Origin of the sequence: Sphingomonas sp. ERG5 (assembly GCF_000803065.1) — a bacterium.
Taxonomy (GTDB): domain Bacteria; phylum Pseudomonadota; class Alphaproteobacteria; order Sphingomonadales; family Sphingomonadaceae; genus Sphingomonas.
Genome location: NZ_JSXI01000048.1, coordinates 57,672 through 103,860, shown reverse-complemented (window position 1 = coordinate 103,860; position 46,189 = coordinate 57,672). Strand labels below are relative to the sequence as shown.

Genomic DNA, 46,189 nt, shown 5'->3' with positions numbered 1-46,189 from the left:
TTCAGAAAGGCATATTATGATTTTTACCTAAGATAATGACTTGAAATTGAGTTTTTGCCTAAGAGGTGGTCGATGCTGGACGATGTGGACCGGAAGATCGTGGAACTGCTCGCGGCCAATGCGCGCATCTCGCTCAAGGACCTGGCGCAACGCGTCGATCTGTCCTCACCGAGCGTGTCGGAGCGGCTGCACCGGTTGGAGGACCGCGGCGTGATCAGCGCCTACACGGTCGATATCGACCCTTATGCGCTGGGGTACACGCTCCAGGCGATCGTCAGGATCAAACCGTTCCCGGGCAAGCTCCCCGCGACGCAGCGCCTGATCGAGAAAATTCCGGAATTCATCGAATGCTACAAGGTGACGGGCGACGATTGCTACATCGCCCGCGTCTATCTCCGGTCGATCGAGCAACTTGATGCGATCCTCGATCGCATCGTCGACTTTGCCGAGACCAGGACCTCCATCGTCAAGGCGACCACCGTGAAACGGCGTTTGCCGCCGCTTTGAGCGATGGGTTCTAAAATCGGTCGGCGATGCGACCGCCGGCCGAGCGTGCGGATCATCCTGAACGAACAGAAACGGTCCCGCCCTGGCTGACCGTCTCGCCAACATGCCGCCAAATCAACATGGCCCTGACGGCTCGATCGTCCGGCGCGCGGTCACGATCCAGGCGCGCGAGTCGAAGAGCACACCGTCCGCGGTCAGGTGCGCTTCCAGCAAGGTGCTTACTCTCCGGAGCGCCGCATCAGGTGACGCGCCCATGTCCGCAAGCCTGTCCTTTATAAGGAAAATCTCGATCATGGCTTCCTGCGCCGCGTCGACGTCCGGACCGTAGAAGACCGGCTCACGCACTTCGGCAAAGTCGATCGAAGCAAAACCGGCCGCCGTCAGAATACGCGTCGTGTCCGCGCGATCGCCGAGCGAGAATGCGCTGGTCGCGCCTGTCGGTGGCATGCCTCCCGGATCCAGCGCATCGTGAATGGCGACGGCCCATTCATTGCGATCGCGGCGCTGCCACACCATCAGCACGAGACGCCCTCCAGGGCGCAGCGCCCGGCCGATATTGGTGAAGGCGGCGACCGGGTCGGCAAAGAACATCGTGCCGAAGCGGCTGATGCACAGGTCGAAATGCGCAGGCTCAAACGCGTGGACCTGTGCATCGCCCAGCTCGAACGAGACGTTCCGTAACCCTGCTTCCGCGCTGCGGTCGCGCGCGATGCGGAGCATGTCTTCCGACACGTCCACGCCGAGCACACTCCCCTCAATGGCAGCGCCGGCAGCTTCCCGAGCGGATTGCCCCGCACCGCAGCCGATATCGAGCACGCGGTCCCGCATCCCGATCTCAAGGGCGGCGCGGAAGCGCTCATTATGGCGCCGCAACTCGGCGTCGTAGAAATCGGCCCGATTCATTTCTCGACTCCGTCTTCCAGCCGGGAGCCGGAGAGCGTGGCCTCCCGAGTCAGCGCCGCTTGTACAGCGGGGCGTGCTTCGATTCGTGCCACATAGTCGCGAAGCCGCTCGTCCAGGGGAAATTCCAGATAGAGTGCGCCGCGCGCCATGACGAACAGATAGGCGTCCGCCACGCTGAACGTTTCACCGAAGAGATAGCCGCGCGTGAGACGGGGCGCGACACAGTCGAACCATCGCACGATGTCGCCGGCGATCGGCCCTTGCGTATCTTCGGGAAGCGACAAATAGATCGGGAATCTTTTGTGGATCTCGCTGGCGATGAAGCTCAGCGTCTCCAGCAGCCGATAGCGCCCGAAATCCCCTGGCGGCGCAAGTTGCGGGGCGCGGTCGGCCACCCAAGCGAGGATCGCGACATTTTCGGTCAGCACCCGACCATCGTCGAACATCAGCGCCGGCACGAGTCCATTCGGATTGATGTCGAGATAGGAACTCCCGTCGACCAGCCGCTTGGACTCGGGATCGACTTCCGCAATCTCGAACGGGAGCCCGGCCTCCAGCAGCGCAATATGATCAGCAAGGCTGCTGAACCCGGGTGCAAAGAATAGTTTCATGGCATCAACCTCCATTCTTGAGACGGAATCGAATGAATTTTCGCCCCTCGGTTCCCGACACGGGCCTCCGGCGGCGCTGGATCAGCGCTGTCGCCAGCGCGGGCACGATGCAGCCGGCCGACGCGACCGCGCAGCCGGCGAGGCCGAACCGCTCAAAGAGTGGCCGGTAGAAGAATACGCCGGCAGAGGCGGCCAGATAGGTGACCGTGCTGTAGAGGCCCATGATCGCGCCGGGCTGGGTAGGGTCGAGCGCCGTCAACCGCGCGACAATCAGGTTGAGGCCGATATGATTGGCGGCGCCCCAGGCAAAGCAAAGGGCGATGAGTATCGCCGCATGCGCCGAAGTGGCGGCCAGGGCGACATAGACGAGACCGAGGCCCAGAAACGTGACCGGTGCGGCGGCGGTCGCCCCATGGCGATCGAGCAGGCGGTCGGCGAAGGTGGCGATGCCGAAGCCGAGACCATAGGCCATGGGCGCCAGGCCGGCCGCTGCCGTTGAGAGCTGCAAGGCTCCAGTGAGATGCGAACCGAGATAGGCGTACAGGCCGTAAAAGGCCGCCATATAGGCAGCGACCGTCAGCAGCGCAGGGGCAATGCCGCGGACGCGAAGCGCGGTCAGCGGCGAGCTCGGACGCGTGGCGGGGGTCGGGACCGCCAGTTCCCGGCTGCGGTGGACCGCGACGGCAAGCCAGCCCGCCGCGAGGGCAAGTGCTGCGAACACCAAGCGCCAATGGGCGAAATCGGCGATAAGGGCCGACAGGCTCACGCCCGCGACCAGGCTGACGGTCCATCCCGTGAGGACCAGGCCGAGCGTCTCGCTCTCGCGCCCTTTCTCTGCGACATGGGCGGACAGCACATAGATGGCCGGCAGCGCGCAGCCCGCAGCGAGACCGGCGAGCGCCTGGGCCAGGCAAAGCACCGGTAGGTTGGGCGCGGCGGCGGACAAAGCGAGCGCCGCCATCATGACGAGCAGCGAGCGGCGCAGCGCCGCTCGCTGGCCGATCCTGTCGATGCCGGGGGCCAGCACCAAGGCGCTTATGGCGGTGGCAAGTCCGTAGATCGCGGCTGCCGTCATCACGCCGGCCGCGTCGATGCCGGGAAAGGAGAGGGCGACCGCGCCCGCGATCGGGCTCAGCACCAGCGAGTTGGCGCCGATCACCGCGATCGATCCGGCGAGCGGCAGAATCTTGCGCATCAACATGGGTTTGTCCTAAATCTCATTAGGCGTTATATAGAAAAGCACGAATGAGATTCAGGAAAGGGCTGAATATGTCGAGCGTGGAAAAAACAGATCATGTTCGGCGGCCCCAGCCAGCTGGGCGCTCAATCGATGCATTTGACCGAAAAATATTAGGCGCGCTCGCATCGAATGCGGACATCAGTTACGCGGAGCTTGGCCAGATGGTCGCCCTGTCGGCGCCCGCCGTTCACGACCGGGTCAAGAAGCTGCGTGCGTCAGGCTGTCTGCGTCGCACGGCGGCGTTGCTCGACGGACCGGCCATCGGCAAGCCGCTTCTCGCCTTTGTCCATGTCGACAGCGCGGGTTGGGGCGGGACTCAGGAACTCATGACAGTGGCCGACCTGCCGGAGGTGGAGGAGATACACTCCGTCGCCGGCGACACCTGCATGTTGCTCAAGGTACGCTGCGCCTCAACCCGCGCGCTGGAAGCGCTACTCGCGCAGCTTTACGCAACGCCGGGCGTGAAGAGCACCCGCAGCTATATCGTCCTGTCGACGTATCTCGATCGCACCGCACAAGCCGGCATCACCGAGTTCCCGCCGGTGGGGCAAGTTTACGCCGTCTGACGGTCCGGCCCTGCCGGGCCGCTGTCCGACGCCGATGATCTTGTCGTAAGGGAAGGCGCGCAGGAGAAGCACATGACGCGGGCAGATTTCCGCGCTAGTTCGCGGCGCATGGCGCAGCCGGTCAACATTCTTCACCTTCATTCGACCTTTAATCTGGGCGGCAAGGAGGCGCGTGCGGTCCGGCTGATGAATGTCTGGGGCGACCGCGCGCGGCACACCATCGTATCCGGCATGCCCGATCAGCTTGGTGCGCGCGATGCGATCGCCAGGGGGATCAACTATGAAATCGCGCAGAACCCGCCGCCGCTGACCGGGCGGCCATCGGTCGCGCGGTTCGAGGCGATTGCGCGCTTCATGCGCCGCTTCGACCTGGTGCTGACCTATAATTGGGGCGCGATCGACGGCGTGATGGCGCGCCGGGTCTTCGCCAAGGGCATGCCGCCACTGGTTCATCATGAGGATGGCTTCAATTCGGACGAAGCGACCGGGCTGAAGATCGAACGCAATCTGTACCGGCGCGTCGCGCTGCCCGCCGCTCACGCCATGGTGGTGCCGTCGCAGACGCTGCACCGCATCGCGCTGGATGTGTGGAAACAGCCGGTCGGGCGCGTGCATCGCATCGTCAATGGCATTTCCACCGGTACCTATGCCGGCAAGCCGGTGGCCAATTCGATCCCTGGCCTGAAGCGCAAGCCGGGCGAAATCGTGGTCGGCACGCTCGCGGGCTTGCGTGAGGTCAAGGATCTGCCCGCTCTGGTACGGGCGGTCGGCGGGTGTTCATCGCGCATCCGGCTGGTCATTGTCGGCGAAGGACCGGAGCGCGAGGCTATCGTCGACGCGGCGGAACTGATGGGGATTGCCGACCGGCTGGTGATGCCGGGATTCCTGCCCGAGCCGCATCGCTATATCGGACTGTTCGACATCCTCGCTTTATCGTCGCGCAGCGAGCAATTTCCCATCGCGGTGATCGAAGGGATGGCCGCGGGCCTGCCGATCGCCGCGCCGCATATCGGCGATATTCGTAGCATGGTGTCCACGCCGAACGAGCCTTATATCGTCGATTACACCAGCGAAGTGCGGCTGCGCGATTCGATCGAGGCGCTGGCCCGCGACCCGAAAGCGCGGGCCATGCTGGGCGCGGAGAACCGCAAAAAGGCGGTCGCGGAATATGACGAAGGCATGATGATCGGACGCTATGCCGGCCTTTATGAGGCCGCAATGGGACGTCCCGGGGCCCTGAGTTGAGTCGCAATTTGCTCGCTAACGGGCATCCTTTGGCTATATCGAGCGTATGTTAATCTGGAGGTCGTCTTGTTCAAAGGTCTGAAGCCCATCATCTATAACGGCCAGGAAGTCTGGCCGATCGTGGAGGGTGGCAAGGGCGTGGCCGCGACCAACCATGCCTCGGCCGGTGCCTGGGCCGCGGCCGGCGGTATCGGTACGGTTTCGGCCGTCAATGCCGACAGTTACGACCCCGATGGCAAGATCATCCCGCAAATCTACACGGCGCTGACCCGGCGTGAACGCCATGAAGAATTGATCGAATTCGCGATCGAGGGCGCGGTGCAGCAGGTCAAGCGCGCGTTCGACATTGCCGGCGGCAAAGGCGCGATCAACATCAACGTGCTGTGGGAAATGGGCGGTGCGCAGCGCATCCTGCACGGCGTGCTCGACCGCACGCGCGGCATGGTCGCGGGCGTCACCTGCGGTGCGGGCATGCCGTACAAGCTGAGCGAGATCGCCGCATCGTACGAAGTCAGCTATTTGCCGATCATCAGTTCGGGCCGGGCGTTCCGCGCGTTGTGGAAGCGTGCTTATTCCAAGGCATCGGAATGGCTTGCGGCGGTGGTTTATGAAGATCCCTGGCTGGCCGGCGGCCATAACGGCCTGTCCAACGCCGAGGATCCGCTCAAGCCGCAAGATCCCTATCCACGCGTCAAGGAATTGCGCGAAGTGATGCGCGAAGGCGGCATTTCCGATGATGTGCCGATCGTCATGGCGGGCGGCGTCTGGTTTCTGCGCGACTGGTCGAACTGGATCGACAATCCGGAACTCGGCAGCATCGCCTTTCAGTTCGGCACCCGGCCGCTGCTGACGCGGGAAAGCCCGATCCCCGATGGCTGGAAAGCCAAGCTGATGGATATCGAGGAAGGCGAAGTGCTGCTGCATCGCTTCTCGCCCACCGGCTTTTATTCCAGCGCGGTCAGGAACCCGTTCCTGCGTAGCCTGGAAGCGCGTTCGGAGCGCCAGATCGCCTTTTCGACGCAGGAAGCGGGCGATCACACCTTCCAGCTCGACGTCGGAGTGAAGGGCCGGAATTTCTGGGTCACGCGCAACGACCTGCTGCGCGCGCGGCAATGGTTCGGTGAGGGTTTCACCGATGCCCTGAAAACCCCGGACAATACCCTGGTCTTCGTCTCGCCGGAGGAAAAGGGCGTGATCCGCAAGGACCAGGCTGATTGCATGGGCTGCCTCAGCCAATGCGCTTTCTCGTCCTGGTCGGATACCGAAACCAACTCGACCGGGCGTCTCGCCGATCCGCGCTCCTTCTGCATTCAGAAGACGCTGCAGGACATCGCGCATGGCGGGCCGATCGAACAGAATCTGATGTTCGCCGGGCATGGTGCTTATAACTTCAAGAAGGATCCCTTCTATTCGAACGGCTTCGTGCCGACGGTGAAGCAGCTGGTCGACCGGATTCTGACCGGAGATTGAGTGTGAGGCGGTCGGACTGAGCAGGTCGGCGACGTATGTTTTGGCATTTCGAGTGTCAAAACATACGGTGTTGCCGAACCGGGCCGCACAGCCGCTCATTTCCGACAGCCTTGTCGCTTCGGCTGATGCTTCCGGGCTCAGGTCCTTCGCTGGCTTCACACTCTAATTCGTCCTTAACTCTTGCCGCGTAGATCGTTTGCCGGGCCGCTTGTTGCGAGCCGGCAGGGAGCGCGTTGATGAGGCATGATTCGGTTCGATCGATGGCGGACGCGGCACGGGCCGTGCCATCGATTGCCCGACTCAATCGCCTCTATGATCGCGCGACGTCGTTGGTCACGCTGGGGGCATGGGAATGCGACCTCGATACTTCGGCGTTGATCTGGACCAGCGGTGTCTATCAGCTGTTCGGCCTGTCGCCGCTGATCGCGCCCGACCGCGCAGCCATCGTTGACCTTTACCATGAGGAGTCGCGGCGCGAGATGGAGGCGCTGCGGGCCGAGGCGATCGCGACCGGGCGCGGCTTCGCGCTCGATGCCCGTATCCAGACCGTCTCGGGCGTCGAGCGCTGGATGCGCCTGACCGCCGATGTCGAGTGCGAGAAGGGAAGGGCACGGCGGCTCTACGGCGCCAAGCAGGACATCACCGAAGACCGCGCGCGGACCGAACGCCTGCGCCGTCTGGCCGAGCGCGATCCACTGACTGGGCTTGCCAATCGCGGCATGTTCCAGACCAACTTCTATGATCTGCCCGATGCGCTGTTGCGCGCCCGTGGCGTGTCGGCACTGGTGTTGATCGATCTCGACGACTTCAAGCTGATCAACGACCGGCTGGGGCATTCCGCCGGTGACGATTGCCTGCGCCAGGTCGCGGCGCGGCTGAAGCAGTTGTTTGTCGATGCGGAAATGGTCGCGCGCATCGGGGGCGACGAGTTCGCCGTGCTGCTGCGCGGTATCCATGAGCGCGACGAACTCAATCACCGTCTGGAACAGGTTCTGGCGGCGTTACGCCGGCCGGTGCTTTGCCACGGCGAGCCGGTCGCGGTGAGCGCGTCGGCCGGCGCCACGCTGATCGACGATATGACGGTCCATGACCCGGCGCTGCGTTTTTCCGAAGCGGACTCGGCGCTGTATCTCGCCAAGGCCGATGGCCGTGGTCGCGCACGTATCTTTGCGCTCGATGGTCGATCGGCACGACCACATTTGTCGCAGCACTGGACCGCAATGCACCCGCCCATTCAGCTCCGACAGGTTGGCTGATACGGTCCTGATATGTTTGATCGGCGATCCATCGCATCACCCCATTGCGATCTCGCGGGCGGCATGGGATGGTTTCGGCGAACCGGGGCCGGGGGGTGAAATGAAAATAGTTGCGATGATACTTGCGTTGGCGGCGCCGCTGAGCCCACCGGCTACGGAGGCTGCGCTTGCTCCATCTGGTAAATGGAACATCGAATATGCCAACAACCTCTGCCTGCTCTCGCGGGAGTTCGGCGCCGGTGATGCGAAGATCAGGCTCGGCATACGACCCACGCGCCTGGGCAGTTTCACTCAGCTTGTTCTCATACGACCGGTGAGCGTCGGGAAAACGAGCTATGGCGATGCCCGGGTGACGCTGATGCCATCCGGCGTTCCGGCCAAGGCCAGCTACAATACGTATAAGCCGGTCAAGGATATCGGGCAGATCACAACAGTAGAGGTCAGGAGCCAGGCTCTCGCTGGATTGGAATCCACGAATGAAATCGCGGTTACGCTGGGAAAAGGCGCTGCCATTCGCGTTGCGCCGACGGGTATGGTCAAGGCAATGGCCGCACTTCGCGTCTGCGAAGATGATCTGCTGGCCTCATGGGGTGTCGATCCCAAAAAGCAGGCGAGCCTGGCCAAGAAGGCCGAGGCCATAGGAAGTCGTGCCGATTTCTGGCCGTCAGGCATTTATCCCAGCGGCAACCCCGAGGGCACAGTGCTTGTCGGCTATACCGTGCAGGCCAATGGCCGGGTCGCCAATTGCCGGATTCTTTCAAGCAGCAAGAACGCGGAGCTCGATAAGCTGACGTGCCAGTCGGTTACGTGGCGCGGGCGATATCATCCGGCGATCGGGCAGGATGGAAAACCCTCGGATTCCTTCGAAACCAATCGCGTGATCTGGGTTGTTAACTAGCGATCGCCGGGCCCGGCAGCCGAATGCTGTCGGGATGTGCGGTCAGGCCCAACCTTCCAGCACCTGATCGGGCGGGCGGTGTCCGTCGGCCCACATACGGATATTGGCGATGACCTTCTCGCCCGTCGCAAGGCGCCCCTCATAGGTGGCAGATCCCATGTGGGGCAGCATCACGACATTGGGCAGTGCGAGCAGGCGCGGGTCGATCTCGGGTTCATGCGCCCATACGTCGAGCCCGGCGCCGGCCAGGCGGCCGCTCTCAAGTGCATCGACCAGAGCGGCCTCGTCGACGATCCCGCCGCGCGCCGCGTTGATCAGATAGACGTGCGAGCGCAGCAGGCCGATGCGCCGCGCGTCGAGCAGGTTTTCGCTTGCCGGGTTGCGCGGGGTATGGATCGTCAGGATGTCGATCGCCGACAACATATCATCGAGATTCTCATGCCAGGTCGCGGCAAGCTGCGCCTCGAGCACCGCAGGCAGGCGATGACGGTTGTGATAATGGATCGACAGGCCGAAGGCGCGCGCGCGCGCGGCGACCGCCTGGCCGATGCGGCCCATGCCGATAATACCCAGGGCCTTGCCGCCGATGCGGTGACCAAGCATCCCGCCCGGGCTCCAGCCTTTCCATTGCCCGGAGCGGACAAGTTTCTCACCCTCGGCCAGCCGGCGCGGCACCGACAGGATCAGCGCCATGGTCATGTCGGCGGTATCTTCTGTCAGCACGCCCGGCGTGTTGGTGACGATGATGTCGCGCGCGCGCGCCGCTTTCAGGTCGATATGGTTCACGCCGGCGCCGAAATTGGCGATCAGCTTCAACCGCTCGCCCGCGCCGGCAATCAGCTCGGCATCGATCTCATCGGTTACGGTCGGGACGAGGACGTCGCAATCGGCCATCGCGGCGGCAAGCTGCTCGCGCGTCATCGGCGCGTCGCCGCGATTGTTCACCGTGTCGAACAATTGCTCCATCCGATCCATGATCGTGTCGGACAGTTCACGGGTCACGACCACCCGGGGTTTCGACACTTTGGCGGATGGGCGTCTCATTTCGGGCATGATTCCGGCTTGGCGAAGCCCTTGGCCTACGTCAACGGTGGTTGAACCGCCTCTTGCGAACGGAGTAAATGATTCGTGAAGTGGGGGACAGGGAAGAGTTATGCGTAACAGTGCGAGAATCATGCTCGCCATGGCGGCGATCGGACTGACGGTGTCGGGCCTGGCGCCGGCTTTGGCCGGATTGATCCAGAAGAAGCCGCCTTATTTCGCGTCGATCTCGGCAGGCAAGGCGCGCATGCGTACCGGCCCGGCGCGGACCTATCCCGCGAGCTGGCTGTATCAGCGCGCCGATCTGCCGGTGAAGGTGATCGATGTGTACGAACGCGGCGCCTGGCTCAAGATCGAGGATCCATCGGGCACGCAAGGATGGATGATGGGCACGCTGATCAGCGAGGCGCGCACTGGCCTGATCATGGGCACGATCGCCGAATTGCGCGATTCGCCGCGCTTCGGCGGCAAGATCATGTGGCGCGCGGCGCCGGGCGTAGTCGGGCGACTGAGCAAATGCGCGCGCGGCTGGTGCTATTTCGATGTGCGCGGCCGGGGCGGCTATGTCGAAGCGAACCAGCTCTGGGGCGTCGACCCCGGCGAATCGCTGAACTGACGCCGCGATGCGTATCGTCACGGATGATCTGACTCACCCCGATGTCATCGCGCTGGTCGAATTCCATCTCGGCTCGGCATTCGAGAATTCGCCGCCGGGCAGCGTCTTCGCGCTCGATCTCGCGGGTCTGAAGAATCCGGCGGTGACGCTGTGGACGGCATGGGACGATGACGCCTTGCTCGGTATGGGCGCGCTCAAGCGGCTCGATGCCGACCATGGCGAACTGAAATCGATGCGCACCGCGCCGGCGCATTTGCGGCGCGGCGTGGCGGGCGCAATGCTCGATCATCTGATCGCCGAGGGGCGGGCGCGGGGATATCGGCGGCTGAGCCTCGAAACGGGCAACAACGCCGCATTCGCGCCAGCACGCGCGCTGTATCAACGCGCCGGCTTTGTCGAATGCGGTCCGTTCGCTGATTACAGCGATGCGAGCTTCAGCCAATATTACACGCTGGCATTGGATGCGAACGCAGTGCATCCCTGACCTATGAGCGATGATATCTACGCCCCGGACTATGTGAAGGGCGTATTCGACCGTTGTTCCGATCGCTACATCATGTTCAGCTGGCTGTGTTCGTTCGGCTTTACCGAGCGGTGGCGGCGGCAATGCGTTGCAATGCTGCCCGAACCGGCGGGCCCGGCGGGGTATGACCTGATGGCGGGCACCGGCGAGGTCTGGCCGCATTTGCTCAAGCGCTTTCCGTGGATCGATCAGATCACCGCGGTGGATATATCGTCGGGCATGCATCGGCGGGCGATCGATCGTCTTCACCAGCATCGCGCGCACCGTATCGCGTTCATCGAGGATGATGTCTTCGCGAGCAACTTGCCGGATGCGAGTGCCGATTTCGTCGTCGCGACGTTCGGGTTGAAGACATTCAACGCCGACCAGTTGACCCGGCTTGCGCGCCTCATCGCGCGCGTGCTCAAGCCCGGCGGCAGCTTCTCGTTGATCGAAGCATCCGACCCGAAGGGCTGGTGGCTGCGGCCGCTTTATCGTTTTCACTTGAAGACGGTGCTGCCGCTGATGGAGCGTTTCCTGCTGCGCGGCGCGCAGGATTTCGCGAAGATCGGTACCTACAGCACCAATTTCGGCGACTCCCGCGCCTTTGCCGAGATGCTGCGCGCCGCGCATCTCGAGGTCGGTTTTCATCGCTATTTCTTCGGCTGCGCAACGGGGGTCAGCGGACGGAAGCCGAGCTAGAGGATTGGGACCGGTTCGTCCCGGATCAGCGGCTTGTTCTTCGCGGATGAACGGGCCGGCGAGATATGCTATACCGCGCCGGTAGCAGTCGGTTGAATCCGGTAGGATGGTGCCATGAGTAACAAGGCAAAGGCATTGCTGGCGATCTTGGCCTGGTGCCTGATCGGGTTTGCCGCGATCGTGATCAGCGTGCCCGCAGCTGATCATATCGGTGCGCCGCACTGGCTCGTGTTCGCCGTGGCAGTGGTTCTTCCCGCTCTTCTGGCAAAGACGGTCGAACATATCTGGCGCCGTTCGGCCTGACCGGCCATTCGGCCAGGCCATCGACGCGGCCGGCCGATCCAGCCTAGTTCATCAACTCCACCGCGAGCGCGGTCGCTTCGCCGCCGCCGATGCACAGCGACGCCATGCCGCGCGTCTGGCCTGAGCTCTGCAGTGCCGACAACAAGGTCGCGAGAATGCGCGCGCCGCTCGCACCGATCGGGTGGCCGAGTGCACAGGCGCCGCCGTTGATATTGAGCTTGTCGTGCGGCAGGCCGAGGTCGCGCATCGCGATCATTGCCACCACCGCAAACGCTTCGTTCACTTCGAACAGATCGACCTGATCGGCCGACCAGCCGGCCTTCTCAAGCGCTTTGCGCATCGCGAAGACCGGTGCGGTGGTGAATTGCGACGGGGCATGGGCGTGCGCCGCCTGAGCGACGATCCGGGCGATCGGGTCAAGACCGAGCCGTTCCGCGACGCTGGCGCGGGTCAGCACCAGCGCGGCCGCGCCGTCGGAGATCGACGAGGCATTGGCGGCGGTGATCGTGCCATCCTTCGAGAAAGCGGGACGCAGGGTGGGGATCTTCGACGGATCGCCCTTTTCGGGTTGCTCGTCGAGCGTGACGGTCACGCTGCCCTTGCGGCCCGCGACCTCGACCGGAACGATCTCGCGATCGAAGCCGCCCGAGCGCTGCGCCTTTTGCGCGCGTTCGAGCGAGGCAATCGCAAAGTCATCCTGCTGCGCGCGCGTGAACTGATATTCCGCCGCGGTTTCCTCGGCGAAATTGCCCATCAGCTTGCCGGGCTCATAGGCATCCTCAAGGCCGTCGAGATACATATGGTCCATCAGCCGGTCATGGCCGATGCGCGCGCCGCCACGGTGGCGCAGCGACAGATAGGGGGCGTTGGTCATGCTCTCCATCCCGCCCGCCACGATCAGGTCGGCGGAGCCGGCGGCCAGCGCATCGGCGGCAAGCATCGTCGCCATCATGCCGCTGCCGCACATCTTGTTGACTGTCGTCGCCTCGATATGATTGGGCAGGCCGGCTTTCAGCGCCGCCTGACGCGCCGGCGCCTGGCCGAGCCCCGCCGGCAGCACGCAGCCCATATAGATCCGCTCGATCGCCTCGCCCGACAGGCCGGCGCGCTCGACCGCGCCGCCGACCGCCGCCGCGCCCAGTTCAGTCGCCGTCGCGCCGGAAAGCGCGCCCTGGAAGCTGCCCATCGGGGTGCGCGCATAGGACAGGATGACGATCGGATCGGCGGACATGGATGATGCTCCGGATATTGGCGATGTTGCAGGCGATCTAGGCGTGGGCGGAGCGGTTTACAAATGCGCGGCGGATGTTTGGGTGTGCTGGTCGCGACAAGCCCCGTCATGCTGCACCGGAGGCGCTTCCCCGGCGAAGGCCGGGGTCCAGTTGAGGAACAGGAGAAATGGCCGTTGCCGGTTGTTACATCCGGCACCACGACTGGGGCCCCAGCCTTCGCCGGGGAAGAAGTTGTTCTTTTTTCGGTGTTCCCAAGAAACTACGCCAGGCAAGTTCAGGGTGACGGCGAGAGTAGCAGAGCCTATCGCCACGCCATGGAAGACACGCTCATCACGGCGCTAAAATGGTCGATTTCGGGCAGCGGCATCGTTGCGGCGCTGAGGGTGTCGCTCGATTCCGGGCGCCGCGTGATCGGGTGGACGTTCGTGCTGTTCGTCGCGTCGAGCATCGCCTTGTTCGCGATCAACATTTTCGGCGTCTATCGCTCTCTGATCCGCAAGAAGGCCAATGGCTGAGTCTTGGCTTTGGCCGCTCGCGCTAGGTGTGCTCGGCGCCGTGCTCGGCAGCTTCATCGCAACGCTGGTGATCCGCTGGCCGCAGGGCCGGTCGGTGATGGCGGGGCGATCGCATTGCGATAGTTGCGATGCGGCGCTCGGCCCGCGCGACCTGATTCCGTTGATCAGCGCGGCAATCGCGCGCGGCACGTGCCGGCACTGCGCCGCGCCGATCGATCCGCGCCACTGGCAGATCGAGCTGACCGCGTTCGCTATCGGTGTGATCGCCGGACTGGCGGTGCCGGGGCCTGCCGCCTTGGCCGGCGCGGTGTTCGGCTGGCTGCTGCTGGCGTTGGCGGCGCTCGATGTCACCGAATTCTGGTTACCCGACCGGCTGACGATCACACTGGCGCTCGCTGGTCTGGTCACCGCTTTGCTTGGGGTCGATCCATCGCTGATCGATCGGCTGATCGGCGGAGTAGCCGGCTTCGGATCGCTATGGCTGATCGGCGCATCCTATAAGCGCTTGCGCGGCCGTGAGGGGCTGGGCGGAGGCGATCCGAAGCTGCTTGGTGCGATCGGCCTGTGGCTGGGGTGGCAAATGCTGCCAGCGGTGCTGTTGCTGGCCAGCATGACTGGCCTCGCCATCGCGCTGACCGCCAGGCTTGTCGGGCGGGGCGGAAAGCTCGATGACCGCATGCCGTTCGGTGCACTGCTTGCGATCGCCGCTTACCCGGCCTGGCTGTTCCTGCTAGGCTATCGGCCATGATCGCGATCGCTCTCCTGATGCTGCTCGCCGCCGACAAGGCCAAGCCGGCCGCGCCGCCGCCGCCGCCACCCGCGTCGATCGACGGGCTGCCGATCGGCGGCATTGCGCGGCAGGATCTGCCGGCGAGCGGATGTGCCGCCTATCTGTGGAGCGTCGGTCAGACCCGCACGCTGGTCGCGATGGCCAGCGCCGATCCCGCATCGGTGCGCCTGTCGATCGAGGGCCGACAGATCGATGTGCCGCGCACTGGACAGCAGGGTGGGGGGCAACAAGACGCGGGCGGCTTCGGTTTTTCCGATGTCACCGAATATGAAGGCGATGGCGTGAAGGCGGTGCTCGACATGACCATCACGACGCGCGGCGACCTGAAGGACGGCGCGACAGTGCCCGAAGCGACCTTGCGGATCGAGCGCGCCGGGAAGGACAGCATCATATTACCCGTGATGGGCTTGATCGGTTGCGTTTAAAGACTGATACATAGTCAGCCGCGCCGATGGCGGTGGGTCGAGGGACAGGATCCCCGGGGAGAGAATGATGTCCGATTTGAAGGCGATCCTGGCTGGTCAGCGCGCGGCATTCATGGCGGAACTTCCCGTGTCGATCGCGACACGCAAGGACCGGCTGAAGCGCGCCGCGGCGATGATCGGCGACAATGCCGAGCGCTTCTGCGATGCGCTGAGCGAGGATTTCGGACATCGCAGCCGCGAACAATCGATGCTCACCGACATCGCCTCGTCGATTGCGCCGATCAATCATTCGATCAAGTCGCTCGACAAATGGGCACGGCCCGAACGGCGCCCGGTGCAATTCCCGCTTGGCCTGCTCGGCGCGAAGGCCTGGATCGAATATCAGCCCAAGGGCGTGATCGGCATCATCGCGCCGTGGAATTTTCCCGTGAACCTGATCATGTCGCCGCTTGCGGGGGTGCTCGCCGCGGGCAACCGCGCGATGGTCAAGACGAGCGAATTCACCCCACGCGTCGCCGCCTTGTTCGAAGACGTGGTTGGCCAGTATTTTGCCGCCGAGGAACTGGCCTTCGTGTCGGGCGGGCCGGACGTCGGCAAGGCGTTCGCCGAATTGCCGTTCGACCATCTGATCTTCACTGGTGCGACCGCGATCGGCAAGCATATCCTCCATGCCGCCGCCGACAATCTGGTGCCGGTGACGCTCGAACTTGGCGGCAAGTCGCCGGTGATTGTCGGCAAGTCGGCGGACCTGAAACAGACGACCGAGCGGGTCGCGCTGGGCAAGATGCTCAATGCCGGGCAGATCTGCCTCGCGCCCGATTACATGCTCGTGTCCCCGGATCAGGAAGCCGCCGTGGTCGACGGGCTGAAGGCGGCCGCGACCGCGATGTATCCGACATTGCTCGCCAACCCGGATTATACCGCGATCATCAACGACCGGCATTTTCAGCGGCTCGGCAATCTGCTCGACGATGCGCGTGCGAAGGGCGCGACGGTTGAGGCGGTCAATCCGGCGGGCGAGGATTTCGGCACCTCCAACGCGCGGAAAATGCCGCTGCACATCATCACCGGCGTGACCGACGACATGGCGGTGATGCAGGAGGAGATTTTCGGCCCGGTGTTGCCGATCCGCCGCTATGACGGGATCGACGATGCAATCGACCAGGTGAACCGCCGCGACCGGCCACTCGGACTTTATTATTTCGGCAGCGATGGCGACGAGCGCCGCCGCGTGCTCGACCGGACCATCGCCGGCGGCGTGACGCTCGACGATGTGATCTTCCATATCTCGATGGAGGAATTGCCGTTCGGCGGCATCGGGCCGTCGGGCATGGGCGCCTATCATGGGCGCGACGGCTTCAAGACCTTCAGCCACGCCAAGAGCGTCTACAAACAGGCCAAGCTCGATGTGGCCAAACTCGCCGGACTCAAGCCACCTTATGGCAAGGCGACGATGGCATCGGTCAAGCGGCAGATGAAGGGCTGACCTGCGCCGTCGCGCGCGTCTCTTTCTCACCGCGTCTTGTTCAGCGCATTTGAGGATATCGACTCGAACCGGCGACGGAGCGGCAAGCCGTACCCGCGCTTGGGGTTCGGTCGCCCCTTCTGATCACCGCGCCCCTCGATCAGGGGGATGGCGGCCGCCCTGTTCAACATGGCGGATTTTTCGGCCTGTCTTATGCCTCGGGCGTTTCGGCCACGACGCGTTGTCGCCGTACGTTGGATCGAGTTCGAACATGAAAAAAATTTCATAATTGAAACAGTGACTTGTGACTTTTGAGACACAGGAAACAGAAAGAAATATTTCAGCAACAAATCAGCATTTACAGCATCAGGGGGCAGGCATATCGGCCGCCGCGGGGGAGACGAGTAACGCAAGGATCGTGTCCATGGCTTCCAAAAGCGTCTTCATCCGCAAGGCTCATCTGCTCGCAACAGCGGCGCCCGCTGTGCTCCTCCTTGTGTCGCCGGCGATGGCGCAGGATCAGCCTGCTGCTCCGGCGACGGCGGCTCCCGTCGATCCCCAGATGCAAAGCGCCGACCAGGGCGATCAGAGTCAGGATATCGTCGTCACCGGTTCGCTGTTCCGCCGTCCCGATACCGAAACGCCGTCACCGGTAACCATTTTATCGACGGAGAATTTGCAGCGCGCCGGCATTACCAACATCGCGGATGCGGTGCGGTCCATTTCGGCCGACAATAGCGGATCGATCCCGACCGCGTTTGCCGGCGGGTTCGGAAGCGGCTCGGCGGGGGTGTCGCTGCGTGGCCTGTCGGTCAATTCGACCCTCGTGCTGATCGATGGGATTCGGACGACCAACTACCCTGCTGCCGATGACGGCCAGCGCTCCTTTGTCGATCTGAACTCGATCCCCAGGAGCACGATCGACAGGATCGAAGTGTTGAAGGATGGCGCATCGTCGACTTACGGCGCCGATGCGATCGGCGGCGTGGTCAACATCATCACGCGCAAGGAGATCAAGGGCATCGAGGGCACCGTCGAGGGGGGGATTTCGCAACGCGGCGATGGCGGCGAACAGCGCCTTACGCTGACCGCCGGCTATGGCGATCTTTCGGAGCAGGGCTTCAACGTCTATCTCAATGGCGAGTATGAACATGACGCTCTGATCGGCGTCGCCGACCGGAAATTTCCCTACAACACCACCGACCTGACCTCGATTGGTGGCCTCAACAACAATGTCGGCGCATTTGGCGCATTCGGAGCCCGTGTCGGGACGATCAGCGCGGTGGTGCGGCCGGCGACGCAGTTGATCCCGGGCAATCCCTATTCTGGCGTGGCGCTGCCCAACACGCTCAGCCAGGTGCTCAACCCGGCCGGCTGCGCGGTCGGTACGATCGCGCGCAACGACCCGACGACGCTGGAAAATGGCGGCAATGGCGGCGCCTATTGCGAGCAGAATCAGGCACCCTATGGAACGATCGCACCGGAACAGACTCGCTATGGCTTTACCGGCCATGCGACGATCCAGGTTGGCGCCGATTCACAAGCCTATGTGACTGGATCCTATTACCACAGCACGGTGTTCTCGACCAATTCCGCGCCCACCATGATCCGGCAACGGAACCCGATCAATTCGACCAATATCGTTTTGCCGGCCCTGTTGGCGAACGGATCGATCAATCCGCAGGATCCCTATGCCAACATCATCGACCCGGTGACCGGGCAGCGTGAAGCAGCGCAGATTCAATATGCCTTTGGCGACATTCCGGCGACATTCAAGTCGGACAACAATGTCTACCGCCTGGCCGCCGGCATCTCCGGTAAATTCGGCCAGGGCTGGTCCTATTCGTTCGACGCAACCTATGCGCGCAGCGACCTGACCGGCGTGAACAAAGGCTATCTGAGCATCTCCGGCCTTGCCGATGCAATCAACAACGGGACCTATAACTTCATCGACCCGTCGCAGAATAGCCAGGCGGTACGCAATTCGATTGCGCCTGATGTGATCAGCAAGGCGAAGTCGGAAATGTACATGGCGCAGGCCGTGGTGACCAAGGACCTGTTCAATCTGCCGGGTGGACCACTCCAGATTGGCGTCGGCGGCGCGATCCGCCGGGAGACACTCGACAATCCCAATGCCAATGCGAGCCTGGATTTCCTCGGCCTGAACGCGGTCTCCGCCTCGGGCAAGCGGACGGTCTCGGCGGCATTCTTCGAAATCAACGCACCGTTGCTCGATCAACTCGAGATCAACGCATCGGGCCGGTACGATCATTATTCCGACGGGTTCGGACGCTTCTCGCCCAAGGTCGGCGTGAAGGTGACGCCGTTCAAGTCGCTTGCGTTGCGCGGCACTTTCTCGAAGGGTTTCCGTGCACCGAGCTTCGCGGAATCGCAGAAGGGCGCGGTGATCGGCTACACCACGGCGACGCCGCCCTGTTCGGTCATCATCGCCCATGGCGGTGTCAGCACGGGAACCGATCCCGATGGCAACCCGACCTGCTCAGGCGGCAATGGATATGTGCAGGCCTATTCGATCGGCTACAACAATGCGTCGAACCCCAGTTTGAAGCCGGAAAAATCGCGCAGCTTCACTGGCGGGGCGATCTTTCAGCCGACGCACTGGCTGAGCTTCACAGCGGACTATTACAACATCAAGAAGACCGATGTGATTTCCGGCGGGCCGGAATCGGGTGCGGCGCTCGCCAATTATTATGATGGCCAGCCGCTTCCGGCCGGCTATTCGGTCACACTTGACGACCCGGATCCGCAATTCCCCAATGCGATCCGCAAAGTGCTGATCGTCAATTCGCCCTATGCCAATGCCTCGGCGCTGAAGACATCGGGTATCGACGTGTCGGTCCAGGCCGATTTCAAATTCGGCGAGAATAATCGTTTCACCAGCCGGCTCGAAGGGACCGAGATTCTCACCTTCGACTTCAAGCCCTCGGCGACGGCGGGCTATGATCATTATGTCGGGACGCAGGCGCCCTATGCGATCTCTTCCGGATCGGGCACGCCGCGCTGGCGGGCCAACTGGCAGAACAGCCTGCAATTGGGCGCGTTCACCATCACCGGTACGGGCTATTACACCAGCGGCTACAAGAGCGTCGCCGTCGATCAGAACGGACCGACCGCAATCACCTGCACGGATTCGCTTTATGGAGCCGGTGCGAACTTCTGCCATACCAAGGGCTTTTTCGATCTCGACCTGGTCGGTCAGGTCAAGGTCAATGACAAATTCTCCTTCTACATGAACGCGATCAATGTTCTGGATGCAAAGCCGCCGCTCAATCCGGCAAATTATGCCGCGGTCAATTATAACGCGACCTGGTCGCAGGCCGGCATCATCGGGCGTTATTTCCGCGTCGGCGCGAACTTCAAATTCTAACGCGCTTTCGAGCGACGGGGTGGGGCGGCTTCGCAAGAAGTCGCCCCTTTTCGTCTTTCGGCCCAGCTCCCGTCGGGAGGGCGCCTCAAAGCTCGTCGCGCTGTGCCCCCAGCCAGCGTCGTTCCGCCATGTTGGGGCCGAGGCGCAGCGCGACGTCATAGGCGTCCCGCGCAGCATCGCGCAGCCCCAACCGCGCCAGTAATGCTGCGCGGACGGCGTGATAGGGCAGGAAATCGGCAAGGCCCGGGCAGGCGAGCGCATCGATTTCGTCCAGCGCCACGGCCGGACCGCGTACCTCGGCCAGGGCGACGCTGCGGTTGAGGCGCGTGACCGGATCGTCGCGGACCGCGAGCAGGGCGTCGTAGAGCGTGAGGATTGCGGGCCAGGGTGGCGGATCGCCGAGCGATGGGCGTGCACACCATTCCGCGTGGATCATCGCCGTCAACGCCCGTGGACTGCGCGCGTCGCGCATCAGCGCGGCGGCGAGCAGCGGGCGCGCTTCGGCGATCAGCCGCGCATCCCAGCGTGCCGGATCCTGACGATCGAGCGGCACCATCATGCCGTCCGCATCCACTCGGGCCGGACGGCGGGCCTCAGCGAAGCGGACCGTCGCGGCCAGCGCGAGCAAGTCCGGGTCGTGGGGAAGCAGTGTCACCAGCGTTGCCGTCACCTGCAGCATTTCCGCAGCATAGCCCGCGTGCTGCCCATGGCCGCCGCCATCTTCATGTGCCTTGGCATAGGCAATTTCGATCGTGCTCAGCACCGCGTCGAGGCGCTCGGGCCATGCGTCGGGGCCGGGCACTTCGAAGCTGATTCCGGTGTCCGCGATCTTGCGTTTCGCGCGCACCAGGCGCTGCGCAAGCGTGGTTTCGCTGGTGAGAAAGGCGCGGGCGATTTCCTGCGTCGACAGGCCACATACGAGCTTGAGCGTCAGGGCGGCGCGTGCCTCGGGCTGGATCGCCGGGTGGCAACAGACGAAGATCAGCCTGAGCCGTTCGTCGGGAATCAGGGTGGCATCGGCCATCAGCAGTTCCTCCGCGGTCGGTTCGGGCTCGGGTGGGGGCAGGGCAGCCCCAGCGCGGATCGCACTACGCCGGAGCATATCGAGCGCCACGCGATCGGCGACGCGGTAGAGCCACGCCGCCGGGTCGCGCGGTTGCTGCGCCGCCCATGCCGTTACGGCGCGCGCGCAGGCTTCGGCGAAAGCTTCCTCCGCCATGTCGAGGTCGCGGAACCGGGCCGCGAGCGCGGCGACGATCCGCCCCTTATGCGCGCGCGCGGCCCGGTCCAGCATATCGGTCAATGGACGATCAGCGGCCGGACTTCGATCGCACCGTCGGCACGCAGCGGCACCTTCTTCGCGATCGCCAGGGCGGCATCGAGATCGGGCGCTTCGATCACATAATAGCCGCCCAGCTGTTCCTTGGTTTCGGCAAAGGGGCCGTCATGGACCATTTGCTTGCCGCCGCTTGTACGCACCGTCGTCGCGGTGATCACTGGCTGCAATCCCGCGCCATCGATCTGCCGGTCGCCGAGTTCGCCGACCAGCGCCATATGCTTGTCGATAATCGCCATCATCTCGGGCGTGTCGGCTTGGTCGCCATACCCGCTCTCGTCCTCATAAATCAGCAGCATATATTGCATCGTTCATCTCCCCGATCGCGTGAGTGCGATCGTATAGCGGAGACGGGCGAGGGGGAGTGGATTCGACAGGGCGTGAAAAATTATTTGCCGGGTCGATCAGGTCGGCGTGATTGGACGCTCAGGCGAACCCGGAAAAGTCGGGCGCGCGGCGTTCGGCAAAGGCGGTGAATGCTTCTCGCGCTTCACCAGTCGAGAGGCGTTCGCCGAACAGCTTGCTCTCCGTGTCCATATGCGCGGTAATCGGGCCGGTCGCGCGCATCAGCTTCTTGGTCGCGACCAGCGCGCCAAGCGGTTGCCTGGCCAATCGTTCGGCGAAATTCCGGGCGGTTTCCTGCAACTCTTCGTTCGGCACGACCTTGTTGGCAAGGCCCCAGGCGACCGCGTCATGAGCGCCGACAGCCTCGCCAAGCGCGAACATCGAGAACGCCCGGACATGGCCGATGCGCTGCGGCAGCAACAGGCTCGACGCCGCTTCGGGCACCAGGGCCAGGCTTACGAACGGTGTCGTCAGTTGCGCATCTTCCGCCAGCACGACATGGTCGCAATGCAGGAGCATCGTCGTCCCGATGCCGACGGCGCGCCCTTGCACGGCGGCGATCAGGGGTTTGGCGGCTGTCGCGATCGCCCGGATGAAGCGCGCCACATTGTGCAGGCCCCCGCCGCCGGCGGCAACCGCGGCGAACTCGCCGATATCATTGCCCGATGTAAATAGATCGCCTTCGCTCCGAAGCAGAATCGCCCGAACGTCGCTATCATCATTCGCGTTTTCGATCGCATCGGCGAGCGACTTGTACATCGCGTCGGTCAGCGCATTCTTCTTGTCCGGGCGGTTCATCACCAGTGTCAGCACGCCGTTGGATTTCTCGATCTGGATATGGTCGGTCACTTGCCGTTCTCCTTGGGGAATTTGTCTCGCACGGCTTCCAGCCAGCGAGCGACGATCGCGAGTTCCGCATCGTCAAAGCCATTACAAAGCCGCTCATTCAGCGCATGTGCGCCGCGAATTGCCTCCGCCCGTGCGGCGGCTCCTTCAGCCGTCAGCAGGATGATCCATGCCCGCCCGTCCGCCGGATCGGGACAGCGCTCGATCAGGCCCGCGCGGGAAGTCCGGTCGATCAGGCCCGAAAGTGCCGGCGCTCCAAGGTCGAGGATCGGTCCAAGCTGCGCCATTGGCGTGCCCATGTCGGGCGACAATGCCATCAACAGCCCGGCACGTGCCGCGGTGGCCCCGTCGCCCTCGTCCTGAACCGCAGCCTGAACCCGGCGTTGCGCGACATTGAGGAGGTAGATGAATCTCCCACGCCTGTTGTTTGCGACGTTGCTCATGATGTCCGTGCTCGCGCTCGCCAAATCATTCGTATGCGAAATAGATGTTTCGTGTACGAAGTAAATGGGGAATTTGAAACGCGATATGGAGATGGTGTCGGGGAAGGATATCGGCATTTGCGCCAGGATGACGATGCGCTGACGGAATCACTTCCTTCCGGGCAGGTGGTGAATCAACCCGGCGCGACGCGACTCAAAACGCTTTCATCCAAGCGCATGGAGGGCCGGGTCCTGATCCAGCGTTCCTACCGGGCGGGCAACTGTGCCTTGGGAAAGCCAGTCCACACCTGATCATAATCCTCGTCGAGCGTACTGGTCTTCAGCGCGAAATCGGTTGGGCGGAAGACCCAACGGCTTTCGATCATGAAGGCCATGGTGCCGTCGATCTTGTGCGGCTTGAGTTCGGCTTCGCTTGCCCCCTTCCAGCTTGCGACATCGGGGCCATGGCCACTCATCTGATTGTGCAGCGACAGTGCGCCGGGGACGAAGCCATCGGCTTTCGCGTCATAGGCGCCGTGGATCAGGCCCATCGCTTCGCTCATCACGTTGCGATGGAACCAGGGTGGGCGGAACGTGTTTTCCGCCACCATCCAGCGCGGCGGGAAGATGACGAAATCGGCATTGGCGGTGCCGGCGACATCGCTGGGTGACGTCAGCACGGTGAAGATCGAAGGATCGGGATGGTCGAAACTGACGCTGCCGATCGTATTGAAATGGGCCAGGTCATAGCGGCACGGCGCATAATTGCCGTGCCACGCGACCACGTCGAGCGGCGAGCGGCCAAGCTGGGTCGCCCAGAGCGTACCGAGGAATTTCTGCACCAGTTCGAAATCACCCTCGCGATCCTCGAACCAGGCGACCGGCGTTTCGAAATCGCGCGGATTGGCGAGGCCGTTCGACCCGATCGGGCCGAGATCGGGCAAGCGGAAAGGTTGTCCGTGATTTTCCGCGACATAACCACGTGCCGTGCCGTCGGGCAGCGTCACGCGGAAGCGAACGCCGCGTGGGATCAACGCGACCTGGCCGGGCTTCACATCAATGCGGCCCATTTCGGTCAACAGCGTCAGCGCGCCCTGTTCGGGCAGGATAAGCAATTCGCCGTCGCCCGAGACAAAGGCGCGGTCGACCATATCCCGCGACGCGCCATAGAGATGCATCGCGACACCGGCCTGGGCCGCCGGACCTTCGCCCGCGACGATCATCGTTGTCAGGCTGTCGAGCCAGTCCGCATCGGCGACCTCGCTCGGTCCCCAGCGCAGCCGGTTGGGCGCGAGCGGGTCCTTGCTCACGCCGGGCGCGAAGCGTTTGGCGCCCGTGTAGCGCGTAAAGGCAGGATGCGCGGCGGACGGGCGCAGGCGATAAAGCCAGGAGCGGCGATTCTCGTGGCGCGGTGCGGTAAAGGCCGTGCCGCTGAGCTGCTCGGCGTACAGGCCGAAAGCAGGTTTTTGCGGTGAGTTGCGGCCAATGGGGAGGGCGCCGGGCAAGGCTTCGGTGGCGAAGTGGTTGCCGAAGCCGGTTTGATAGTCAGTCATCGCCGTTCCTTCTTACCCTCTCCCCCTGTGGGAGAGGGAGGGTGAGGGGGATTGCCGCTGATGCTCCGCACATCGCTCCCCCTCATCCGGCCCTTCGGGCCATCATCTCCCACAGGGGGAGATGGGTTTTAAGCGTCTACTTTGCCGGGCACCACGCCGCGACGAATTTGATCGAGCTCGATCGACTCGAACAATGCCTTGAAATTGCCCTCGCCAAAGCCGTCATTGCCCTTGCGCTGGATGATTTCGAAGAAGATCGGACCGACCATATTTTCGGTGAAGATCTGCAGCAGCAATCCACCGCCGGTTTCCGGCGCACCATCGATCAATATGTCGCGCTTGCGCATTTCCTCGACGTCATGGTTATGGCCGGGCAAGCGCTTGTCGATCAGGTCGAAATAGGTCTGCGGCGTGGTCTGGAACTTGATGCCGTTGGCGCGCAGCTTGTCGACCGTGCCGAAGATATCATCGGTCGCCAGCGCGAGATGCTGAATGCCTTCGCCCTTATAGTCCTTGATGAATTCCTCGATCTGCGAATGCTCGTCCTGGCTTTCGTTGAGCGGGATACGGATCTTGTCGTCGGGCGCAGTCATCGCTTTGGAGAACAGGCCGGTCGCCTGGCCTTCGATGTCGAAATAGCGGATCTGGCGGAAATTGAAGATCGTCTCGTAATAATTGGCCCAATAATCCATCCGGCCACGCTGCAGATTGTGCGTCAGATGGTCGAGCGTGTGCAGGCCGACCGCATGGTCATCGACGCCCGCGCCGGGGACAGGCGTGAAATCGGTGTCGTAGATCGTCTCGCCGCCGTGCCGGTCGACCAGATACAGGTTCGCGCCGCCAATGCCTTCGATCGCCGGAATGTCGAGTTCGCCCGGGCCGTGCTCACCCTTGACCGGGCTCGCGCCGCGCTCGATCGCCAGCTTCAGCGCCTGGTCGCTGTCGGCGACGCGGAACGCCATCGCATTGGCCGAGGGGCCGTGCGCATTGCGGAAACCGGCGACCTGGCCGGCCTCGTCCATGTTGAGCAGGAAGTTGACGTCGCCTTGCGCGTAGCGGCGGACATTCTTCGATTTGTGCGTGCCGACATGAGTGAAGCCCATCTTCACGAACAGGTCGGCCAGCGCTTCCGGATTCGGGCTGGTGAATTCGACGAACTCGAAGCCGTTCAGGCCCATTGGGTTCTCGGTCGCAGTCATGACGGTATCTCCGTGAGGGGAAATGTGGTTACAGATGATACTATATCGGGGTTTGATCGGGCCGTCCATATCAATGGTGACGCCCTGGACTTGTTCCGGGGTCCACCGTGCCCCGCGCGCGTCAAAACGAGGGCTTTGCGGATACCGGGACGGCCCGGCATGACGAACGGGACAGCTTGGGTTAGGAAGCGCGGATGCCGACGCTCAATCTGGACGATTTCCTCCCGTATCGCCTGTCGATCGCCTCGAACCGCGTGTCGTCGGCGATCGCCACCGCCTATCAGTCGCTTTTCGGGCTCAAGATCCCGGAATGGCGGTTGATCGCCGTCATCGCGGAAGGCGAGGGGATGACGCAGCAGGCGCTCGGCTCCGCCACGCGGATGGACAAGGTGACGGTGAGCCGCGCCGCGATCGCCTTGTACGATCGCGGCCTGGTGCAGCGGCGGCCCAATCCCGACGATCAGCGATCGCATCTCTTATCGCTGACGATCGCGGGCAAGGCCTTGTACGACAGTGTCACGCCCAAGGCATTGGCGCTGGAGAAGCAGGTCTTTGCCGGCTTCTCCGCGGCGGAGATCAAGACGTTCCGCACGCTGCTCGATCGGGTCGAGGCCTCGGCCGAAAAGATCGATCCGGCATAATCCGTCCCGAACGGGGTTGATGCCCGGCCCTTGGCTGGCCTAAGCGGCAGTGGTCGTGCCCTCCCCAGGCAGTTGCAATCTCCAAGGAGGCCTCATGCCCAAGATGCTCGATCGTGCCGGTCTGTCGGTTGCCGAACCACTGGTGCGGTTCGTTGAGGGGAGGCTGTTGCTCGGGTTGCAGATCCACGCCAGCGACTGGTGGCGCGGCGTGGCGGATATCTTCGCGCGCTTCACGCCCGAGAATATTGCGCTGCTGGCCAAACGCGTGTCGCTCCAGGCGCTGATCGATGCCCGCTATGTCGCCGGAGAACCGGTCGACGAGGCCTATCTGCGTGAAATCGGCTATCTCGTGCCCGAACCCGCGCCATTCACCATCGGCACGACTCATGTCGATGCCGAAGTCGCGACCATGGCCGGGCCGCAATTGGTGGTGCCGATTCTCAATGCCCGCTTCGTCCTGAATGCCGCCAATGCGCGCTGGGGCAGCCTGTACGACGCTTTCTACGGTACCGACGCATTGCCTGGAAGCGCGCGCGCCGGCGGCTATGACTCGGATCGCGGTGCCCAGGTGATCGAGCGCGCGAAGGCCTTTCTCGATGAAGCGGTGCCGCTGGCGAGCGGCAAATGGGATGAGGTCGCCTCGCTCAGCGTCGCGAATGGTGTGTTGATGGCGCGGGGCCTGTTGACGGGGCAGGCGCCTGCGCTGCGCGACCCATCGGCCTTTGCCGGTTATCGCGGCGATCCCGGCAGCCCGACGGCGCTGCTGCTGCGTCATAACGGCCTGCACATCGAAATCGTCATCGATCGCAGCCATTCGATCGGCAGCGAAGATCCGGCGGGCATCGCCGATGTGATCCTCGAATCCGCGCTGACCTCGATCGTCGATCTTGAGGATTCGGTCGCGGCGGTCGATGCCGATGACAAGGTGCTGGCCTATAGCAACTGGCTCGGCCTGATGCGTGGCGACCTGGAGGAAAGCTTCACCAAGGGCGACCGCACCATCACGCGCAAGCTGGAGGACGACCGCAGCTATACCGCGCCCGATGGCGGCACGCTGACATTGCCCGGCCGCAGCCTGTTGTTCGTGCGCAATGTCGGTCATCTGATGACCACGCCCGCGATCCGGCTCGCCAATGGCAGCGAAGCGCCCGAGGGCATTCTGGATGCGATCATGACCAGCACGATCGCGCTGTACGACCTGCGCGGGCTGGGCAAATATCGCAACAGCCGCGCGGGCTCGGTCTATATCGTCAAGCCGAAGATGCACGGCCCCGAAGAAGCGGCACTGACCAATGCGCTGTTCGACGCGGTCGAGGATCTGCTGGCGATCGAACGCCACACGTTGAAGGTCGGCGTGATGGATGAGGAGCGCCGCACCTCGGCCAATCTTGCCGCGTGCATCGAAGCGGTGAAAAACCGCATCGTGTTCATCAACACCGGCTTTCTCGACCGCACCGGCGACGAGATGCATACCGCGATGCGCGCCGGGCCGATGATCCCCAAGGCCGAAATGAAGGCGAGCGACTGGATCAAGGCCTATGAGGACCGCAATGTCCGCATCGGCCTGGCGCATGGCCTGTCGGGCAAGGCACAGATCGGCAAGGGCATGTGGGCGGCGCCCGACCGCATGGCCGACATGATGGCGCAGAAGATCGGCCATCCACTTTCAGGCGCGAACACCGCCTGGGTGCCGAGCCCGACCGCCGCCACGCTGCATGCGATGCACTATCATCAGGTCGATGTCTTCGCGCGGCAGAAGGAAATTGCCGGTGAGGCGATTCCTGGCCTTGCGCCGCTGCTGACCGTGCCGGTCGCGGGCGGGCGCAACTGGACGCCTGAGGAAATCCGCGCCGAACTCGACAATAATGCGCAAGGCATTCTCGGTTATGTCGTGCGCTGGATCGACCAGGGCGTGGGCTGTTCGAAAGTGCCCGACATCCATGATATCGGCTTGATGGAAGACCGGGCGACGCTGCGGATCAGTTCGCAGCATATGGCCAATTGGCTGCTCCACGGCGTCGCGACCGAAGCGGATGTGGACGCCGCGTTCGCGCGCATGGCGGCAAAGGTCGATGCGCAGAATGCGGACGACCGGCTCTATCGGCCGATGTCGGGTAATGAAGCGACCAGCCTGGCCTATCAGGCGGCGCGCGCGCTGGTTTTCGACGGTGTGAGTCAGCCCAGCGGCTATACCGAGCCATTGCTCCATGCGTATCGCGCCCGGGTGAAAGCGGGTTAAGTGTGCGGCTTCCGCAAGGGCGGTGGGCGTTCCCGACCAAGTGCTGAATTGACGCGAAACCAAACTGATGCTCGGGCGTTGGCAGACGGGATGGGGGTTTGGCCGGAAAGGTTCCCCTAAGGGGAAATCGGTTTGAACTTTCTGGCATTTTCCAGCACCTGGCTTGTTCTACCGGTTGCGCTGGCGGCGCAGCAACAGACGCCGCCGGTCGTTTCGGCGTCGGATCAGTCGCTGACTCCGCCGGTCGTCGCCGCGCCGGTGGATCCCGATGCGGACGCGCCGATCGTCAGCGAACCCGATTTCGACAAGGCGCTGCCGCAACTCAGCGACGACATCAACGCGCCGCTCGAAGCGATGCCCGCCATTCCTTCGGCCCCGACCCTCCCTGCCGACCGGACGCTCCCTGCCGAGACGTCATCGACACCGCCGCCGACTGGTCCGGGGACATTGTCACCGCCGCCGCTGGAAGAAACCGAGCTGGCGCGGCCGCTGCCCGCGCTCGGCACGTTCGATTCGACTCCGCCGATCGACGTCGCGGATACCAATGACGACAAGACCGTGGTCATCCGCTACGATACCCAGGTCAACGGGCTCGACCCGCTTGAGCTGACCAGCCAGTTCAATGCGCTGTCCGCGCTGAAGGAAGGCGGCGGCAAGGCTGCCAATGCGACGATGATCTCCGCGCGGGCGCGCGAGGATGAAGCGCTTGCCGTACGGCTGATGAAGTCGCGCGGCTATTATGACGGCACCGCGAGCTCGACGATCGAAAGCGTCCCGAACGGCGGCAACGTCAAGGCGATCATCAGCGCGACGCCAGGCAAGCTCTACAAACTCGGATCGATCACGATCGAAGCCGGGCCGGTCACGCCGCCGGACTTGCTGACCCGCGAATTGCCGTTGCGCATCGGTGACCCGATCGAGGCCGACCGGGTGCAAGGTGCGGAAGCCAATCTCAGCCTGAAGCTGCCGCAACAGGGCTATCCGTTCGTCACGCTGGGTCAGCGCGACATCCTGCTTGACGATGCGAACTGGACCGGCGCCTATACGCTGCCGGTCGATGCCGGGCCGCGATCGTCGTTCGGCAGCTATTCGACCGAGGGCAAGCTGGCCTTCGATGCCGAACATGTCGGCGTGCTCGCGCGCTTCAAGGCCGGTGAGCTGTACGACAATCGCAAGGTCGACGATCTGCGCGATGCCCTGGTCGCGACGGGCCTGTTCTCGACCGTGTCGGTCGAACCGGTGCGCACCGGCAAGGCTGGCCCCGACGGGACCGAAGCGGTCGATCTGCTCGTCCGCCAGACGGCCGGCCCGCCGCGTTCGATCGGCGCCACTGCGGGCTATTCGACCGGCCAGGGCTTCCGCCTCGAAGGATCGTTCACTCACCGCAACATGTGGAAGCCGGAAGGTGCGCTGATCCTGTCGGTGGTGGCCGGTACGCAGGAGCAGGGGCTTGGCGCCACGTTCCGCCGGTCCAATGCCGGCAAGCGCGACCGCACCGTGACGCTCACCGCATCGGCCAATCACTCCAATTATGACGCGTTCAACGCCTTTACCGGCACGCTGTCGGGCCGGATCAGCTATGATTCGACGCCGATCTGGCAGAAGAAATTCACTTATGCCTATGGCTTCGAACTGGTCGGCACCAATGAGAGCGTCTATGATTTCTCGCGTCGCGAAAAGCACCGCGCGACTTATGGCATCCTCGCGCTGCCGGGGCAGGCGCAGTTCGACACCTCGAACGATTTGCTCAACCCGACCAAAGGCTATCGCCTCAAGCTGAGCTTCAGTCCGGAGACATCGGTGCGCGGCGGTGTCCGGCCCTATGCCCGGATGCTGATCGAAGGCAGCATCTACCAGCACGTCAGCGACAGCATCGTGCTCGCTGGACGGCTGCGTGCCGGGTCGATCCCGGGCATCGCGCGCGACGACCTCGCGCCATCGCGGCGTTATTATGGCGGCGGCGGCGGTTCGGTGCGCGGCTATGGCTATCAACGGCTCGGGCCGCTCGATCCCAATGGCGATCCGGTCGGCGGGCGCAGCCTCAACGAATTCTCGCTCGAGGCGCGCTACCGCTTCGGCAATTTCGGCATCGTGCCGTTCATCGACGGCGGCAACGCCTATGAAAGCGTGTTGCCCAAGGGGTCCGACCTGCGCTTTGGCGCCGGCATCGGCGGGCGTTTCTATACCAATTTCGGGCCGCTGCGCGTCGATGTCGCCACGCCGCTGAACCCGCGACCGGGCGACGGCAAAGTCGCGCTGTATATCTCGATCGGTCAGGCATTCTGATGGCCGAGGATACCATGCCCGCTGAAGCCGTACCCGTCGCACGCCGCCCATTATGGCTGTCGATCGTCAAATGGACTGCGATCGGTGTCGCCGGCCTGGTCCTGCTGCTGGCGCTGCTCATAGTCGGTCTCAACACCAGCCCGGGGCGGCGGCTCGTGGCCAACTTCCTCGGCGGATACACCACCGAGTCGGGCCTCAATATCAAGGTCGGCCGGATCGATGGCTCGATCTATGGCGCGATGATCCTGACCGATGTGCGGGTCAGCGATCCCAAGGGCATATTCCTGACCAGCCCACGCATCGATGTCGACTGGCAGCCCTTTGCCTTTGCCGGCAATCATGTCGATGTGCGGTCGGCAACGACCAGGCTGGTGACGGTACAACGCAGCCCCGAACTGAAGCCCGGCGACCCCAATGCGCCGCTGCTGCCCGATCTCGACATCGATATTGGCCGGTTGAAGATCGATCGGCTGGTGCTGGCCAAGGCGGTCAGCGGTGCAACGCATATCGTCAGCATCGACGGCGTCGCGCATATTGCCGACGCGCGGGCACAGGTGACAGCCAATGCGGTGGCGCTGACCGGGCAGGGGATTGCCGGCGGCGACCGGCTTGCGTTGAAGCTCGACGCGGTGCCGGCGCAGAACAAGCTCGATCTCGATGCGAAGGTCCAGGCGCCGGCCGGCGGCCTTGTCGCCAGCATGGCTGGCCTGACCGCACCGCTCGATTTCACGCTCAGCGGCGCGGGCAGCTGGAAAGCATGGACCGGCAAGGCAATCGGGACGCTGGGTGGGCAGCCGTTCGCCAATCTCTCGCTTGCGGCAAATGACGGTACATTCAAGATTCGCGGCACGGCGCAGCCCGCGCTGTATGTCGCGGGCTCCCCGGCGCAGGCTGCGGCGCAGCCCGGCACCAAGGTGAAGCCGGTACCGACCCCCGATAACCCCATGGCGCGCCTGACCGCGCCAATTGTCACGGTCGCGATCGACGCCGCGCTAAACGAACGCCGTGTCGATACCAAGCTGGCGCTGGCGTCGAATGCGATCGCGGTGCAGGGCGCCGGGCTGATCGATCTGGCGCAAAACCGGTTCGGCAAGTTCAAGCTCAGTGCGCGGCTGCTGACGCCCGGCGCGATCCTGCCCAATCTCAATGGCCGCGATGTCGCGGCGGACGTGACGCTCGATGGCGCCTTCGCCACGCCGACCGTCGCCTATGCGGTCCGCGCCGCCTCGATCGGTTTTGGCGAGATGCGCGTCGAAAGCCTCATCGCCGATGGCGTGGCTCGGGTCGATGCCAGGCATATCCTCGTGCCGGTCAATGCCCGCGCACGGCGCATCACCGGGCTCAACGCGGCGGCCGGCGGCTTGCTCGACAATGTCGCGGTCAATGGCGACCTGGCGATTTCGGGCGCGAACATCCTGTCGGACAATCTGCGCATCCGATCGCGCAAGATCGACGCCACGGCGATCATCGCCGCCAACGTCTCGACCGGGCGCTACACCGGCGCGATCAACGGGCGAGTCAATGATTACCGCCTTGAAAGCATCGGCATCATCGACCTGATGACCAATGCGAAACTGGTCACCGCACCGGGCGGCGGCTTCGGCATCACCGGGCGGATCGTCGCGCGTACCTCGCAGATCTTCAACGAAGGCGCACGCAGCTTCCTTGGCGGGAATGCGGTGATGCGGACCGATATCGGCTATGATCCGAACGGCATCGTCACCTTCCGCAACGTGCGGCTCAACGCGCCGCAATTCCGCATCACCGGCGGGTCGGGCCGCTATGATCCGGCGGGCGGCATCCTGGTCAATGCCGATGGCTATTCGACGCAATATGGTCCGCTGACCGCGCGCGTGTCAGGGACCGTCACGCAGCCGGTGATATTGCTCCGCGCGCCGCGACCCGGAGTCGGGATCGGCCTGGTCGATCTCGAGGCGCGCATCCGTGGCAACGGTACGTCCTATGCCGTCATCGCCACCGGCGGCACCGATTACGGGCCGTTCTCCGCTGATGTCATGGTGCGTCCGGGCACGTCGCTCGGCATCGATATCCGCACCGCGCGCTTTGCTGGCATGAACATCACCGGCAAGCTGCAGCAGACCGCGGCCGGCCCCTTTGCCGGGCGCGTGCAGTTCGCCGGTTCGGGCATCACCGGCGCCGCCAATCTCGGCGCGACAGGCAAATATCAGCGCGCCGATATTGCTGCGCGCGCCTATGCCGCGACGATTCCGGGCACTACCGACTTCACCATCGGCCGCGCGATCGTCGCTGCCAATGTGGTGCTGTACGATCAGCCGCAGATCGTGGCCGATGTGCAGCTTGCCGATCTGCGCTACGGTCCGACCGTGCTGTCCTCGGCCCGCGCGAAGATCGATTATCGCGACGGTAGTGGCACCGCGCGCGCGGTCGCGACCGGATCGAACGGCGTGCCCTTCAACATTGCGGTCAATTCGCGGCTCAGCCCGACTCTGTGGCTCGTCGCGGCACAGGGCCGCGCCAACGGCATCGGCTTCAAGACCGGTACGCCGGCCCGCATCCAGATCGAAAAGGGCAGTTATCATCTGCTGCCGATGCGGCTCGATTTCGACAAGGGCTCGGCGCGTATCGCCGGCACTTATGGCAAGGGGCTGGCGATCCAGTCGCGGCTCGATGCGCTGGATCTGTCGGTGATCAATGCGCTGATCCCCGATCTCGGCCTCGGCGGATCGGCGACGGGCAGCCTCGACTTCACTCAGCCGACCTCGTCTTCCTTCCCCCAAGCGGATGTCCGCGCGACGATCAGGAACTTCACCCGGTCGAGCCTCGCCGCGGTGTCTGAGCCGGTCGATATCGTCCTCGCCGGGAAGCTGGTGCCCGAAGGCGGCGATTTCCGCGCACTGATCAAGCGCGGCCCGGCGACCGTCGGGCATGTTGTCGCCACGCTCACCCCCTTGCCGCCGGGCAGTGGCTCCTGGACCAGTCGCCTGCTCGAAGCGCCGCTCGGCGGCGGCATTCGCTATAACGGCCCGGCCGGCGTGCTCTTCTCGCTCGCCGCCCAGCCCGACCAGCAATTGACCGGCCCGATCGCGGTCGCGGCCGATTTCTCCGGCCGCGCCCAGTCGCCCAGCCTCACCGGTGTAATCCGCGCCGACAAACTGACCTATGAGAACGAGACCTATGGCACGCGCCTGACCAACATGAAGATTGCCGGGCGTTTCACCAGCACCCGGCTCGACATCACGCAGCTTCAGGCGACGGCCGGCGACGGGACGGTTTCCGCACAAGGGGCGATCGGCTTCGCCGCTGATGAAGGATTCCCGATCGATATCCGCGCCAAGCTCAACAATGCGCGTCTCGCAAAAAGTGACGCGCTTGGCGCGACCGCCACTGGCGATATCACGCTGACCAGCAGCAAGGCCGATGGCGGCCTGATCCGCGGCACGCTGATCATCCCCGAGGCACGCTATGAAGTGATCGTTCAGGGGCAGGCGGAGGTGCCCGAACTGACCGGCATACGGCGCAAGAGCGATCTCGTGCGCCGACCGACCGATCGCCCGACCACGGCGCCCGTCGGCCTGTTCAAGCTCGACCTGCGCGTCCGCGGCGACAATCGCCTGTTCGTCTCCGGCATGGGACTGGAGTCGGAATGGCGCATGGATCTGCGCATCGGCGGCACCTCTGCGGCGCCTACGGTCAGCGGGCAAGCCAAGGTCGTACGCGGCACCTATTCCTTCGCCGGCAAGCGGTTCGATATCGACAGCGGCACCATCACCTTTGCCGGTGGTCCGCTGGCCGATCCGCAGATCGCGATCACCGCGAGCACGACGACCAACGGCATCACTGTCTCGATCAACATTACGGGCAGCGGACAGGCGCCGCATATCGCGTTCAGCTCGACGCCATCGCTGCCGCAGGATGAAGTGCTCAGCCGGCTGTTGTTCGGTAGCTCGGTCACCAATTTGTCGGCGACCGAGGCGATCCAGCTCGCCGCCGCGCTCAACTCGCTGCGCGGGTCGGGCGGCGGGCTCAACCCGCTCGGCAAGCTGCGCTCGGCGGCCGGAATCGACCGGCTGCGCATCCTCGGCGCCGATGAGGCGACCGGGCGCGGAACGGCGCTGGCGGCGGGGAAATATATCTCCGACGATATATATATCGAGATCATCACTGATGCCCGCGGCTTCACCGCGACTCAGCTTCAGGTCGCGCTGACCAAGAGCCTCAGCGTCCTGTCACAGGCTGGCTCCTTCGGTGGATCGAACGTCAGCATCAAATATTCGAAGGATTTCTGAGCGCGACACATGGCCACTTGACTAACGCATAGCTCGCTGGCTATACGTTGATCCATAGCCAGTGGGGTATGGATCTCAAAATGCCTGATGCTCATGAGATACTTTTCCGTACGCTCGCCGATCCGACCCGGCGGGCGATCTTCGAACGGCTGTGCCGTGAAGGGGAGAAGACGGTCGGCGCGCTGACGGCTCATGCCGGCGTCTCGCAACCGGTCGTCTCGAAGCATCTCGGCGTGCTGAAACAGGCCGGACTGGTACGTGACCGCCAGGAGGGGCGCCATGCGCATTACAGCGCGCAACTCGGCGCCCTGACCCCATTGCTCGACTGGACAAGTGAAATGGCCGGCTTTTGGCAAAGCCGGTTCGACGACCTCGAAGACTTGCTGAAAAGGATGGATCAATGACCAATACTGCAACCGAAACGCGCTCCGTCATCGTCGAACGCGACGTGGCATTTCCGGCCGAACGCATCTGGCGCGCGCTGACGCAGCCGCACCTGATCGAGGAATGGCTGATGAAGAATGATTTCAAGCCGGTCGTGGGGCAGGACTTTAAACTCACCGCCGACTGGGGCTCGGTCGGTTGCAAAGTTCTCGAAATCGAACCGAACAGGACATTGTCCTATACCTGGGATGCCTATGGTCTCGAGAGCGTCGTCACCTGGACGCTCACCCCGACCGGCACGGGGACCCATTTGCGCATGGAACAGGCGGGATTCCGGTCGGACCAGGAACAGGCCTATCAGGGTGCCAAATATGGCTGGCAGGATTTCTTCGCCAAGCTGGAGCAGGTGGTGGCGCGGGAAGACTGACGCCCGCCGGCACAACTCAAATCTGGCTCCATCAGGTGAGGCGAGGTATCTGCGATGCCTCGCCCGCCAATCATTGGCGGACCGTTCGGCCATTTGAACTGGGGAAGCGATGTACGGCTCGATCAGGATCCGCGGCGCGCGGGAGAATAATCTCAAGAACGTCTCGCTCGATATTCCCAAGCGCCGGATCACGGTGTTCACCGGGGTGTCGGGTTCGGGCAAATCCTCGCTGGTGTTCAGCACCATCGCGGCGGAAAGCCAGCGGCTGATCAACGAGACCTATCCGGCCTTTGTGCAGCAATTCATGCCGCATTACGGTCAGCCGGACGCCGACCTGCTCGAAAACATCTCCGCCGCGATCATCGTCGACCAGCAGCGGCTGGGCGGCAATTCGCGGTCCACCGTGGCGACGGTCACCGACACCGCGCAAATGCTGCGCGTACTGTATTCGCGCATGGCTGAGCCGCGCCTGCCTTCGCCGGGTCTTTATTCCTATAACGACCCACGCGGCATGTGCGCCGCGTGCGAGGGGATCGGCCAGGTTGCGGCCATGGACATGACCGCGGTGGTCGATGAGTCCCGATCGCTGAGCCAGGGCGCGCTGCTCTGCAAGGGCTTCGAAGTCGATGGCTGGTGGTCGTCAATCTATTTCCGCGCCGGCCTGTTCGACATCGACAAGCCGATCCGGGAGTATTCGGCCGAGGAGCGCGCGCTGCTGTTCGATCTCGATGACGGCCGCAAGGTCAAGGTCAACAAGGTCAATCTGACCTATGAGGGCGTCATCCCCAAGCTCAAGCGCTCGCTCGGGTCGAAGGACCCGGAAACGCTGCAACCGCATGTGCGGGCGGAATATGACCGGGTCTTCACGCGCAAGATCTGCCCTTCCTGCGATGGCGCGCGGCTCAATGCCGCGGCGCTGGAAAGCCGTATTGCCGGACACAATATCGCCGAGCTGTCGGCCATGCAGGTGAGCGATCTGGCCGTGCTGGTCCGCACCATCGACGCGCCGCAGGTGGGGCCGATGCTGACGGCGCTGGCCGCCCGGCTCGACAATCTCGTCACGATCGGGCTGGGCTATCTCAGCCTCGACCGGGAAAGTTCGAGCCTGTCGGGCGGGGAGAGCCAGCGTGTGAAGATGGTGCGCCATCTCGGCTCGTCGCTGACCGACATGACCTATGTTTTCGATGAGCCTTCGGTCGGCCTGCATCCGCATGATGTCGGGCGGCTCGCCGGATTGATGCAGCAGCTGCGCGACAAGGGTAACACGGTGCTGATCGTCGAGCACAAGCCCGACATGATCGCCATCGCCGACCATGTCGTGGACATGGGCCCCTTCGCCGGCAGCAAGGGGGGGGAACTGGTTTATGAAGGCGATTTCGCCGGGCTTTTGACCTCGGGCACGCTGACCGGCAACCACATTCACAAATATCAGCCGATCAAGGACAAGGTGCGCAAGCGCAGCGATGACCTCCGGATCGCGCATGCCCGGCTCAACAATCTCAAGGATGTCTCGGTCGCCATCCCCAAGGGCGTGCTCACGGCGGTTTCGGGCGTGGCCGGTTCGGGCAAGTCATCGCTTGTCCTTGGCTGCCTGCACCAGGCTTATCCTGGCATCATCATCATCGATCAGAATCTGGCGCGCGGCTCGCGGCGCTCCAACACCGCGACCTATACCGGTCTGCTCGACACGGTACGCAAGGCGTTCGCCAAGGCCAATTCGGTCGATGCGGCACTGTTCTCGGCCAATTCCAAGGGCGCGTGCCCGGACTGCAACGGGTTGGGCGTGATCTTCACCGACCTTGCCCATCTCGATCCCATGGTCACGACTTGCGAGACTTGCGACGGCAAGCGCTTCCTGCCCGAGGTGCTGGAGTATCGGTTGCGCGGCAAATCGATCAGCCAGGTCTATGAAATGAGCGTGGCGGATGCGGTCGACTTCTTCACCGAGCCGGCCATCGCCAGGATACTGCAGGGGCTCGACGATGTGGGGCTTGGCTATCTCACCTTGGGTCAGCCGCTGTCCACTTTGTCGGGCGGCGAGCGCCAGCGGCTGAAGCTCGCCGCCGAATTGGGCAAGAAGGGCAATATCTATGTGCTCGACGAACCCACGACGGGCCTGCACATGAACGATGTGGACACGCTGATCGGGCTGTTCGACCGGCTGGTCGACGCCGGCTCCACGGTCATCGTCATCGAACATAATCTCGACGTGATTGCCCGCGCGGACTGGGTCATCGATCTGGGACCGGGCGCCGGGCAGGAGGGCGGTACGGTGCAGTTCGAAGGCGTTCCGGCCGATCTTGCGGCAAACGGGAAGACGCTGACCGGGCGCTATCTGTCTCAGCGCCGGGGTGCGGTTCAGGCGGTATCCGGTATTGCCGAACCCTGAAACGGGGCAGGGGTGCCGGATGTTTTTAGCGCGCGATCCTATCGATTCATCAACTCAGTCCTTTTCTGCAACCGAAAAATCGAATATCGGGTATTGCGGAGAGACGATATGACGACAGAACATTTCGACGTGATCGTGGTTGGTGCCGGAATTTCGGGTATCGGCGCGGGCTATCATTTGCAGACGCTCAGCCCGGACCGCAGCTATGTGATTCTTGAAGGGCGCCCGCAACTGGGCGGGACCTGGGACCTGTTCCGCTATCCCGGCATCCGGTCCGATTCGGACATGTACACGCTCGGCTATTCCTTCCGGCCCTGGACCGAGGCGAAGGCGATCGCGGACGGGCCATCGATCCTGAAATATGTCAACGACACCGCGCGCGACAACGGCATCGACCGGCACATCCGCTACAATCATCACGTCAACACCGCCTCATGGTCGACCGAGAATGCGCGCTGGACGGTTGAGTCCACCGGGCCGGACGGGCCCGTCGCCATCACGTGCAATTTCCTTTTCATGTGCAGCGGCTATTACAACTACGCCAAGGGCCATACGCCCGATTTCCCCGGTGCCGACAGCTTTACCGGGAGCATCGTCCACCCGCAGCATTGGCCGCAGGACCTCGATTATTCGGGCAAGAAGGTCGTGGTGATCGGCAGCGGTGCGACGGCGGTGACCCTGGTGCCGGAAATGGCCAAGCGCGCCGCGCATGTCACCATGCTGCAGCGTTCGCCAACCTATGTGGTGTCACGCCCGTCGGAGGACAGCATCGCCAACTGGCTGCGGTCCAAGCTGCCGTCGAAGGTCGCTTATGGCATCACGCGCTGGAAGAATGTGCTGTTCGGCATGTTCTTTTTCCGCTTGGCGCGACGCAAGCCGGAAAAGGTCAAGGAGCGGATCATCGGCATGGTGCGCGATCATCTCGGTCCCGACTATGACGTCGCGAAGCATTTCACGCCGCGTTACAACCCCTGGGACCAGCGGCTGTGCCTCGTGCCCGACGCTGACCTGTTCGACTCGCTGAAGGCGGGCACATCCTCGGTCGTCACTGACCGGATCGAAGCGTTCACGCCATCGGGGATCAAGCTCGAATCAGGTGACGAACTGCCCGCCGATGTCATCGTCACCGCCACCGGTCTCGAGCTGCAATTGCTCAGCGACGTTGCGTTCAGCGTCGACGGCACGGCGGTGGATCTGTCGAAAACCTATAATTACAAAGGCATGATGTATAGCGATCTGCCCAATCTTGCTTCGTCCTTCGGCTATACCAATGCGTCCTGGACGCTGAAGGCCGACCTGACCTGCGGTTATGTCTGCCGTCTGCTCAACACCATGGCCAAGCGCGGCCTGCGCCAGGCGACGCCGCGCATTTCGACCGAGGCGATGCAGCCCGAGCCGTTCCTCGACTTCAGCTCCGGCTATGTCACGCGCGCGATGGAGAAATTTCCGAAGCAGGGCGATCGCAAACCCTGGAAGCTCTACCAGAATTATGCGCTCGATATTCTGACGCTGAAATATGGCTCGGTCGACGCGGAGATGGAGTTCTCCAACCCCGTGCCGAGCCGTCGGAGTGTCGCGGACAAGCGCGAGGCGGTGCCAGCCTAAAGTCGTTTTCAGCTCAGCTGAAAACGACTTTAGGCTGGTTTCAAGCTGGGTTGATCCACCACCACCCGTTCGCCCTGAGCCTGTCGAAGGGCACGCGTAACGCGTGGGCTTCGACAGGCTCAGGGCGAACGGCGGGAAGCGATCCCACCAACTCGAGGGTGCTCCAGGGCGAGCGATTCAACGCCGATCCACGCCGTGAGAAGATGGAGTCGGACGGAGCGCGACCCTGCGTTCCGGCCCGCTCTTTCTCAATTGTACAAATCAATGAACCATGCGCCGCGTGCTGTTCCGGCGCGAACAGCGGGAATCGCGATGCTGTTATTGCTGTTCCGCATGCTGTTATTCCATAACAGCATTTTTGATCATAACTGTTTGAAAAGATGCGGTGAATTATCGCCGAAAATCCAACTTAACAGCATCGGAAAAAAATGCCGCGGAAAAACAGCGTGAAACAGCATCCGATGGGGCGCCCATCCTGATGCGACTCGTCGCTGTTGGCCGATCGGTTCTAGGCGACCGGCGGGAGTGTCGCTAAGGCAGGGGTGATGACGCCAGCCGAGATCAATGCCGCCGCTACCGAGCATCTTGCCCGGCTGGTTGCCTTCGACACCACGTCGCGCGATTCGAATCTGGCGTTGATCGAATATGTCGAGGCAATGCTGAATGGCCTGGGCGTTGCCTCGCGCCGCGTCGCAAATCCGGAAGGGACCAAGGCCAATCTCTACGCCACGCTCGGACCATCGGTTCCGGGTGGTGTTGTCTTGTCGGGGCATACCGATGTCGTGCCGGTCGATGGCCAGCCCTGGAGCAGCGACCCGTTCGTGCTGACCCGGCGCGGCGATCGCCTGCATGGGCGGGGCACGTGCGACATGAAGGGCTTCCTCGCGCTGGCGCTGGCGACGGCGCCTGACTTCGCGCGGGCGGACAATGCCCGGCCGGTGCACTTCGCCTTTTCCTATGACGAGGAGATCGGGTGCCTTGGTGCGCCGTCGATGATCCGCGAACTGGTGACCGAGCTACCGCCACCGGCGGCGGTGGTGGTGGGCGAGCCGACCAATATGGAGGTGGTGAGCGGCCATAAGGGTATTTCGAGCTGGCGCGTAACCGTGACCGGGCATGAGGCGCATTCGAGCCTGACGCATCTCGGCATTTCGGCGAACATGGTCGCGGTCGGCCTGATGAACCAGCTTGCCGGAATCGCGCAGGCGCTGGAGCATCATGCCGACCCCGCATCGTTGTATTGCCCGGGCCATGCGACCCTGACGATCGGCCAGATCAATGGCGGCACCGCGGTCAATATCCTGGCGCGCGAGTGCACTTTCATCTTCGATCTGCGCGTCCCGCCGGGTCAGGATCCCGACGCCATCATCGCGCCGTTCGTCGCCGAATGCACTCGGCAGGATGGGCTGCTGCGCGCGCGCTTCGCCGGGGCCGGGGTGGAGCTGGTACGGCGATCGACCACGCCGTCCTTCGCGCCCGAGCCTGGTGGCGCCGCCGAACTGCTCACGCGGCGCCTGGCGGGCGATAATGGTCCGGCGCGCGTCGTGTCCTATGCGGCCGAGGCGGGGCAGTTTCAGGAAGCGGGATTCTCGGTCGTGATCTGCGGTCCGGGCTCGATCGAGCAGGCGCATCAGCCCGACGAATATCTCGAAATCGCTCAACTGGAGCGCGGTGCGGCGTTCATGGCACGGCTGTTTGAGGCGGTTCGACGCTGAAAAACGGCGTCTACCAAATAATACGCTCAATTAAATTGGTGCCGGAATGGCGCTCGAGATGCGGAAAATACGCAAGTCCCGAATCGGGACTCGAGCTGGAACACCGACTTGTCTTGCAAGTCGTGGCGGGGCGGAAATTCAACGCACCCGAAATCGAAAACATCGATCCGACCCTTGGCTAAGCTATTCTGAAAACAGCCTGTTTAGCCAGGTGCCGGACCGATTGTCTGGCTTACCAGGGGCGGATCAGTTCGCCGTAAACCAGCGCAAGAATGAACTTGAGCATATGCTTTCTCCCTTGTTGCACTCAGCTGAGTGCTTGTGATTATTAATGGTTTTTTAAGGATAAAGCAATCGGATTTCCGGGCTTTGCAGGGATCCGGCGCGGCAGTTTAAGAGTTCCTTTAGCGTCACATGATAGCCCCCGGGATGATGGCGCGCGTTTCCAGAGATTCGGGACCAGGTCCCCATGCCGTGCGAAGCGGGGCGCAACTGCGTGTTTCGACGCCGTTGATCGTGGCTCAGAACGCCCGAATCGAGCCAAGTGCGGACGTGCATGGCGGTATGGATGCGTTTCGCGCCGCGCGGCGCATGTCGATCGTCGGTAATCTCGAATGGTCGGACGGACCCGGCCCGCGGCCGGCCAAGGCATGGCAATTTCTGTGCCTGAGCGAAGTTGCCAATTTCGCTGCGCTGCGCCGTCATCTTGGTCGCGGCCGCGCCGATCGGCTCGCCTTCGACATTTGTGGTCAGATCGCTGCGGTGCTGAGCAACGCGCGCGTGTCGGTGGTCGGGCGGTCGATGGTCGAATTCGGTTTCGAGGGTGACGCGATTACCGATCTGGAGCGAGCGATCGCGACGCTGACCGAAATATTTGCCGCGCCGATCAATATCGACGGCGAGCCGCATGAGGTGCGCATGCTGTTCGGCGCCGCGGCTGCGCCGATCGGTGCGACCGAGGATGTGCGGCTGGCCGAAGAAACCGAGAGCGCGCTCGATCAGGCGCATGACGAGCAGGTGACCGTGATCCGCGACCTGTCGATGGGCACGCCAGCGTTCGACCGGCTCACCCTGACTCGCGAACTGGGCGCCGCGATCGCCAATGGCGAGATGTTCCTGCAATATCAGCCCAAGGTTCATGTCCGCCGCCAGGAAATTTCCAGTGCCGAAGCGCTGGTCCGCTGGCAGCATCCGACCCGCGGTCTTGTCCTGCCTGGCGACTTCATCCCGCTCGCCGAGGAAATCGGCGAGATTGGGCCTTTGACGCTCTGGACGCTCGACAAGGTGATCGAGGATCAGCGGACATTGGCTGCCGACGGGCACGACCTGACCATCTTCATCAATATCTCCGGGCAGTTGCTCGCCGATAGCGCTTTTGTCGCGGAGGCGTGCGCCAGGGTGTGCGACAATGCCGCCCGGATCGGGTTCGAGATTACCGAGACCTCGGTCATTCGCGATCCGCAGAGCGCGATCGCCAATCTGCAGACCTTCGCCGATGTCGGCATCACCATCGCGATCGATGATTATGGCGCGGGCCTGTCGTCGCTTGCCTATCTGAAGCAATTGCCCGCGCGCGAACTGAAGATCGACAAGATGTTCGTGCTGCAGCTGACCAGCAGCAATCGCGACCCGTTGATCGTCCGTTCGACCATCGACCTCGCCCATGCGCTGGAGATGGAAGTCACCGCCGAAGGGGTCGAGACTCAGGCGGCAATGGCGCTGTTGACCGTGATGGGCTGCGACATGGTGCAGGGGTATCTGATCAGCCGCCCGATCTCGATCGATGCCTTCCGCCAGTTCCTGCGCGACGACAAGCTTCGCCCCGAAGAGGATAGCGCGCCGTCGATGTTCAAGCGGCCGGCAAGCTTCTGGAAAAGCGGATAACGCCAAATCGGCGCTTTTTTAGCCTGACCTTAAGCTATCTGGATCAGAACCGTAACGACATGACGGGGACACGCCTTCACGCACTGCTCCGGCATGTGCTGCTCATTCTGGCCCTGGCCGGGGTTGCCGCACCATTGCACGCGATCGCTCAGCCGGCCAGCGACTCGGCGGCCAGCGCGGGCGCACGCTTCGACGTGATGATTGCCGATGCCAAGGCAATGATGCTCGCTGATCCCGCCAAGACCATCGTCAAGGCACAGGAAGCCGAAAAGGCCGCGGCCCAGCTTGCCGGATCGCAGAAAAGCGTCGGTATCGCCACGGCGCGCTGGCTGCAGGGCGAGGCTCATCTGCGGCTGAATCAGATCGACGAGGCACGGCCCCTGATCAACAGTGCGCTTGCCGCGCTCGCCGCCGAAAAGAAGCCGACCAAGCTGAAAGGCGATGTGCTGTTGTCGCGTGGCGGCCTGCATATGGCCAAGACCGAAGTGTCGGCCGCGCTCGCCGATTATCAGCAGGCGCACAATATCTTCCGCGACAGCGGCGAGACACGCAGCCGTGCGATCGCGTTGCTCAGCATTGCGGCGCTCTATCAGGAGGCCAAGGATTATCAGAACGCGCTGAAATATTACGGCCAGGCGCTCGATGTGTATCAGGGCGACCCGCAGCTGCAGCTGTCGATCTACAATAACCGCGGCGAAGCGTTCAAGGAACTCCAGCGCTATGACGAGGCCGAGGAGCAGTTCCGCAAGGCGCTCGACCTGGCCATGACGATGAACAGCCCCGGGCTGGAAGCGCAGATCATGCGCAACATTGCGCGCGGGCAATTGGTCGCGAACAAGCTCGATGCGGCCGACGCGACGATCCGCGAAGGCTGGAAGCTGGTGAGTGCGAATGACATCGCCGCCAATGCGCAGTTCGCCGCCGTCGCTGCGCAGGCGGCGCTGCAGCATGGCCGGCTTGCCCAGGCTCAGCAGCTGATCGTGCGCAGCTTCGCGGGCATCGATCCGGCAACGACGACCCTGTCGTTCCGCGCCAACCATCAGACCGCGTATGACGTGTTTCGCAAACTGGGCATGAATGACGCGGCATTGACGCACCTGGAGGCGCTGAAGCGGCTCGACGACCAGACGACCGAGCTGGCGACATCGACCAATACGGCGCTGATGGCGGCTCGGTTCGACTATGCCAATCAGGAGCTGCGCATCGCCAAGCTCAAGGCCGACGAACTGCAGCGCAATATCGAATTCGAACGGGCCAGGGCGCAGACCCAGCAATTCATCTTCATCGGCATCGCGGTGATCACGCTCGTCATCCTGTCGATGCTCGCTTATGGCATCGTTACCTTGCGCCGCAGCCGCAATGAAGTGCGCGCCGCCAATATCGATCTCGCCGCGACCAACAACGCGCTGGGCAAGGCGCTGGCCGCGAAGACCGAATTCCTCGCCACCACCAGCCATGAGATCCGCACGCCGCTCAACGGCATTCTCGGCATGACTCAGGTGATGTTGGTGGACCGCACCCTCAGCGAGACCACGCGCGACCGGATCGGTGTGGTGCACAGCGCCGGCGTGACGATGCGCGCGCTGGTCGACGATATTCTCGACGTCGCCAAGATGGAGACCGGCAACATGACGATCGAGTCAGTGCCGCTCGATTTGAAGGCGACGCTGCGTGATGTGGCGCGAATGTGGGAAGAGCAGGCCCGGGGCAGGGGCATCGGCTTCACGCTCGATCTCGATGCCGCGCCCGGATGGATTCAGGGCGATGCCGCTCGCTTGCGTCAGGTCGTCTTCAACCTGTTGTCGAATGCGTTGAAGTTCACCGAATCCGGCGGCGTGACGGTGCGGGTCGCAACGGTCGGCGCGACGCTGACGATCACCGTCAGCGATACCGGCATCGGTATCCCTGCCGACAAATATGACATCATCTTCGAATCCTTCCGCCAGGTCGATGCCGGCACGACGCGCAAGTTCGGTGGCACTGGCCTCGGCCTGGCGATTTGCCGCAATCTCGCGCGTGCGATGGATGGTGACGTTCGGGTCGAGAGCGCGCCCGGCGCTGGATCGTCCTTCACGCTCGAACTGCCGCTGGTGCTTGCCGCTGCGCCCGAGGCGATGGCGAGCGCGGAGAGTGAGAAGGGCGCTCTGCTGATCGTCGATCGCAGCCCGATCACGCGCAGCATGTTGCGCGCGGTGCTTGAGGCACGCGCCGGTGCGGTGGTCTTTGCCGGGTCGGTCGAAGAAGCGGTGGAGCGGCTGCGGGACGGCGGTATCGATCAGGTGCTGATCGACGATACCACGATCAAGGCCACCGGTGATGTCGATGGCGCGTTGCGCACGATCGCCGATGCCGCGGGTGGTGCGCGGACCGCCATCCTGTGGGCCGCGCCCGACGATGAGCAACGTGATCGCTTGATTGCATCCGGTATGGATGTAATGGTGGCCAAGCCGATTGCTGGAGCGGCATTGGCGGACTTGCTTTATCCTTTGGACGACACGGCGCCAGACACACTTGTGTCGCGTGCCGCATAGGGTGAAAGAGACGGAAACGATCATGCCGCGCATCGAAACCCTGACGGCCTTGCTGCCATGAACGTCCTCTTCATCGAAGATGATCCGATGAACCGTCGCGTCGTGGGCGACATGCTTGACGTCGCGGGTGCGACGATGACCGGCGCTGAAAGCGCCGAAATCGGCCTGAAGCTGATTGACGAGAATGACTATGCGATCATCCTGGTCGACCTGCGCATGCCGGGCATGGATGGCATCACCGCGATCCGGCACATTCGCGGACGAAGCGACGCCAAGGCGACGCTGCCGATCATCGTGGTCACCGCCGACACCGCCATCGATCTGCGCGAACGCTGCCTCGCCGAAGGTGCCGATGAAGTCCTGTTCAAGCCCGTGGCGATGGACGCGCTGTTCGATGCGATGGGTCGGATCCTGGCCAAGGGGTCCGGTGACGGGATGATCGGC

38 protein-coding genes (1 of these 38 running past the window's edge) are annotated in these 46,189 nt (G+C 63.4%); 27 read left to right on the top strand and 11 right to left on the bottom strand.

The genetic code is table 11. The features are described 5' to 3' along the window. Positions 1–72: 72 nt before the first annotated feature. Positions 73–507: an Lrp/AsnC family transcriptional regulator gene (locus OO12_RS16775; RefSeq protein WP_034159852.1), complete on the top strand. Its 435-nt coding sequence runs from the start codon at positions 73–75 to the stop codon at positions 505–507. Positions 508–621: 114 nt separating this feature from the next. Here the strand turns inward: OO12_RS16775 and OO12_RS16770 are convergent, their stop codons facing one another. From OO12_RS16770 to OO12_RS16760, 3 genes are read right to left on the bottom strand one after another with little or no spacing between them, the layout of a single operon-like run. Next, positions 622–1,410: a class I SAM-dependent methyltransferase gene (locus tag OO12_RS16770; protein ID WP_034159851.1), complete on the bottom strand. Its 789-nt coding sequence runs from the start codon at positions 1,408–1,410 to the stop codon at positions 622–624. Further along, positions 1,407–2,021, bottom strand: coding sequence for a glutathione S-transferase N-terminal domain-containing protein (locus OO12_RS16765; RefSeq protein ID WP_034159883.1), 615 nt, complete (start codon positions 2,019–2,021; stop codon positions 1,407–1,409). The genes OO12_RS16770 and OO12_RS16765 overlap by 4 nt, the downstream gene beginning before the upstream one ends. A 4-nt stretch (positions 2,022–2,025) precedes the next feature. Beyond that, complete coding sequence (locus tag OO12_RS16760) at positions 2,026–3,216, bottom strand: MFS transporter (RefSeq protein WP_200887498.1); 1,191 nt, start codon at positions 3,214–3,216, stop codon at positions 2,026–2,028. Positions 3,217–3,266: 50 nt separating this feature from the next. Between OO12_RS16760 and OO12_RS16755 the strand changes: the two genes are divergently transcribed. From OO12_RS16755 to OO12_RS27010, 5 genes are all read left to right on the top strand, one after another. Then, complete coding sequence (locus OO12_RS16755) at positions 3,267–3,827, top strand: Lrp/AsnC family transcriptional regulator (protein WP_327196033.1); 561 nt, start codon at positions 3,267–3,269, stop codon at positions 3,825–3,827. A 108-nt stretch (positions 3,828–3,935) separates the two neighbouring features. After that, entirely contained in the window at positions 3,936–5,072 is a 1,137-nt protein-coding gene (locus OO12_RS16750; RefSeq protein ID WP_034159849.1) for a glycosyltransferase family 4 protein, read from the top strand. 66 nt (positions 5,073–5,138) lie between these two features. Further along, the gene (locus tag OO12_RS16745) at positions 5,139–6,542 is read left to right on the top strand and encodes an NAD(P)H-dependent flavin oxidoreductase (protein ID WP_034159848.1); all 1,404 of its coding nucleotides are present in this window, start codon (positions 5,139–5,141) and stop codon (positions 6,540–6,542) included. 236 nt (positions 6,543–6,778) lie between these two features. Continuing rightward, positions 6,779–7,798: a diguanylate cyclase domain-containing protein gene (locus OO12_RS16740; protein ID WP_082006598.1), complete on the top strand. Its 1,020-nt coding sequence runs from the start codon at positions 6,779–6,781 to the stop codon at positions 7,796–7,798. Between the two features lie 16 nt (positions 7,799–7,814). After that, positions 7,815–8,696 (top strand): TonB family protein, encoded by an 882-nt coding sequence (locus tag OO12_RS27010; RefSeq protein WP_160296832.1) that lies wholly within the window; start codon positions 7,815–7,817, stop codon positions 8,694–8,696. A 42-nt stretch (positions 8,697–8,738) separates the two neighbouring features. On the opposite strand, the gene OO12_RS16730 is transcribed toward OO12_RS27010, so the two are convergent. Continuing rightward, complete coding sequence (locus tag OO12_RS16730; protein ID WP_034159847.1) at positions 8,739–9,749, bottom strand: 2-hydroxyacid dehydrogenase; 1,011 nt, start codon at positions 9,747–9,749, stop codon at positions 8,739–8,741. A 100-nt stretch (positions 9,750–9,849) separates the two neighbouring features. Between OO12_RS16730 and OO12_RS16725 the strand changes: the two genes are divergently transcribed. The 4 genes from OO12_RS16725 to OO12_RS16710 all read left to right on the top strand — a co-directional run bounded on the left by OO12_RS16725 (position 9,850) and on the right by OO12_RS16710 (position 11,860). Then, positions 9,850–10,353, top strand: coding sequence for an SH3 domain-containing protein (locus OO12_RS16725; RefSeq protein WP_034159846.1), 504 nt, complete (start codon positions 9,850–9,852; stop codon positions 10,351–10,353). A gap of 7 nt (positions 10,354–10,360) precedes the next feature. Continuing rightward, positions 10,361–10,837: a GNAT family N-acetyltransferase gene (locus tag OO12_RS16720; protein WP_034159845.1), complete on the top strand. Its 477-nt coding sequence runs from the start codon at positions 10,361–10,363 to the stop codon at positions 10,835–10,837. Positions 10,838–10,840: 3 nt separating this feature from the next. Further along, a complete protein-coding gene (locus OO12_RS16715) occupies positions 10,841–11,557 on the top strand; it encodes a class I SAM-dependent methyltransferase (RefSeq protein ID WP_034159844.1) in 717 nt (238 codons plus the stop codon). 114 nt (positions 11,558–11,671) lie between these two features. Beyond that, positions 11,672–11,860, top strand: coding sequence for a hypothetical protein (locus OO12_RS16710; RefSeq protein ID WP_034159843.1), 189 nt, complete (start codon positions 11,672–11,674; stop codon positions 11,858–11,860). A 43-nt stretch (positions 11,861–11,903) separates the two neighbouring features. Here the strand turns inward: OO12_RS16710 and OO12_RS16705 are convergent, their stop codons facing one another. Further along, entirely contained in the window at positions 11,904–13,091 is a 1,188-nt protein-coding gene (locus OO12_RS16705) for an acetyl-CoA C-acyltransferase (RefSeq protein ID WP_034159842.1), read from the bottom strand. Between the two features lie 84 nt (positions 13,092–13,175). On the opposite strand from OO12_RS16705, the gene OO12_RS29165 reads away from it, so the two are divergent. The 5 genes from OO12_RS29165 to OO12_RS16680 all read left to right on the top strand — a co-directional run bounded on the left by OO12_RS29165 (position 13,176) and on the right by OO12_RS16680 (position 19,675). Beyond that, the gene (locus OO12_RS29165; protein ID WP_235364836.1) at positions 13,176–13,607 is read left to right on the top strand and encodes a hypothetical protein; all 432 of its coding nucleotides are present in this window, start codon (positions 13,176–13,178) and stop codon (positions 13,605–13,607) included. Then, entirely contained in the window at positions 13,600–14,355 is a 756-nt protein-coding gene (locus tag OO12_RS16695) for a prepilin peptidase (protein ID WP_034159840.1), read from the top strand. The genes OO12_RS29165 and OO12_RS16695 overlap by 8 nt, the downstream gene beginning before the upstream one ends. Continuing rightward, entirely contained in the window at positions 14,352–14,822 is a 471-nt protein-coding gene (locus OO12_RS16690) for a hypothetical protein (protein WP_034159839.1), read from the top strand. The genes OO12_RS16695 and OO12_RS16690 overlap by 4 nt, the downstream gene beginning before the upstream one ends. Before the next feature lie 67 nt (positions 14,823–14,889). After that, on the top strand, positions 14,890–16,308 hold the full coding sequence (locus OO12_RS16685) for a coniferyl aldehyde dehydrogenase (RefSeq protein ID WP_034159879.1): 1,419 nt from the start codon (positions 14,890–14,892) through the stop codon (positions 16,306–16,308). Positions 16,309–16,711: 403 nt separating this feature from the next. Next, positions 16,712–19,675 carry a TonB-dependent receptor plug domain-containing protein gene (locus OO12_RS16680; RefSeq protein ID WP_034159838.1) on the top strand — a complete coding sequence of 988 codons (2,964 nt, stop codon included), beginning with the start codon at positions 16,712–16,714 and terminating at the stop codon, positions 19,673–19,675. Positions 19,676–19,760: 85 nt separating this feature from the next. Here the strand turns inward: OO12_RS16680 and OO12_RS16675 are convergent, their stop codons facing one another. From OO12_RS16675 to hppD, 6 genes are all read right to left on the bottom strand, one after another. Beyond that, the gene (locus tag OO12_RS16675; protein WP_034159878.1) at positions 19,761–20,969 is read right to left on the bottom strand and encodes an RNA polymerase sigma factor; all 1,209 of its coding nucleotides are present in this window, start codon (positions 20,967–20,969) and stop codon (positions 19,761–19,763) included. A gap of 5 nt (positions 20,970–20,974) precedes the next feature. After that, complete coding sequence (locus OO12_RS16670; protein ID WP_034159837.1) at positions 20,975–21,319, bottom strand: YciI family protein; 345 nt, start codon at positions 21,317–21,319, stop codon at positions 20,975–20,977. A gap of 118 nt (positions 21,320–21,437) precedes the next feature. Continuing rightward, positions 21,438–22,205, bottom strand: coding sequence for an enoyl-CoA hydratase (locus OO12_RS16665; RefSeq protein WP_034159836.1), 768 nt, complete (start codon positions 22,203–22,205; stop codon positions 21,438–21,440). After that, positions 22,202–22,645, bottom strand: a complete 444-nt coding sequence (locus tag OO12_RS16660; RefSeq protein WP_034159877.1) for a MarR family winged helix-turn-helix transcriptional regulator — start codon at positions 22,643–22,645, stop codon at positions 22,202–22,204. The genes OO12_RS16665 and OO12_RS16660 overlap by 4 nt, the downstream gene beginning before the upstream one ends. Before the next feature lie 245 nt (positions 22,646–22,890). After that, entirely contained in the window at positions 22,891–24,177 is a 1,287-nt protein-coding gene (hmgA, locus tag OO12_RS16655; protein ID WP_034159835.1) for a homogentisate 1,2-dioxygenase, read from the bottom strand. Positions 24,178–24,305: 128 nt separating this feature from the next. After that, positions 24,306–25,376 carry a 4-hydroxyphenylpyruvate dioxygenase gene (gene hppD / locus OO12_RS16650; protein WP_034159834.1) on the bottom strand — a complete coding sequence of 357 codons (1,071 nt, stop codon included), beginning with the start codon at positions 25,374–25,376 and terminating at the stop codon, positions 24,306–24,308. A gap of 194 nt (positions 25,377–25,570) precedes the next feature. Here hppD and OO12_RS16645 point away from each other — a divergent pair, with 194 nt between their 5' ends. The 12 genes from OO12_RS16645 to OO12_RS16590 all read left to right on the top strand — a co-directional run. Next, complete coding sequence (locus tag OO12_RS16645) at positions 25,571–26,017, top strand: MarR family winged helix-turn-helix transcriptional regulator (RefSeq protein ID WP_052215972.1); 447 nt, start codon at positions 25,571–25,573, stop codon at positions 26,015–26,017. A 94-nt stretch (positions 26,018–26,111) separates the two neighbouring features. Next, positions 26,112–28,256 (top strand): malate synthase G, encoded by a 2,145-nt coding sequence (locus OO12_RS16640; RefSeq protein WP_034159833.1) that lies wholly within the window; start codon positions 26,112–26,114, stop codon positions 28,254–28,256. Between the two features lie 141 nt (positions 28,257–28,397). Then, a complete protein-coding gene (locus OO12_RS16635; RefSeq protein WP_034159875.1) occupies positions 28,398–30,542 on the top strand; it encodes an autotransporter assembly complex protein TamA in 2,145 nt (714 codons plus the stop codon). Next, positions 30,542–34,810, top strand: a complete 4,269-nt coding sequence (locus tag OO12_RS16630) for a translocation/assembly module TamB domain-containing protein (RefSeq protein WP_034159832.1) — start codon at positions 30,542–30,544, stop codon at positions 34,808–34,810. Before OO12_RS16635 ends, OO12_RS16630 begins: the two co-directional genes overlap by 1 nt. Positions 34,811–34,890: 80 nt before the next feature. Further along, the gene (locus OO12_RS16625) at positions 34,891–35,214 is read left to right on the top strand and encodes an ArsR/SmtB family transcription factor (RefSeq protein WP_034159874.1); all 324 of its coding nucleotides are present in this window, start codon (positions 34,891–34,893) and stop codon (positions 35,212–35,214) included. Further along, a complete protein-coding gene (locus OO12_RS16620) occupies positions 35,211–35,621 on the top strand; it encodes an SRPBCC family protein (RefSeq protein WP_034159831.1) in 411 nt (136 codons plus the stop codon). The genes OO12_RS16625 and OO12_RS16620 overlap by 4 nt, the downstream gene beginning before the upstream one ends. A gap of 109 nt (positions 35,622–35,730) precedes the next feature. After that, a complete protein-coding gene (locus OO12_RS16615; protein ID WP_034159830.1) occupies positions 35,731–38,010 on the top strand; it encodes an ATP-binding cassette domain-containing protein in 2,280 nt (759 codons plus the stop codon). Between the two features lie 108 nt (positions 38,011–38,118). Then, the gene (locus OO12_RS16610) at positions 38,119–39,615 is read left to right on the top strand and encodes a flavin-containing monooxygenase (protein ID WP_034159829.1); all 1,497 of its coding nucleotides are present in this window, start codon (positions 38,119–38,121) and stop codon (positions 39,613–39,615) included. A 545-nt stretch (positions 39,616–40,160) separates the two neighbouring features. Beyond that, complete coding sequence (gene argE, locus OO12_RS16605) at positions 40,161–41,330, top strand: acetylornithine deacetylase (protein ID WP_152616486.1); 1,170 nt, start codon at positions 40,161–40,163, stop codon at positions 41,328–41,330. A 516-nt stretch (positions 41,331–41,846) separates the two neighbouring features. After that, complete coding sequence (locus tag OO12_RS16600; RefSeq protein WP_235364835.1) at positions 41,847–43,214, top strand: EAL domain-containing protein; 1,368 nt, start codon at positions 41,847–41,849, stop codon at positions 43,212–43,214. Between the two features lie 59 nt (positions 43,215–43,273). Beyond that, positions 43,274–45,745 carry an ATP-binding response regulator gene (locus OO12_RS16595; protein ID WP_052215971.1) on the top strand — a complete coding sequence of 824 codons (2,472 nt, stop codon included), beginning with the start codon at positions 43,274–43,276 and terminating at the stop codon, positions 45,743–45,745. A 57-nt stretch (positions 45,746–45,802) separates the two neighbouring features. After that, a protein-coding gene (locus tag OO12_RS16590; RefSeq protein WP_034159827.1) for a response regulator crosses the window boundary here: on the top strand, positions 45,803–46,189 show its 5' portion. It continues 3 nt past the right edge of the window; the window shows 387 of its 390 coding nt (coding positions 1–387); it begins with the start codon at positions 45,803–45,805; its stop codon lies beyond the right edge, outside the window.

Bases quoted from the DNA above. Each gene is read 5' to 3' on its own strand.
- OO12_RS16610 (WP_034159829.1), top strand. From the start codon at position 38,119: ATGACGACAGAACATTTCGACGTGATCGTGGTTGGTGCCGGAATTTCG.
- hmgA (WP_034159835.1), bottom strand. From the start codon at position 24,177: ATGACTGACTATCAAACCGGCTTCGGCAACCACTTCGCCACCGAAGCC.
- OO12_RS16595 (WP_052215971.1), top strand. From the start codon at position 43,274: ATGACGGGGACACGCCTTCACGCACTGCTCCGGCATGTGCTGCTCATT.
- OO12_RS16710 (WP_034159843.1), top strand. From the start codon at position 11,672: ATGAGTAACAAGGCAAAGGCATTGCTGGCGATCTTGGCCTGGTGCCTG.
- OO12_RS16675 (WP_034159878.1), bottom strand. From the start codon at position 20,969: ATGCTGGACCGGGCCGCGCGCGCGCATAAGGGGCGGATCGTCGCCGCG.
- OO12_RS16680 (WP_034159838.1), top strand. From the start codon at position 16,712: ATGGCTTCCAAAAGCGTCTTCATCCGCAAGGCTCATCTGCTCGCAACA.
- OO12_RS16685 (WP_034159879.1), top strand. From the start codon at position 14,890: ATGTCCGATTTGAAGGCGATCCTGGCTGGTCAGCGCGCGGCATTCATG.
- OO12_RS16740 (WP_082006598.1), top strand. From the start codon at position 6,779: ATGAGGCATGATTCGGTTCGATCGATGGCGGACGCGGCACGGGCCGTG.
- hppD (WP_034159834.1), bottom strand. From the start codon at position 25,376: ATGACTGCGACCGAGAACCCAATGGGCCTGAACGGCTTCGAGTTCGTC.
- OO12_RS16620 (WP_034159831.1), top strand. From the start codon at position 35,211: ATGACCAATACTGCAACCGAAACGCGCTCCGTCATCGTCGAACGCGAC.
- OO12_RS16760 (WP_200887498.1), bottom strand. From the start codon at position 3,216: ATGCGCAAGATTCTGCCGCTCGCCGGATCGATCGCGGTGATCGGCGCC.
- OO12_RS16720 (WP_034159845.1), top strand. From the start codon at position 10,361: ATGCGTATCGTCACGGATGATCTGACTCACCCCGATGTCATCGCGCTG.
- OO12_RS16695 (WP_034159840.1), top strand. From the start codon at position 13,600: ATGGCTGAGTCTTGGCTTTGGCCGCTCGCGCTAGGTGTGCTCGGCGCC.
- OO12_RS16770 (WP_034159851.1), bottom strand. From the start codon at position 1,410: ATGAATCGGGCCGATTTCTACGACGCCGAGTTGCGGCGCCATAATGAG.
- OO12_RS16705 (WP_034159842.1), bottom strand. From the start codon at position 13,091: ATGTCCGCCGATCCGATCGTCATCCTGTCCTATGCGCGCACCCCGATG.
- OO12_RS16690 (WP_034159839.1), top strand. From the start codon at position 14,352: ATGATCGCGATCGCTCTCCTGATGCTGCTCGCCGCCGACAAGGCCAAG.
- OO12_RS16630 (WP_034159832.1), top strand. From the start codon at position 30,542: ATGGCCGAGGATACCATGCCCGCTGAAGCCGTACCCGTCGCACGCCGC.
- OO12_RS16730 (WP_034159847.1), bottom strand. From the start codon at position 9,749: ATGCCCGAAATGAGACGCCCATCCGCCAAAGTGTCGAAACCCCGGGTG.
- OO12_RS16645 (WP_052215972.1), top strand. From the start codon at position 25,571: ATGCCGACGCTCAATCTGGACGATTTCCTCCCGTATCGCCTGTCGATC.
- OO12_RS16715 (WP_034159844.1), top strand. From the start codon at position 10,841: ATGAGCGATGATATCTACGCCCCGGACTATGTGAAGGGCGTATTCGAC.
- OO12_RS16725 (WP_034159846.1), top strand. From the start codon at position 9,850: ATGCGTAACAGTGCGAGAATCATGCTCGCCATGGCGGCGATCGGACTG.
- argE (WP_152616486.1), top strand. From the start codon at position 40,161: ATGACGCCAGCCGAGATCAATGCCGCCGCTACCGAGCATCTTGCCCGG.
- OO12_RS16755 (WP_327196033.1), top strand. From the start codon at position 3,267: ATGAGATTCAGGAAAGGGCTGAATATGTCGAGCGTGGAAAAAACAGAT.
- OO12_RS16640 (WP_034159833.1), top strand. From the start codon at position 26,112: ATGCCCAAGATGCTCGATCGTGCCGGTCTGTCGGTTGCCGAACCACTG.
- OO12_RS16625 (WP_034159874.1), top strand. From the start codon at position 34,891: ATGCCTGATGCTCATGAGATACTTTTCCGTACGCTCGCCGATCCGACC.
- OO12_RS16660 (WP_034159877.1), bottom strand. From the start codon at position 22,645: ATGAGCAACGTCGCAAACAACAGGCGTGGGAGATTCATCTACCTCCTC.
- OO12_RS16775 (WP_034159852.1), top strand. From the start codon at position 73: ATGCTGGACGATGTGGACCGGAAGATCGTGGAACTGCTCGCGGCCAAT.
- OO12_RS16615 (WP_034159830.1), top strand. From the start codon at position 35,731: ATGTACGGCTCGATCAGGATCCGCGGCGCGCGGGAGAATAATCTCAAG.
- OO12_RS16750 (WP_034159849.1), top strand. From the start codon at position 3,936: ATGGCGCAGCCGGTCAACATTCTTCACCTTCATTCGACCTTTAATCTG.
- OO12_RS16670 (WP_034159837.1), bottom strand. From the start codon at position 21,319: ATGCAATATATGCTGCTGATTTATGAGGACGAGAGCGGGTATGGCGAC.
- OO12_RS16765 (WP_034159883.1), bottom strand. From the start codon at position 2,021: ATGAAACTATTCTTTGCACCCGGGTTCAGCAGCCTTGCTGATCATATT.